Genomic DNA, 56,216 nt, shown 5'->3' with positions numbered 1-56,216 from the left:
GCGGGCGAGCTGGATCTGGTGGTGGGCCGCCTGCCGGTGCTGCGCCACCGGTCTGACCTGACGCAGATGCCGCTGGGCCATGGGCGGATTGCGCTGGTCGTGCGGGAGGGCCATCCGCTTTGCGGCCGAGCCGGTTTGGGGTTCGACGATCTGCGCCCCTATGGCTGGATCGTGCCCCCGGCCGACACGACGCTGCGCCGCCAGATGGACCAGTTTTTCGTCACCGAAGGCCAGTACATGCCGCCGCTCATGGTGGAATCGGTCAGCTTCGTCACCAATCGCGGCCTTTTGCTGGGCAGCGACATGATCTGCGCGATGCCGGCCGAGGTTGCCCATGCCGCCGAGGGCGGCGCGCTGGCCGAGCTGCCGCTGGCCGTGCCCTTCGGTGACGGGCCGGTCGGCGCCTCCTTTCGCAGCAACACGTCCCTGCCGCCCGCCGCCGCCGCATTGCTGGCCGCGCTGCGCGACGTCGCCGCTCAGCCCAGCAGCGCCAGCGACAGGATCGGGTAATAGCACAGCAGCAAGAGCACCAGCACGACGGCCAGAAGGAAAGGCCAGAGCGCGGCGAAAATCGCCACCGGCTTCACGTCGCTCATCGAAGCGGCGATATAGAGGCCCACCCCGACCGGTGGCGTCAGCAGGCCAAGGGCGAGATTGATGCTGATGACAACGCCGAACTGGAATGGGCTGATGTCGTAATGCCCCGTGGCGATGGGCAGCAGGATCGGCGTGACCAGGATCAGCGCCGCGATCCCGTCGATCAGCATCCCGACCAGCAAAAGCGCGCCCATGACGATCAGCAGAAAGACGAACGGATCGGAGGTGAGCGAGGTGATCAGCGCGGCCAGCTTCTGGGGGATCGCCTCGTAGATGACGACCCAGCCAAAGACGTTGGCGGCCGCTACCATGAAGATCACCATCGAGGCGTTGCGCGCGGTGCGCAGGAACAGATCGGCCAGTTGCGACGGCCGCAATTCGCCATAGACCAGCCAGCCCAGGAGGAAGGCGATCAATGATGCGACCGCCGCGCTTTCGGTCGGGGTGGCGATGCCCATGACGATGCCGCCGATGATCGCGACCGGGATCAGCGCGGCGGGCAGCGCCGCAAGGATCGCCTGCACGGCGGCGCGCGCGGTCATCCATTCGCCCTTGGGGAACTGCGTGGACAGGCCAATCAGCGTGACGACGACAAAGAAGCTGCCGGCCATCATCAGGCCCGGAATGATGCCCGCAAGGAACATGTCGCCGATCGGGATCTGCGCCAGAACCCCGTAGATCACGAACAGCATCGAGGGCGGGATCACCGGCGCCAGCAGCCCGCCCGCCGCCGTGGTGGCCGCGGCAAAGCCCCGGTCATAACCCTCGCGCTCCATGCTGGGCACCATCGCGCGGCTCATCACCGCGATCTGGCTGACGGCGGAGCCGATGATCGCCGCCATGAACATGTTGGCCAGCAGGTTGATCCAGACCAGCCCGCCGCGAAACCCGCCGACCGCGACCCGCGCGGCATCGACCAGCCGCTTGGTCATGCCGCCCTCGTTCATCAGCTCGCCGGTGAGCATGAAAAGCGGGATCGCCAGCAGGCCGTAATTTTCGGTGCCGGCGAACATCTGCTGCGCAAAACTGTCGAAAAGAACCGTGTTGCCGGACTGCCAGATATAGCTGAGCGCGGTGAGCGCCAGAACGATGGAGATCGGAACCGCCCCGAAGAGCAGCGCAAGAAACAACGCGGCCGTCATGCGCCCGCCCCTGCCCGCGCATTCCACGGCCGGGTCAGGTTGGCCACGGCATGCAGCGTCACGCCAAGCGCAAAGAGCGGCATGATCAGCCACAGCCAGAACTTGCGCACGCCCAGCGTCAGCGTCGGTTCGGCATAGATGAAATTGAACGTCTCGCCTTGAAAGGCGCCGGTATCGAAGCCTGCGCGCAGCAGATCGAGCGGCAGGAACCAGCGCCAGCACAGCCACAGCATGAGCGCGGCAAAGCCCAGAACGATACCGTCGACCGCCCGCTGAGCGGCATGCGCCGCGCCCTCGGGCAGCATGTCGGTGAAGAGCGTGACGCTGACCGAATGGCCGTGATGCACGGCGGCGGAGGCGGCAAGAAACGTCATCCATGTCATCGACATGATCGCCGCTTCATCGACCCAGAAGATCGACGCGCTCATCGCGCGCGTGACCACGTTCAGCAGCACGAGCCCCGTGATCGCAACCGCGAGCACGGCAGCTCCGGCCATTTCGGCGCGCGCCCAAGCCTTTGATATCCGATGCAGCACCCTGCCCCCGCAATGCAATCTGGCCGCCCGTCAGCCGGGCGGCCAGTCAAATCATCCCTGCCCGTCTCACTCGGCCGAGGCGTCGGCTGCCGCGCGCATGTCGCCCAGGACCGCCGATTTCTCGGCCCAGATCTTGTCCCACTCGGCGGGCACGTCGCCGAAGAAGTCGGGCCCGACCTCCTTGTAGGTGGCGCCGGCGTCCTTGACCATTCCCAGCCACTCGGTGTCCTTGACGATGAAGGTCTCGACCACCTCGTCAAGCCGCGCCTTCATCAGCTCCGAGATCATCGCGCGATCTTCCTCGGACATGTCCTTCCAGACCTTGGCGGACACAAGGCCCACCATCGGGAACATCATGTGGTTGGAGACGATGACCGTCTCGGCCTGCTCGTAATATTTCATCTTCCAGATCATTTCCGCGTCCATGTCGATCGCGTTGACCTGCCCGTTGGCCAGCGCGTCATAGACGGCCGGCAGCGGCATCGGCGTGGGCGCGGCGCCCAGAAGGTTGTAGAAATCCAGGATCGGCGCGAAGGGCGTGATGCGCAGCTTCTTGCCCTTGAGATCGGCGGCGCTGTCCACCGCGCCCTTGGCCTCGATCTGGCGCAGGCCGGCCATGCCATAGCCGATGCCGACCACGCCGGCCTTGGCGGGCAGATCCTCCAGCATCTTGGCGGCCAGATCGGATTGCAGGATGCGGCCCGCATGGCTGATGTCCTTGGCCAGGAACGGCGCATAGAAGGCGCCGAAATCGGGCACGCGGTTGCTGACTTCGGCCACGGTCAAGAACGCCATGTCCAGCGCGCCGGTCTGAAGCTGCTGCATCATCTCGGCCTCGCTGCCCAGCTGCTGGGCGGGAAAGACGGTGAGCGTGTGCGCGCCGTCCGAGGCCTCGGCCAGGTCGTTGCCGAAATCCTCGGCGGCCTTGGTCCAGATATGCGAGGGCGGCGTGATCAGGCCAAGGCGCAGATCCTTGGCAGCGGCCGCGCCGCCCAGCATCAGGGTTGCGGCGGCGATGGCGGCAGGCAGTTTGGTCAGATAGGTCATCCCCATGGGTCTCCTCCGGGTTGGTCATGTCGCGCCCATCTGGCGGGGCGCTTGTTGTATCGCGTTGCGGCTAAAGCCGGACCCAGCCTTCGGGCGGCTCCTTGCCGGGATGCACGGCGTTGCAGGCCGGGCATGTGCGCGCCTCGGTCGAGGCGTAGAATGCTTCATAAACAGGCGGCAGGTCATCGACAATGGATTTCAGCTGCATCTCGGCGCGATGCACCAGCGCGCTGCACTCAAAGCAATACCATTCGACCGCGTCCAGCTCGCCGGTCTGGCGCTTTGGCTCGATCACAAGGCCGATGCTGCCCTCCTGCGGGCGCTGCGGCGAGTGGCGCACATGCGCAGGCAGCAAGAACACGTCGCCCTCGCGGATCGGCACATCATAAAAGTCATCGCCGTCCTTCAGCTTGAGCAGCATGTCGCCCTTCAGCTGGTAAAAGAATTCCTCCACCGGATCATCATGGTAATCGGTGCGCTTGTTCGGACCGCCGACGACGGTCACCATCAGATCGGCGTCCTCGAACACCTTCTTGTTGCCGACGGGCGGCTTGAGAAGATGTTTGTGCTCGTCGATCCACTTGTGGAAATTAAAGGCGGCAAGCCTGCCCATGGCGCGTTCCTCCCCTTTGCTAGCTTCACTGTCCGTCTGCCCTGATATCGGCGCAATCAGGGATCGCAAATTCTGCTATCGTGGTTTGTGATAACCGCAAAGATCAGTTTTCATCAAAGTCGCGCCGCGCGCAAGCTCGGTTGCGATGCGGTCTAGGTAAACAAATCGCCATATCGCTCGCGCAGGATGTTCTTTTGCACCTTGCCCATCGTGTTGCGCGGCAACGCGTCCACCACGATCAGCTTGCGGGGATGTTTGAACCGCGCCAGCGCCTCGGCGGCGGCGGCCATGATCGCGTCCTCGTCGGGCATCTGCCCCGGCTTGGCCACGAGGATGCCAACGACGGTTTCGCCGAAATCGGGATGCGGCACGCCGATCACCGCGCTTTCCAGCACGCCGGGCTGGTCGTCCAGCACCAGCTCGATCTCCTTGGGATAGATGTTGTAGCCGCCCGAGATGATCAGATCCTTGCCGCGCCCGACGATCTGCACATATCCGCGCTCGTCGATCAGCCCCAGATCGCCGGTGATGAAAAACCCGTCGGCGCGCAATTCCTCGGCCGTCTTTTCGGGCATCTGCCAATAGCCCTGAAAGACGTTCGGGCCGCGCACCTCCAGCTGGCCGACCTCGCCCTGCGGCAGCTCGGCCCCGGTGGCCGGATCGCAAACCTTCAACTCCACCCCCGGCAGCGGGAAGCCGACCGTGCCCGCGCGCCGATCGCCGTCATAGGGGTTCGAGGTGTTCATGTTCGTCTCGGTCATGCCATAGCGCTCAAGGATCGCGTGGCCGGTGCGCGCGCGGAACCGATCGTGCGTTTCGGCCAGCAGCGGCGCGCTGCCCGAGGTGAAGAGGCGCATGTGCTGCGCCGCCGCCTTGTCAAAACGCGCATCGTCCAGAAGGCGGGTGTAGAATGTCGGCACGCCCATCATCGAGGTGGCGCGCGGCAGATGGGCGATCACCGCGTCGACATCGAATTTCGGCAGGAAAATCATCGCGCCGCCCGCCGCCAGCGTGATGTTCGTGGCCACGAACAGCCCATGCGTGTGAAAGATCGGCAGCGCATGCAGCAGCACGTCATCGCGCGTGAACCGCCATTCATCGACCAGCACCTCGGCATTGCTCAGCAGGTTCTTCTGGCTCAGCATCGCGCCCTTGGAGCGGCCCGTCGTGCCCGATGTATACAGCAGCGCGGCCAGATCATCCGCGCCGCGCTCGGCCGTCTGATAGCTATCGGGCTTCCCCTTTGCCCCGTCCGTCAGGCTGCCGGAGCCATCGGCGTCCAGCGTTGCGATCTGCGCGCCCAGATCCTCCGCCACCTGCGCCAGATCCGCGCGCGCGCTGCTGTCGCACACGATCAGCGCGGCGCCCGAATCCTTGAGAAAATAGGTCACTTCGCTGGCCGTGTATGCGGTGTTGAGCGGCAGGAATACCACGCCGGCCTGAACGCAGGCGGCATAAAGCGCCAGAGCCTCGGGCGATTTGGCCACCTGCGCGGCCAGCCTGTCACCGGGCCGCAAGCCCAGCTCGGCCAGATGCCCGGCAATCCGCGCGGCCTGCGCCAGAAAGGCGGCATAGGACAGAACCGCGCCATCCGGCAGGATCAGAAAGGGCGCATCGCTGCCCGCGTGGCGCCCGAAAAGCGTGTCAAACAGTGGGTTCGCCATCAAGGGCTCCTTTCAGCATGGGCTGCGCCGACGCGGCCAGCGATTTGACCGCGGGCGACGCGGCGATGGTGCCATCGGTGGCAAACGCCTCGTGACGCTCGGCGGTGCGGCGTAGGTCGTAGAGGTAATTCACCATCACGCCCCCCGATTGCGCGCGCCCCTTTTGCGACAGATCGGCGCCCGCGTGCAAGGCGTGGACGATCGCGCCATTGCCCAGATGGAACCGCGCCACGGGATCGCGCGGCGCGGCGGCGCGCCTCTTGACGTTCAGCAGGTAATGCGCGGCAAGGGCGGGCAGATCGGCGTCCGTCAGCGCGATCCCGGCGCCCTTCAGCCACTCCATCAGGCCGGGGATCGGCGAGAGGGTGACAAACCGCGCCAGCCGCGGCAGCTCGGCCGCAAGATCGGTGGCCACCTGCTTGATCAGCGAATTGCCAAAGGAGATGCCGGCCAGCCCCGCCTGGCAGTTCGAGATCGAATAGAACACCGCCGTATCGGCCTCCGGCGCGGCAAGCGCGGCGCGCCCTTCGGCCAGAAGCGGCTGAACCGCGCCGGGGATGCCGCGCGTCAGGGCGACTTCGACGAAAATCAGCGGCTCGTCGGGCATCGCCGGGTGAAAGAACGCGAAACAGCGGCGGTCCTCGGGCTGCACACGGCGGCGCAGATCCTCCCAGCTGTCGATGGTGTGGACCGCCTCGTAGGCGATGATCTTTTCCAGGATGTCGGCGGGCGTCTGCCACGTGATCGGCCGCAGCACCAGAAAGCCGCGATTGAACCAGGATTTGAACAGATGCCGGAAATCGAGGTCCAGCGCCTCCAGCTCCGGCACGCCCTGCCCCAGACGCAGCAGATCCGCGCGCATCGCCACCAGCGCACCGGTGGCGCCCTCGATCTGGTTCAGGCGGCGGATCAGCTCCTGTCGCGGCGGCTCGCTCGCGGCCAGAAACGCGCGGTAGGTGGCGCGCGACGGCGTCCCTTCGTAGGCATTGAGCGCCGCGCGCGCGGCGGCAGGATCCACATTCATGTGTTCCGCCAGATGGTGAAAGAACGCGATCCGCGCCGCATCATCCGCGGAGTTGAAACGCGCCAGCACCTGCTCGGCCAGCAGATGGCCGGAGGTCTGGCCCTGGGTGCTGATCAGCGCATCGGCCAATTCCTCCAGCGGCCTGCGGCTCCAGTCGCCCTGGCGCGCGGCGCCCAGCCCCCGCTCGAACACGGCGGCCAGAAGGTCCGACAGAACCGTCATACCGCGTCGCCCATCACCGCATCGGGCAGCCATGTGGCAAGGTCCGGAAAGATGCACAGAAGGATGATCGCCAGAACCATGCAGCCCACGAAGGGCAGCGAGCCGTACAGGATCGTCTTCAGCGAGATGTCGGGCGCGATGCCGTTGATGACATAAAGGTTCAGCCCCACCGGCGGGCTGATCAGGCCGATTTCCATGTTGATCGTCAGCACCACGGCAAACCAGATCGGATCGAATCCCGCGATGGTGATGATCGGCATCAGGATCGGCGCCGCCATCAGGATCACCGCGACGGGCGGCAAAAAGAACCCGGCGACCAGCAGGAACAGGTTGATCGCCCCCATCAGAACCCAGCGGTTGACGTCCAGCGTGCCGATCCATTCGGCGATGCTCTGGGTGATGAAAAGGCTGCTGAGCATGTAGGAAAACACGCCGGCAGCCGCGATGATGAAGAGGATCATCACCGATTCCCGCGTGCTGTCGCGCAGGATCACCCACAGGCCCGATGGGCTCCAGAGTTTGTAGATCACCATGGCGATCACGATGCACAGCAATGCGCCGACCGCCGCCGTCTCGGACGGTGTGGCGATACCGCCATACATCGCGTAAAGCACGCCGAGGATGATGATCAGGAACGGAAGGACGCGCGGCAGGATCTCGAATTTCTGCCGCCAGCTATAGCTGCCCGCCGTCAGCACCTGCGCATTGCCCGATTTCCACGTGGAAAAAAGCGACCACGCCATGAAGAGCACGACCAGCAGCAGGCCGGGAATCACACCGGCCAGAAACAGACGCCCGATCGACGTCTCGGTCGCGATGCCATACACGATCATCGTGACCGACGGCGGAATGAGGATGCCCAGCGTGCCGCCCGCCGCGATGCTGCCCGCCGCCACGCCGTCGGGATAGCCGCGCTTGCGCATCTCTGGGATGCCCATCTTGCCGATGGCCGCGCAAGTGGCCGGGCTGGACCCGGACATCGCCGCAAAGAGTGCGCAGGCGCCAAGGTTCGAGATCACCAGCCCGCCGGGAATGCGCGTCAGCCACCGCTCCAGCGCCTCATAGAGGTCCGCGCCCGCCCGCGTCGAGGCGATAGAGGCGCCCATGATGATGAACATCGGGATGCTGAGCAGCGCGAAACTGTTGAGACTGCCGAAAAACAGCTCGGGCATGAGTTCGAGCGAGCGCATCCCGTCGAACATCACCAGAAAGCCCCCCGACACGATCAGCAGACCCAGCGCCACCGACACGCCGGAAAACAGCACCGCAATCGTGCAGATCGCGACCAGCGCGCCCAGAATCAGAGGATCCATCAGCTTTCCTCCAGACCGAAAGGCGCGTCGATCCGCAGCAAGAGCGCCACCAGATCAGCGATCAGTTGCAGCAGCAGCAGGCCGAAGCCCACCGGCAGCGCCATGTAGGGGATCCACAGCCGCACGCCCCAGATCGTGTCCGAGCGCCAGCCGCGCTCCCACGCGAAATGCCAGTAGTCAAAGCCATACCACAGCATGACCGCAACCACCGCCGCGCTCAGCGTCAGGGTAAAGCAGGCCATGACGCGCCGCGCGGCAGGCGGCAGCGCGATGGGCACCAGATCGACATTCACATGCCCGCGCAGCCGCTGCACATAAGGCAGCCCGATCAGCGTGGCGGCGATCATCAGATAGACGACCATCTCGGTCTGCCAGATGGTGGATTGGTTCAGGACCGCGCGCACGAAAATCATCTGGCAGGTGATGCCCACCGCCACCACGATCATCGCCGCCGATACCCACCCCGCCAGCGTCGACAGGGCCGCGACCCCCTTGAGAAAGGGATTGTCGCCTGTTCTGGCGACGCGGTGCGTCACTTGTCCGGCCATCTTGGCTCCTCGACTTGGAAATTGCAGATCTGGCGGCTGCGCGCTCGGCCTCGCCCGCCGCGCCGGGCAGGGACAGCGCAGGCCGCCCCTGCCCTGCCCGTCACTCGACCGAAAGCGCCATATCCAGCAGCTTCTGGCCGTCCGGCACATTCTCGACGAAGTTCTTGTAGGATGTCGCCTTGGCGATCTCGCGCCACGCGTCGAAATCCTCCTGCGTCATCGTCGCGATCTCGACGCCGGCATCCTTGAACACCTGCACCGAATCCGAGTCCTCCTTCTTGGCCTCTTCCAGATAGAACGCCTCGGCCTTGGCGGCGCCGTCGCGCAGCGCCTGCTGCTGCTCCTCGGTCAGGCTTTCGAACTTGGATTTGCTCATCAAAAGCGGCTGATACATGAACCACAGCGCAACCTCGCCCGCGGGCGTATAGCAGGCGACCTGCTCGTAGATGCGATAGCTGACGAAGGACGAGGACGACGTATTCGCGGCGTTCAGGACGCCGGTCTGCATCGCGTTGTAGATATCCGCGCTCGACATCGACGCGATCGAGGCCCCGGCCCCGGCCAGCATCTGCTCGAACGCCTTGCCGGCGGCGCGCATCTGAAGACCGTCGACATCGGCGGGCTTGGTGATGCACTTGTCCTTGCCGACAAAGCCGCCGGCCAGATAGCCGTGAACCAGCGTCATGACGTCATCCTCGGCCATCTTGGCCTCGATCTCGTCCATGAATTCGCTGTCATTGAGCCGCGCGGCGTGGTCGTGGTTCTTCACCAGCCCCGGCATCAGGGTCAGGTTGAAGGCCGGCTGCTGCCCGCCCGCGTAGGACAGCGGAAAGACCGTCATGTCCAGTTGCCCGCGGCTGAGCGGCTTGTACTGCTCGCGCGGCTTAAAAAGCGATTTGGAACCGAAGATCTTGATCTCCAGATCCACGTCGGCCTCGGCGACGTGATCGGCGACGATCTGGGCCACCTTGTGGCGCACGTCGTTGTTGGACCATTGATGCGACAGCCGCAGCTCGGTCGCGGAGGCCGCCGCGCCCAGTGCCATCAGGGCCGTTGCCGCGACGGCGGCTTTCAAAGTGGATCTCATGTCATCTCCTCCCAAGGATGTGTCAGGGTCCGGTTGTCCCGGATCATGCGGGGCAGCGTGGCGCGCCGGGTTTTTCAAGTCAATCGATTTGTATACAATGATTGGATCTTTGCATGCGCAGGCCGCGCATATAGGATCGCCGCATGGGAAAACGCCGCGCAGAAACCATCGCCGACGAAATCGAAGAGCTGATCTTCGGCGGCACCTTCGCCGAGGGAACCCGGCTGGACGAGCACGCGCTGGCGGTCCGGTTCGGGGTATCGCGCACGCCCATCCGCGAGGCGCTGCAGAAACTGACCTTGCCGGGGCTTGTCACCCACATCCCCAATCGCGGCGTGTTCGTGCATCAGCCCGGCCCGGTGGAACTGATGGAGATGTTCGAGGTCATGGCCGAGCTGGAGGCCGCCGCCGGACGCCTTGCCGCGCGGCGCATCAGCACCGCAGCGCTGGACGATCTGCGCGCCGCCAATGCGCGCTGCCGCGAGGCGGTCGCGGCGCAGGATGCGGACGCATATTACCTGCAGAACGAGACATTTCACCAGATCATCTATGCGCAGTCAGGCAACAGTTTCCTGCGCGCCGAGGCGCTGCGCCTGCATCGCCGCCTGCGCCCCTTCCGGCGTCACCAGTTGCGCCTGCGCGGCCGCATGGCCCAATCCATGGCCGAACACGAGGCGATCGTCGCCGCGCTCGAACAAGGGCGCGCTGCGGCCGCCGCCGACGCGCTGCGCAGCCATGTCGCCGTTCAGGGCGAGAAATTCCACCACCTGATAAGCAGCCTGCGCCCGGCGGCCGAATGACAAGCCCACTCGACAGCCCGCGTAACGGCGGTTTAAAAAGAGGCCAAAGGAGCCGCCGAAATGACCTCGATCCTGATCCTGAACGGGCCCAACCTGAACCTTCTGGGCACCCGTCAGCCCGAGGTCTACGGGCACACAACCCTCGCCGATATCGAGGTGCTGTGCCGCGCCCACGCAAAATCACGCGGCACCGAGCTGGGCTTTGAGCAAAGCAACGCGGAGGGCGGGCTGATCGATGCGATCCACGGCGCGCGGGGCGTGCATGACGGGATCGTGCTGAACGCCGGCGCCTATACGCACACCTCCATCGCGCTGATGGATGCGATCTCGTCCGTGCAGCTTCCCGTGGCCGAGCTGCACCTGTCCAACATCCATGCGCGCGAGGATTTCCGGCATGTCAGCTATATCGCGCGTGTGGCGGTCGGCGTGATCTGCGGCTTTGGCGCGGCGGGCTATCCGCTGGCGATGGATGCGCTTCTGGCGCATCTGGCACAGGCGGACTGATCGCCGCCCGCCTGTGCAAGCAAATTTGCGCGGGCCTCAGCGGATCACATGCACCGCACATTTCGCGCGCCGAACCACATAGGCCGCCGTGCTGCCCAGGAAATAATCCTGAAAGCCGGGACGATGCGATTTGACGATGATCAGGTTCGTGCCGTTCGCATTGGCATAATCGATGATCGCGCGGCCCGGATGGCCGCTGATGATCTCGCACGTGGCGCCGGGTACGCCCTTCACCAGCGTGTCCATCTCGTGCTGCAGCTCGACACGGCGCTCTTCGGTCGCCTTGTCGGGCACATAGGACATCACGTAGGACGGCAACAATTCGATCACGCTCAGCATCGTGATGTTCGGGTTCTCCCCGGCGAGCCTTTTGGCGCATTCAATGGCTTGGGAATGATCGTTTTGCTGATCGAAAACGATCGGGATCAGAATATTGTCATACATGAAATGTCTCCCGACAAGGTTTGCCTCTGGATGCACTGCCTGCCTGCGCCGTGCATTGATTTGCATCAATCCCGAATGTGCCCGGCGGTGGATCAGGGGCACGCGGCTTGCACCGCAGAACGAAAAAGAGCGAGCCTTTCGGCCCGCCCTCCATCATCTGCAATCGGGTGAAAAGTTCAACCCTTCGCGGTCTTGGCGACCTCGGCGGCAAAGTCTTCCTTCTCGACCGCGATCCCCTCGCCCACTTCCAGACGGACATAGCCGGTGATCTCGGCGCCGGCCTCTTTGGCGGCGGCCTCGACCGTCAGGTCGGGATTCATCACGAACGCCTGACCCAGCAGGGTGGATTCGGCCATGAATTTCTTCATGCGGCCCTCGATCATCTTCTCGATGACCTGCTCGGGCTTGCCGCTTTCGCGGGCGATATCCATCTGGACCTGCTTTTCCTTCTCGACGACGGCACTGTCCAGCTCGGCCTCGTTCAGGGCGGCGGGGTTCGTGGCGGCGATGTGCATGGCGATCTGGCGGCCAAACGCCTCGTCACCCTTCAGCGCGACCAGCACGCCGATCTTGCCCATGCCTTCGGCAGCGGCGTTGTGCACATAGGACACGACGGTATCGCCCGAAACCGACGCCATGCGGCGCAGCGCCATGTTCTCGCCGATGGTGGCGATCTTGTCGGTGATGGTTTCCTCGACGGTCTTGCCGCCCAGATCGGCGGCCTTCAACGCCTCCAGATCGTCCGCCTTGACGGCAGCATCCGCAACCGACGCAACCATCGCCTGGAAATCGGCGTTCTTGCCGACGAAATCGGTTTCCGAGTTGATCTCGACCGCGACGCCGCGGCCACCCTCGACCTTGACGGCGACAAGGCCCTCGGCCGCGGTGCGGCCCGATTTCTTGGCCGCCTTGGCCAGACCCTTGGTGCGCAGCCAGTCGACGGCCGCCTCCATGTCACCGTCGGATTCCGTCAACGCCTTTTTCGCGTCCATCATGCCTGCGCCCGTCGAATCGCGCAGTTCCTTCACCATTGCAGCAGTGATCGCCATTGGGCTCTCCTAAATATGTCTTGCCGGTCCGGCAGCCGTGGCGCCGGACCCTTGCATCAGAATTGTCGGCCGAAGCCGCGGCTCAGCTGTTCTGGCCGGCCTTGGCGGCCATGTCCGAGATCTCCTCGCTGGACTTGATGTCCAGCGGTGCGTCCTTGGTCGCCTTGTCGTCATGGACCGCCTCGTGCGAGATGTTGCCGGTCTCGACGCCTGTCGATTCAGGCTGCGCGGCCTCCTCGAGGGGGGCCTCTTCCATCTCGCCGATGTCGATGCCGGCCGCGCCCATCTGCGCAGTCATGCCATCGAGCGCCGCGCGGCTGACCAGATCGCAGTAAAGCGCGATGGCACGGGCCGCGTCGTCATTGCCGGGGATGATGTAGTCGATCCCGTCGGGCGAGCAGTTGGTGTCGACCACGGCGACAACCGGAATGCCCAGCTTGTTCGCCTCGGCGACGGCCAGCTGTTCCTTCTTGACGTCGATGACGAACAGCAGGTCGGGCACACCGCCCATTTCGCGGATACCGCCCAGCGATGCCTGCAGCTTGCCCTGGTCACGCTCCATGCCCAGACGCTCTTTCTTGGTCAGGCCCTCGGCGCCCTGCTCCAGCGACTCGTCGATTTCCTTCAGGCGGTGGATGGATTTCGACACGGTCTGCCAGTTGGTCAGCGTGCCGCCCAGCCAGCGGTGATTCATGTAGTACTGCGCGCATTTCTCGGCGGCTTCGGCGATGGGCGCTGCGGCCTGACGCTTGGTGCCGACGAAGAGAACGCGGCCGTTCTTGGCCACGGTTTCGCGCACGACGTTCAGTGCTGCGTCCAGCATCGGGACGGTCTGCGTCAGGTCCATGATGTGGATGCCGTTGCGCGCGCCGTAGATGAACTCGCCCATGCGGGGGTTCCAGCGCTGCGTCTGGTGGCCGAAGTGAACGCCAGCTTCGAGCAGCTGACGCAAAGTGAACTCGGGAAGAGCCATTTGGTATTCCTTTTCCGGTTTTCGCCTCGGCACGGGGTGAGAGGGGTTGCCTCAACCGGTGGACTGCCGGGGGATGTCTGTCCCGGCCAGCCCGCCCATGCCTGCGGATTTCTAGTGAGCGCGCGTATAGCTCGGGCGGCGCCGGGGCGCAAGGCCCCCCTTGCGCCCCGGCGCCCTGCCCCGCCACCATCCGCCATGATCCTGCACCGGGGGGAGTTGCGCGATGCACGAAATGATCTGGTCCGACGAGGCCGCGCGCGCCCGCGATGCAGGGGCGCCTCTGGTGGCGCTGGAAAGCACCATCATCACCCATGGCATGCCCTGTCCAGAGAACCTCGCGACCGCCCGCGCGGTCGAGGGCGAGGTGCGCGGCGCGGGCGCGGTGCCCGCAACCATCGCTGTGCTGGACGGGCGGCTGCATATCGGGCTGGACGCGGCGCAGCTGGAGCGGCTGGCGCGACTGCCCGGCCCGATGAAGCTGAGCCGCGCGGATCTGGCCGTGGCACTGGCCACCGGCGCGAGCGGCGGCACGACCGTTGCCGCCACCATGATCGCCGCCGCGCGGGCGCGCATCGCGGTCTTTGCCACGGGCGGCATCGGCGGCGTGCATCTGGGCGCCGAGCGCAGCTGGGACGTGTCGGCCGATCTGCAGGAACTGGCGCAAAGCCGCGTGACGGTGGTCTGCGCCGGGCCCAAGGCGATTCTTGACCTGCCCAAGACGCTGGAGCTGCTGGAGACGCTGGGCGTGCCGGTCATCGCCTATGGGCAGGACGCGCTGCCGGCCTTCTGGTCGCCCGCCTCGCCCCATGCGGCGCCCCTGCGGCTGGACAGCGCAGATGCGATCGCCGCCGCCCACCTTGCGCGCGCGGCGCTGGGGCTGCCGGGCGGGCAGTTGATCTGCAACCCGGTGCCCGCGGGCGACGGCATCCCTTACGACGATCTGGCCCCCCTCATCGCGCAGGCCGCGGCCGAGACAGAGACGGCCGGCATCGCCGCCAAGCAGGTGACGCCCCATCTGCTGCGCCGCCTTGGCGCCGCGACGGGCGGGCGCACATTGACGGCGAATATCGCGCTTGTCCGCTCCAACGCCCGGCTGGCCGCCGCCATCGCGCGCGCCTTGCAAACCGTGCCCGGGCCTTGCAAATAATGTATGCGCGGCGCCCGCAGACCATTGCCGCGCGCCGCCCAAGCCCTTACACCCTTTGCAGCATGATCCAGGGCCCGACGCAAACATGAGCACTCCCTTCGACGAAGAACCGACGCAGCCGCACCGCACCGGCATCTTCGCACGGCTGCGCGCGCGGTTTCTGACCGGGCTTGTGGTCATCGCGCCCGTCGCGCTGACGATCTGGCTGATCTGGACGCTGATCGGCTGGGTCGATGCGCTGGTGCTGCCGCTGATCCCCTATGACCTGACGCCGGCGCATTATATCGGCATCAACCTGCGCGGCGTCGGCGTGGTGGTGTTTCTGGTCTTCACCATCCTCGTCGGCTCGGTCGCCAAGGGGCTGATCGGGCGCACCCTGATCCGCTTCGGCGAAAGCATCGTGGACCGCATGCCCGTCGTCCGCTCGATCTATTCCGGGGTCAAGCAGATCGCCGAGACGATCTTTGCCCAGACCGAGCGCAGCTTCGAGACGGCATGCCTGATCCAGTATCCGCGCAAGGGGATCTGGGCCATCGGCTTCATCTCGACCACCGCCAAGGGCGAGATTTCGCAAAAGGCGGAGACCGGCGGCGCGCTGCTGAGCGTGTTCCTTCCGACCACGCCCAACCCGACATCGGGATTCCTTCTGTTCCTGCCAAGGGAGGACGTGATCGAGCTCGACATGACGGTCGAGGACGCGGCCAAGCTGGTGATTTCCGCAGGGCTGGTCTATCCCCAACAGGTCAAGCCCGAAGAGCTGCCTCGCAAGGAAGCCTGAGCGCGGGGAAACGCCCTAGCCGAACATCTCGGCCAGGTTGGTGCTGCCGCGCGTGCCCAGATCGTCCCAATGCGTGGCCAGAAACCGATCCGCCGCCTGCCGCCCCGCTTCCTTGAGCCGGGACAGAAGATAGGGGTTCGGCACCATCTTGGTCATCACCGACAATTCGGCCATCAGCGGATCGTCGGCGATCATGTGAACGTTCAGCCGCTTCATCGCCCCTTCCGGCACAGTGCCGCTGTCCAGAAGACGCTGAACGAAGTTGATTGCGCGCAATTCGCGCAGCAAGGACGAGTTGAAGCTGATCTCGTTGATGCGGTTCTGGATTTCCTGCGGGCTGCGCGGCACGTCGGGCCGCTGCAACGGATTGATGTTGACGATGACGATATCGCTGGGCAAATCAGGCGCGAACAACGGGAAAAGCGCCGGGTTGCCGGTATAGCCGCCATCCCAATACGCCTCGCCGTCGATCATGATGGCCTGGAACAGCGTCGGCAGGCAGGAGGACGCCAAAAGCGCATCGGCGCCGATCTCGTCCCCGGTAAAGATACGGATCTTGCCGTCACGCACATTGGTCGCGCCCACATAAAGACGCGGCGCGTGATCGGCACAGATATGGTCATACTCGAACCGCTCGACCACGCGGCGCAGCGGATTGGAATAGAACGGGCCATAGGAATAGGGCGAGACCGATTGCGACATCGCGTCGGCGATCCCCGTCGGCATGGAGTACTCGATCGCCGCCGAGACCGCCCCCGGCACCGACGCGGCCATCCAGGCCGGCATGCGCAGGTCATGCACCGCCCCCATCTGGGCCCAGAGCCAATCGAGGTTTTCGCGCGCGGCATCGCGCCCGCCCCTGACCCAGCCGGCCTTGAGCGCGGCGGCATTCAGCGCCCCGGCCGATGTGCCCGACATCGCCGCCACTTCCAACCCCGTCTCCTCCAGAAGCCGGTCCAGCACGCCCCAGGTGAATGCCCCATGCGCGCCGCCGCCCTGAAGCGCCAGATTGATCCGTTTCATGCTCATTGCCTGCCTCTTTGTATTTCGTGGGCCAGATGCCCGGCGCCGGGTGCCATACCCGTCGCCTTTGGCCGAACTTTCCGATGTTGCATCGCAGCAGGTAATGCTGCATGTGCACAAGTCACCCCTTGGCGGGCCGCTTTCACATACCATTCGAACAAAAAAAAACGCCAGCGCGAAGCTGGCGTTAAGTTATTGAGGCAGGTTTCATACAGGCAAGAAACCTATCGAGCAGTGACTCCCTTATAAGCAATCCTGCGCCGTCATCCAAGCTAAAAGTTTGAAAAGGCGTGAATCCCTGTCTACCAATGCGGCCAGTCAAATAACGCCATAGAGGAATTGTTCCCATGACGAGATCAGTGAGTTTCCTCCGCCATGGGCGCATTTCTGCCGTAATGGTCGTTGTTTTGCTCGGGTTGGCGCCGATTCACGCCCTGCACGCCCAGCCCGCTCATGGCATCGCGATGTACGGCGATCCGGCCCTGCCGCCGGATTTTGACGCCCTGCCCTATGCCAACAAGGACGCGCCGAAGGGCGGCACAGTCACCACCGGAAATGTCGGCGGGTATGATTCGCTGAACCCGTTCGCGCCCAAGGGCACCCCGCCCTGGCAGCTGCGCTATCTGGCCTACGAATCGCTTCTGGGCCGGTCCTGGGACGAGCCGTTCACGCTCTACGGTCTGCTGGCCGAAACCGTCGAGACGGACGCGGACCGCACATGGGTGGAATTCACCCTCAACCCCAGGGCCGCCTTTTCGGACGGCAGCCCGGTGACGGTGGAGGACGTGATCTGGTCCTTCGAGACGCTGGGCACGCGCGGCCATCTGCGCTACCGCGATTTCTGGACCCGCGTGGACAAGATCGCGCAGACCGGCCCAGGCAAGATCCGGCTGGATTTCAAGACCGAAGACGGCCCGCCGGACCGGGATCTGGTCCTGCTGGCCGGGCTGCGTCCGATCCTCAAGAAATCGCAATGGGAGGGCAAGGTGTTCGAGGATGGCGCAATCGGCGACATTCCCATCGGCACCGCGCCCTATACCGTGGCCGAGCATCAGCTGGACCGCCGCGTCACACTGCGCCGCAACCCCGATTACTGGGGCCGCGATCTGCCATTCCGGCGCGGGACCAACAATTTCGACGAGATCCGCATCGATTTCTACGGTGATGACGCGGTGATGAAAGAGGCGTTCAAGGCCGGCGAGATCAGCTATATCCGCGAATTCAATGCCGAGCGCTGGGAAGAGATGGCCACCCTGCCCGCCGTCCGGCGCGGCGACATCGTCCGCAGCGAGATCCCGAATGGCCAGCCGTCGGGCATCTCAGGCTTCGTGATGAACACCCGCAATCCGCCCCTGGACGACTGGCGCGTGCGCGAGGCGCTGATCGCCGCGTTCAATTTCGAGTACATCAACGATACCCTCACCGGCGGGCGCCAGCCCCGCATCACCTCCTACTACTCTAATTCCGAGCTGGGCATGATCCCCGGCCCCGCCTCCGAGGCCGAGCGCGCGCTGCTGGAGCCCTTCGAGGACGATCTGCTGCCCGGCACATTGGAGGGCTACACCCTGCCCGCCAGCGACGGCTCCAAGCGCAACCGGGACAATATCCGCGCCGCCGCCGACCTGCTGGCCGAGGCAGGCTGGACCGTGCAGGACGGCGTGTTGAAAAACGCGGATGGCCGGCCACTGGTGCTGACCGTGGTGCTACAACAGGACGCGCTGGTGCAGCAGGCGACCGCGATGATGGACATCTACGCCCGCGCGCTCGAACGGCTGGGGATCACGCTGAACGTGCAGAGCGTCGACAAGGCGCAATATACCGTGCGCGAGGCGAATTACGATTTCGACCTGACCTTCATGCGCCGCTCCCTGTCGCTGTCACCGGGCAACGAGCAGTATTTCTATTGGGGCGCCGAGGGCGCCGACCAGCCCGGCAGCCGTAACCTGATGGGTATGAACAGCCCCGCCGCCGAGGCGATGATCCACGCCATGCTGGCCGCCAAGACGCATGAGGAGTTCGTTACCGCCGTGCGCGCGCTGGACCGGGTGTTGATTTCAGGGCGCTACGTGATCCCGATTCACCAGTATTCGGTGGGCCGTATTGCCCATGATGCGGCGCTGAACTATCCTGAGGATCATCTGCCGCTCTATGGCGACGGCGTGGGGTTTCTGCCCGAAGTCTGGTGGATGGAGAAATGACGCGCGCCGCAGACCGGGCAAACCGGCAAGGCGCCTGAGCAGTGACAAGGATGATTACAGGACGATCCGATGAAAAAACTCCTCATTCTCGCCGCGCTGGCGGCAATGACCGGCTGCGCCACTGTCGAGGGCGTCGGCCGCGACATCTCGGGCGCCTCGCGCGGCGTTCAAAGCTGGTTCTGATGCGCTAATCGCGGACTGCGCGCCATGCGGCCCCGCCTGCGGGGCTTTCGGCGTTTGCCTTGCATGACGCGGCCCGAGCCCCTAACAACAGCCGCGACACTGCCCCGATGGAAAGGTCCGCCATGGTCAAGCTCGACATCATCTCCGATCCGATCTGCCCGTGGTGCTATATCGGCAAGGTCCTGCTGGACCGCGCGCTGGAGCAGCGCGCCGATCATCCCTTTGTCATCGAATGGCACCCCTTTCAGCTGAACCCCGACATGCCCAAAGGCGGCATGGACCGGCGCGCCTATCTGGAGGCCAAGTTCGGCGGCAAGGATGCCGCCGTCGCCGCCTATGCGCCCGTGGTCGAGCGCGCCGAGGCCGCCGGGATCGCCATTGATTTCGAGGCGATGGCGCGCACGCCCAACACGCTCGACGCGCACCGCCTGATCCACTGGGCCGGCATCGAGGGCAAGCAGAACGCGGCGGCGATGGCGCTCTTTGCCGCCTACTTCACCCATGGGCGCGATATCGGCGATGCCGAGGTGCTGGCCGACATTGCCGACGGTCTTGGCATGGATGCCGCCGTGGTGGCCAAGCTCTTGGCCACCGACGCCGACAGCGCCGACATCACAGCGCGCGATGCGCAATTCCGCGAAATGGGCATCGCATCCGTTCCCACCTTCATCGTCGCCGCCCAGCATGCCGTGCCGGGTGCGCAGGATACCGAATTGTGGCTGCGCGTGATGGATGAGATCGTCGAAAAGCAGGCGGACTGATCGCCAGTATACCTTTGCATACTGCAACCTTCCCTTCCCTCGGAGATTGCGCTAAAGACCCTGCAATCACCGACCCCTGACACACGAAAGGCGCCCATATGTCCAAGATCAAGGTAGAAAACCCCATCGTCGAGCTCGACGGCGACGAGATGACCCGCATCATCTGGGATTTCATCAAGAAAAAGCTGATCCTGCCCTATCTCGACGTCGATCTGAAATACTATGACCTCGGCATCATGGCCCGTGATGAGACGGACGACCAGATCACCGTGGACGCCGCCCACGCGATCCAGAAATACGGCGTCGGCGTCAAATGCGCGACCATCACCCCCGATGAGGGCAGGGTTGAGGAATTCGGCCTGAAAAAGATGTGGCGCAGCCCCAACGGCACCATCCGCAACATCCTCGGCGGCGTGGTCTTCCGCGAGCCGATCATCTGCAAGAACGTGCCGCGCCTCGTTCCCGGCTGGACCCAGCCCATCGTGATCGGCCGCCACGCATACGGCGATCAGTATCGCGCCACCGACATGAAATTCCCCGGCCCCGGCACGCTGTCGATGAAATTCGTCGGCGATGACGGCACGGTGATGGAAGAGGAAGTGTTCAAGGCTCCCTCCTCGGGCGTTTACATGGGCATGTACAACCTCGACGATTCCATCCACGATTTCGCCCGCGCATCCTTCAACTATGGGCTCAAACGCGGCTATCCGGTGTACCTCTCGACCAAGAACACCATCCTGAAGAATTATGACGGCCAGTTCATGATCATCTTTCAGAAGGTGTTCGACGAGGAATTCAAGGACAAGTTCGACGCCGCCGGCATCACCTACGAACACCGCCTGATCGACGACATGGTCGCCTCCGCGATGAAATGGTCCGGCGGCTATGTCTGGGCTTGCAAGAACTACGATGGCGACGTGCAGTCCGACACCGTCGCGCAGGGCTTTGGCTCGCTTGGCCTGATGACCAGCCAACTGATGACGCCCGACGGCCAGATCGTCGAGGCCGAGGCGGCCCACGGCACCGTCACCCGCCACTACCGCCAGCACCAGAAGGGCGAGGAGACATCGACCAACTCGATCGCGTCGATTTTTGCCTGGACCGGCGGGCTGAAGCATCGCGGCAAGCTGGACAGCAACGAGGCGCTGACCAACTTCGCCGAAACGCTGGAAAAGGTGGTCGTCGATACGGTCGAATCGGGTCACATGACCAAGGATCTGGCGCTGCTGGTCGGCCCCGATCAGAAATGGCTGACCACTATGGGCTTTTTGGAGAAGGTCGACGAGAACCTGAACAAGGCGCTTCAGGGCTGATCGCCCGGATAGCTGAAGTGACGAAAGGGGCGGGCCGGACGGTCCGCCCCTTTTACGTGGGCTGCCCGAGGCGGGAACCTTCACGGCGCGCAGCGGTTGTCGTCCCGCATCCCGCAATGAAGGAGACACTCATGCGCATGATCACCGCCGCCTTGGTGGCCGCCCTTGTTCCCGCGACGGCCATGGCCAAGGATACACCCCCACCCGCCGACGCGATGAAGCTCTCGGAGGTCATCTCGGCGCTGGAAGAGCGGGTCGGAGACGAGCTGTCCCATATCGACGAAATCGACTGGGACGAAGATGGCTATTGGGAAATCGAATATGTCAGAACCGACGGTGCCCAGGTCGAGGTGAAGATTGACCCGACAACCGGCGACGCGCGTAATTAACGGGTTTCCAGCGACATAGGTTTTCGCGCCGGCGCGGCAGGTATATCGCGCAGTGACCGATCAATATCGCGGAAGGCCTGGGCCAATGTCTCCGGCCTTTTTCGTGATCATCCGGCTTCCGCCACGTCGACGGTCTCTGCGGCAATCTCGGCCTCGCTGTCATCTGCTTCATCCTCATCGACTCGTCGCCGATTGGTTTTCTCGCTCAGATCGACAGTTCCGGCAAAGAAACTGGAGGCCGCCAGCATCGGGACAACGTAAACCATCTTTTCGGTAAGAAACGCTGCGGCACAAGACGGCAGCAGCACGATAGCGGCCTTGATCGCCGCGTTCTTCAAACTCATGACGTCCATCCTTTGCCTGCCTGCAAAGGCAGATTGCCGACGCCCCTTGACGAAAAGGGATCGCTATCCCGTGATCCTGATCCCGTGACGCCCGGCCAGATCGGTCACGAATTGCCACGCGACGCGGCCCGAGCGGCCGCCGCGGGTGGCCTGCCATTCAATCGCCTCGGCGCGCAGATCCTCGTCCGAGATCTCGATCCCGAAGGCGTCGCAATAGCCGCGGATCATCGCCAGGTATCCGTCCTGATCGCAGGCATGAAAGCCCAGCCACAAGCCGAAACGATCGCTCAGCGACACCTTTTCCTCGACCGCCTCGGCGGGATTTATCGCCGAGCCGCGCTCGTTCTCGATCATGTCGCGAGGCATCAGGTGGCGGCGGTTGGACGTGGCGTAGAAGATCACGTTTTCGGGCCGGCCCTCGATCCCGCCATCCAGCACCGCCTTGAGCGATTTGTAGTGCTGGTCATCATGGCTGAAGCTAAGATCGTCGCAGTAGAGGATGAACCGCGCATCGCTGGCGCGCAGCAGCGACAGCAGCCGCGTCACGCTGGTCAGATCCTCGCGCTGAAGCTCCACGATCTTGAGCGGAAGCCCCTCGGCCACCACGGCGCCGTGCACGGCCTTCACAAGGCTGGATTTGCCCATGCCCCGCGCACCCCACAGCAGGGCGTTGTTGGCCGGCAGGCCGCGCGCGAAATGGCGGGTATTCTCCAGCAGCGTGTCGCGCGCGCGGTTGATCCCGACCAGCAGGTTCATGTCCACGCGCGCCACGTCCGGAACGGGTTGCAGATGATCGGGCGAGACATGCCAGACATAGGCATCGCATGCCGCCAGATCGGGCGCGGGGCGCGGCGGCGGGCTGATCCGCTCCAGCGCCTCGGCGATGCGCTGCATCTCGCTCATGCGCGCGGCTCCTCGTCCGGCGCCTCGTCGTCCGTCTCGTCCTCGGGGTCCATGTCCTCGGGATGCATGTCGTCGCCGGTCATCTCGTCCTCGTCATCGAACCACAGGCCCTCGGCGCGCAGCTTGGCCTCGCGCTTGCGCTCGACGCGGGCGACCAGCTGAATGGAGATCTCGTAAAGGCCGTAGACCACGACAAAAAGGATCGCCTGCGTGATGACATCGGGCGGCGTGACAAGCGCGGCCAGCACGAGGATGCCGACGACGGCATATTTGCGCACCGCCCGCAGCCCGTCCGCGCCGACCAGCCCCGCCTTGCCCATGAGGGTCAGCAGCACGGGCAATTGGAAACACAGGCCGAAGGCGACGATGAACTTGATCGTGAGGTTCAGATATTCCTGCGCCGAGCCCTGAAACACGACGCTGAGCGGCGCAGCGCCCTTGACACCCTCCACGACCTCGCCGGTATTGCCGAATTGCTGGAAACCCAGGAAGAAATCATAGGCCAGCGGCGTGACGACGTAGAACGCAAAGCTGGCGCCCAGAAAGAACATGAAGGGCGAGGCCACAAGAAACGGCAGGAACGCGCCCTTTTCCGAGCGATAAAGCCCCGGCGCCACGAAGCGCCACATCTGGTTGGCGATGAACGGGAACGCCAGGATGAAACCGCCCAGCAGCGAGACCTTGATCGCGACAAAGAACCCTTCCTGCGGCGAGATGAAGATCAGGTCGCAATCCTGGCCCCGATCCGCCAGCACCGAGCATAGCGGCGCAGTGAGGTAGTTGAAGATCGGCTGCGCCACGGTAAAGCAGATGATCATCCCGCCGAGGAAATACAGCACCGAATGGATGAGGCGCGTGCGCAGCTCCGCCAGATGTTCGATCAGCGGCGCGCTGCTGTCCTCGATATCGTCGCTCTGGCTCATGCCTTGCCCTCACCGGGTTTCTTGGCGGGCGTCTTGGCCGCTGTCTTGGTTGGGGCGGGTTTGGCCGCTGCCTTCGGCTTGGTTGCGGCCTTGGGTTTCGCGGCTGCTTTGGGCTTGGCTGCCGTTTTTGGCTTGGCAGCTGTTTTGGGCGCAGCGGCAGCCTTGGTGGCGGTCGCGGCCGGTTTTGTCTTGGGCGCGGGTTTCTTCGCCCGCGGGTTGGGCTTGCCGGACGCTTTGGGGGCGCTGGCCGTCTTGTCTGCCGGGGATGCCGCGGCCTTCTCGGTCGCCTCGGCCTTCTCGCGGTCCAGCCGCGCTTGGGTCGCCTTGGCGGAATGGGCGGTGATCTTGTCCTTGGCCTCCTGCCGCTCGGGGCTGAGCGGCTCGGCCTCCGGCTTGGGCTTGCCCGCGTCGCGGGTGGCCTGGGTAAAGCTCTTGGTGCTCTTTTTCACCTCGTCCATGGCCGAGCCGATGGGGTTGGTCGCCTTGCGCAGGCTGTCGCTCATCCCCTTGACGCCGGACTCGTCGGCGGCGTCGTTCATCGCCTTGGAAAACTCGCGCGCCATGCCTTTGGCCTTGCCCACGAACTGACCGACCGTGCGGAACATGCCGGGCAAATCCTTGGGGCCGACCACGATCAGCGCGACGATGCCGATCAGCAGAAGCTCCGTCCAGCCGAGATCGAACATGGTGTGTTCAGACCTTGTCTTTGGTCTTGGACGTCTTGGTGGGTTTCGGTGTCACATCGCGCGCGTCATCCTCGTAATCCACATCGGCGCTGGCCGCGCTGCTTTCGATTTCCTTGTTGCCTTCGTCGATGCCCTTCTTGAAGGACGTGATGCCCTTGCCGACCTCGCCCATGAGCGACGAGATCTTGCCGCGGCCGAACAGCACCAGCACCACGACAGCGATCAGAAGAAGGCCGGGAAGGCCGATATTGTTGAGCATGTCTAGTCTCCTTGAGGTCGGGGCGCCCTGCTGAGCTCCCCTGCATGTCGACCCCGTATCTAAACCTTGCGGCGGCTGGATTAAAGACGATTCCGAAGGCGCCGGCCGGATTTGCACGAAAACCCGGCCGGGCGGCGGGCACATGCCGCGGATTTCCCGATATTTGCCGTAGAATGACCGGTCAGACGCGCGCCGGAAAGACAAAGCAGCGGTCGCGCCGCAGCATCAGCCACAGCGCCTTGCCGGGGCTGGGCAGGAACACGTTGGGCACCGTCGCCTTGAGGATCGACCCGTCGTGATCCATGCGGAATTCCACAAGGCTTTCCGAACCCATGAAGCGCGCGCGCTGCACCACGCCGCGGGCGGGCGTGCCGTCCTGCACGGTGGGATTGGGGCCGCGCCCGGCGCGGTCGAAATCGATCTTGATATGCTGCGGGCGGATGACGATGTCGACGGCGCTGCCATCCGGCACGCCCGGCGCAAGGAACTGGCCGAACGGCGTGGAGGTGAGCGCGCCATTAACTGTGCCGCGTATGACATTGATATCGCTGAAGAACGCGACCGCGTCGCGATCCACCGGCGCATTGTAGACATTATAGGGCGCGCCCTGCTGCACGATGCGCCCACCGCGCATCAGCGCGATGTCATCGGCCATGCGCATCGCCTCGTCCGGCTCGTGCGTGACCAGAAGGACGGCCGCATCCTCCTCGCGCAGGATGTCCAGCGTCTCGTCGCGGATGCCGTCGCGCAGGCGGTTGTCGAGGCCCGAGAATGGCTCGTCCATCAGCATGATGCGCGGGCGCGGCGCCAGCGCGCGCGCGAGCGCGACGCGCTGCTGCTCGCCACCCGACAGCTCGTGCGGATAGGAGGCGCCGTAGCGGCCCAGCCCGACCCGCTCCAGCAGCTCGGCGACGCGCGCATCCGTCTCGGCCCGCGGGCCGGTCAGGCCGAAGGCGACATTGCCCGCGACATTCAGATGCGGGAAAAGCGCGAAATCCTGGAACATCAGCCCGATATTGCGCTGCTCGGGCGGCACGCGCGCGCTGCCGTCGCAGATCACGCGGCCATCGACCAGCACCTTGCCCGAATCCTGCGTCTCGACCCCCGCGATCATCCGCAGCGTGGTGGATTTGCCGCAGCCCGACGGGCCCAGAAGGCACGTCACCTGCCCCGGCATCACCGCCAGCGAGATATCGTCGACCACCAGCCGCCCGTCATAGCGGCGGCTGAGGTTCTCGATCTGCAATCTGGGCACTTTTGAGGGCATTGCGCACTATCCGATCAAACCGGTCGGGAAAGGGTGTGACCGGCAGATAAGGCTTATCGGGCCGAAGCTCAATCGCGAATGACGATTTCAACGCGCAAGGATGCGGCCCGGACGGCGGGGCGCTCGACGACACGCCTGTGCCCTCCTGCCCGCTTGCCTCCATCGCGCTCTCCCACGGCGCACAATCGAATTCGAGGCCGTGCAAGAGGAGCAGGGCGCGTTTGCCGTGGCCACGCGCGAGGTTCGCAATTCCAAGGGCAGCAGTAAAAAAGGCGGCGATCTGGTGGACAGCGTGGAGGAGCCGATCGAGGCCGATCTTGACGATCTGGGTATCGAGACGGATGTTCAGCTCGGCTCGGCCAGTGGCGGCGGGTATGGCGCGCATTTCTGTGTGCCCGCGCGATCGCTGGACCACGAGGCCCTACAAGCGCCGCAACTCCTTCGGGGTGCCGGCGACCTGTGGCGGTCCGGCGGAAACCCGGCACTACCGGCAAAAAACGAACGGAAAATGGACGCGGATGAAGACCTGGTATCTGCCGACGAATTACTGGCAATGGACGCGCTATGACGGCGCCTTCCGCTACAATCGCTGGATAAAACACCTCTCGTCGATCCAGGGCGGGCCATCTTTCGTGCGCAGCTTCACGGCGATCTATGATTGAACTGGCCGCGTGGCAGGCCCGGCACCAAAGGTCGGGCCTGCCACCTTGTCAGATAGTGGAATTCGTGCTGCCGCCATCCAGCAGCAGGTTCTGGCCCACGATGAAGCCTGCATGGACCGAGCAGAGGAACGCGCAGGCGGCGCCGAACTCCTCGGCCGAGCCATAGCGCCCGGCGGGGATCGTGGCATAGCGCTGCTCGCGCGCTTCCTGCATGGTGATGCCCTGCGCCTTGGTCACGCCGGTATCGAGCTGCACGGCGCGGTCCGTGGCGTGGATGCCCGGCAGCAGGTTGTTGATCGTCACGCCCTTGCCCGCAACCTGCCGCGCCGTGCCCGCGACATAGCCGGTCAGTCCCGTGCGCGCGGCGTTGGACAGCCCCAGCGCGGGGATCGGCGCCTTGACCGATTGCGAGGTGATGTTGACCACCCGGCCCCAGCCACGCTCCATCATGCCGGGCAGCACGGCCTTCATCAGGGCGATCGGCGTCAGCATGTTGGAATCCAATGCCTTGATGAAATCATCGCGGTCCCAATCGCTCCACATGCCCGGCGGCGGGCCGCCTGCGTTGGTGACGAGGATGTCGGGCGCGCCCGCGGCCTTCAGCACCGCCTGCTGCCCCTCTTCGGTGGTGATGTCTGCCGCGACGACGGTGACATCGACGCCGAATTCGGCGCGAATCGTATCCGCCGCCGCATCCAGCGCATCCTGCCCGCGCGCGTTCATCACCAGATCGACGCCCTCGGCGGCCAGCGCCCTTGCGCAGCCCAGCCCCAGCCCCTTCGACGACGCGCAGACCACTGCACGCTTGCCCGTCAGACCCATATCCATGTATTGCTCCTCTTTCCTGCCGCCGTGAAAATCTCTGATCCGCGACGCGACCGCGCCACAATCGGCTTGTAGAGATCGACGTTAAAGCGTTTTGCGAAAAACCTGAATCACTGATTTTGGCGAAACGCACGCGACATATCAGCGTTGCGCGCGTTTCGTCTTTATCTGATGTCTCAGGTCAAAGGCAAAACGCTTCAGGTCAGTGGCGCCGGCACCAAAAGTCGAATTTTATGCGCGGCGGCGCTGCGGATCGTATAATAACGTAGAGCGGCGCCCGTGATGCCGCCCCTGCCCGGTGCACCGGCACCGGCTGAACGACCAGACAGAATGATCAGTATGACCCATGACTTTGTCCAGACCCTGACCGTTCTTCCCGCCGCCGCCGTGACGGTGGTGAACGGTGCCAATCTGGGCGATGCGATCTCCTTTGCCGACGAGCTGGATCTGGACGACGTCTATGAGCTGCACCCGCGCGCCGTGCCGCGCCGCCTGTCGGTGCTGCCCGGCACGGGGGGCACGCTGGCCATCGCGCCCGGCTCGGACGCGGGCAGGCCCGGCAATGCGGTGCATCTGGACGCATCGCTGACCATGATGACGGCGTCGGGCGGCACGACCGAGGTGCTTTTGCTGGTCGAGGTCGATGGCGCAGGCTACGCCGAGGCGATCTATGCGCTGCCACTGGCGCCGCTGGCGGCGCGGGTGGGGTACACGCTGGTCGGGATCGACCGGGACGGCGCCCTGACCCGGTTTGCGCAGGTGGCCTGCGTGTCATTCTCGCGCGGCACGCATGTCACCATGGCGTCGGGCGCGCAGGTGCGGATCGAGGATTTGCAGCCCGGCAATCTGGTGCTGACGCGCGACGACGGGCCGCGTCCGCTGCGCTGGATCGGCAAGGCGACGACGCGGGCGGTCGGATTTTTCGCCCCCATCCGCATCCGCGCGGGCGCGCTAAACAACGACGGCGATCTGACGGTAAGCCCCGAAAGCCGCCTGTTCATCTACCAACGCTCGGACGCCCTGGGCGCCGGGCGCAAGGAAATCCTGGTGCGCGCGCGCCATCTGGTGAATGGCGACAGCGTGGTGCAGCAGGGCGGCGGGTTCATCGACTATTACCAGCTGCTTTTTGACGATCACCAGATCATCTATGTCGAAGGCATCGCCGCCGAAACCATGCTGGTCGATCCACGCACGCGCCCGATCCTTCCGCCCGACATCACGGACGGGCCGGACACGGGCCAGCCCGAGCACGAGCGGCGCGCCCACATGGATTTCGAAGTGCAGGAGCGGCTGGTCGAGCGGCCCGATGCGGCCGAGATCCTGCGCCGCTCCTCGATTCGCTGACCGGCGCTATTTCTTCTCCGCGTCCAGCTCTTCCTCGGCAACGGGATCGTCGTTGCCGTCCAGATGCGGCTCGCGCAATGCCTCCTGCATTGCCGAATGGGTCCAGCCCTCGGGCTTCTTCTTGGGCTTGCCGAAGGGGTCGGCGGCGGTTTTGGGGTTGTCCGGCCTGGCCGGGGTCTGTTTCTTGTCATCGGTCATGGAAAGCCTCCTTTTGACGTCCTGCCATGAGAACGCGCCGCCCGCCTGCCCCGTTCCCGCATGCCCCTGTGCCGCCTGCACGCCCCATTGCGCGCGGATGCGGCGCGCACTATACGCGCCTCATGCTGGATCATGCCCAAAACCGCCCCGACCTGCCGTTCGAGATCGCGCGTCGCCGCACGTTCGCGATCATCTCGCACCCCGATGCGGGCAAGACGACGCTGACCGAGAAATTCCTGCTGTTCGGCGGCGCCATCCAGATGGCCGGACAGGTCCGCGCCAAGGGCGAGGCTCGGCGCACGCGCTCGGATTTCATGCAGATGGAAAAGGATCGCGGCATCTCGGTCTCGGCCTCGGCGATGTCGTTCGATTTCAAGACATATCGCTTCAATCTGGTCGACACGCCCGGCCACAGCGATTTCTCCGAAGACACGTATCGCACGCTGACGGCCGTGGATGCGGCCGTGATGGTGATCGACGGCGCGAAGGGCGTCGAATCCCAGACGCAGAAGCTGTTCGAGGTCTGCCGCTTGCGCGATCTGCCGATCCTGACATTTTGCAACAAGATGGACCGCGAGAGCCGCGACACCTTCGACATCATCGACGAAATTCAGGAAAATCTGGCCATCGACATCACCCCGGCCAGTTGGCCCATCGGCATGGGCCGCGAATTCGTCGGCTGCTATGACATGCTGAACGACCGGCTCGAGCTGATGGACCGCGCAGACCGCAACAAGGTGGCCGCCAGTATCGAGATCAACGGTCTGGATGATCCCAAGCTGGACCAGCACCTGCCCGCGCCGCTGGTCGCGAAGCTGCGCGAGGAGGTCGAGATGGCGCGCGAGCTGCTGCCCGGCCTTGACCGACAGGCGGTGCTGGAGGGGCATATGAGCCCGATCTGGTTCGGCTCCGCGATCAACTCCTTCGGCGTCAAGGAACTGATGGAGGGCATCGCCGCCTACGGCCCCCAGCCACAGCCGCAAAGCGCCGAGCCGCGCCAGATCGCGCCCGAAGAGGACAAGGTCGCCGGGTTCGTGTTCAAGGTGCAGGCCAACATGGACCCCAAGCACCGCGACCGGGTGGCGTTCCTGCGCATGGCGTCGGGCCATTTCAAGCGCGGCATGAAGCTGACCCATGTGCGCAGCAAGAAGCCGATGACGGTGACGAACCCGGTCCTCTTCCTCGCCTCCGACCGCGAACTGGCGGACGAGGCATGGGCCGGCGACATCATCGGCATTCCCAACCACGGCCAGCTGCGTATCGGCGACACCCTGACCGAGGGCGAGGCGCTGCGCGTGACCGGCATCCCCAGCTTTGCCCCCGAATTGCTACAAACCGCGCGTGCGGGCGATCCGCTGAAATCCAAGCATCTGGAAAAGGCGCTGATGCAATTCGCCGAGGAAGGCGCGGCCAAGGTGTTCAAGCCGGTCTTTGGCTCGGGCTTCATCGTCGGCGTCGTCGGCGCGCTGCAGTTCGAGGTTCTGGCCAGCCGGATCGAGCTGGAATACGGCCTGCCCGTCCGCTTCGAGCCGTCGCAATTCACCTCCGCGCGCTGGGCGCAGGGGGACCGCGTCGCGCTGGACGCGTTCATCAAGGCCAATCAGGCCCATATCGCGCATGACAATGACGGCGACGTCGTCTACCTGACGCGGCTGCAATGGGACATCGACCGCATCGAGCGCGATTTTCCCGATATCAACCTGACGGCCACCAAGGAAATGATGGTCTGAGCGGGGCCGCCGAGCCGCAGCGCGCGCGGGGTCGGCGCGCCGCCTTGCCAGCAAAGCTTCCTGCCCAGCGACAGGCTGCGCAGATGCGCCAGCGGCGTGTCGTCATTGATAAACGCGCCGATACGTTGGAACAACACCGCCAGCGCCCGGTGATCGGGCGCCGCGCATCTGCGAACGCGTCCCTATCCGGCGGCCGTGTCACCGCGCGATCACCAGATCCGCACACAGCCCGCCCAGCCGCGCGGACGGACCCAGCCTCAGACTGCCGCCATGGGCGCGCGCGATATCCATCGCGATCGACAGCCCAAGGCCGACGCCCGGCCCCTTGTCCTGATTGCGCGACGGCTCCAGCCGCGTGAACGGGCGCAGCGCCTCGTCTATGCGGTCCTCGGGGATGCCCGGCCCGTCATCCTCGATACGGATCCGCAGCGCACGGTCGGTCAGCGCGACCGAGACTTCGGCCCGCGTGCCATAGCGCACGGCATTGCCGATGAGATTGTCGATGGCCCGCCGAATGGCAACCTTGCGCAGCGGCACCTCGCCCGCGCCGGTAATCTCGTGCAGGGTCACCGGAATCTGGCTGCGGCTGCAATCCTCGACAATGCGGCGCACCAATGCGGCAGGATCCACCGGCTCCGCCTCGGTTTCGAACGCGCCGCGGGCAAAATCGAGAAACGCGTCCAGCAGCCGCTCCATATCGCGCACATCGCGCAACATCGGCTCGCGCTCCTCCTCGTCATCCAGCATCTCAAGGCTCAGCTTAAGCCGCGTCAGCGGCGTGCGCAGATCATGGCTGACCCCGGACAACAGCAGCGTGCGCTGCTCGATCTGGCGGTCGATCCGGGCGCGCATGTCCAGGAACGCATTGCCGGCGGCGCGCACCTCATTGGCGCCCGCCGGACGGTACGGCACGCTGCGCCCGCGCCCGAACGCCTCGGCGGCGCGTGCCAGCCGCGTGATCGGGCGCAGCTGATTGCGCAGATAGACATAGGCGATCAGCGTCATCAGCACGCCGAAAAACAGCATGTTCACAAACAGCTGGTGCGGATTCGAGGCGGAGAATCGCCGCCGGTCCAGCGTCAGCCGCACCGGCCCCTCGGCGCGCTCTACATACAGCGTCACGAAGCGCGGATGCGACAGGTCCACCGCCATCAGGCCGTCCAGACGCTCGTCCAGCGCCGAAATCAGCACGATGCCGGTGATGTCGTACCAGCGGCGGATGTGGCCCTCCGGCACGGAGTCCAGCGCGGCGGGACGCATCGCGATGGAGAGCGCCTGCGCGATCGGATCGGGGTCGGGCGCGTCCAGAAGCAGCGCGACCTCGCGCGCCGCCGATGCCGTCATCTGCCGCGTCACACCTTCGAAAAGGCGCTGCGCCGAGACGACCGACACCACCACCAGAAGCGACATGACCGGCAAAAGCAGGATCAGGAAAGCGCGGCCGTAAAGACCGCGCGGCATATAGCGTTTGAGCCAGCGAAACATCATGCGCCAGAATAGGCAGGTGCAAGACACCGGCGCAAGCAGCGGCCGGTGGACAGCGCGCGGCCAACCGCGCTATCGTGGCGCCGATATGCGCGCTGATCGCGCCACCCTCCGATACCCGAGCGCGCCGCCATGATCCTGCCCCGCCTGCCCGCATGAATAGCCGCGAAAGCTTAGCGCCGGCCGCCCGTGCGGCGCAGCGACTGGCGCCCGGCCTGCGATGCATCCTTGCGCCCAACCCGTCGCCCATGACCTATAAGGGCACGAACACCTATCTGATCGGCCAGACCGATCTGGCCGTCATCGATCCCGGTCCAGAAAGCCCCGCGCATCTGGCCACCATCCTTGCCGCCGTGGAGCCGGGGCAACGCATCAGCCATATCCTGATCACACATGCGCATCTGGATCACTCGGCCCTGGCGCGCCCTCTGGCCGCCGCGACAGGCGCCCCCGTCTTGGCCTACGGCAGCGCCACCTGCGGGCGCAGCGCGATGATGGAGCGGCTTGCGGCAGGCGGCGGCATCCAAGGCGGCGAAGGCGTGGACACCCGGTTCAGGCCCGATCGCTGCCTAGCCGATGGCGACGTGGTGACCGGCGCGGATTGGCAGATCGAGGCGCTCTGGACCCCCGGCCATTTTGGAAACCACCTGTGCTTTGCCTGGCAGGATACGATCCTGAGCGGCGATCTGGTGATGGGCTGGTCCACGTCGCTGGTCTCGCCGCCCGATGGCGATATGTCCGACTTCATGGCATCGTGCCGACGCCTTGCCGCACGCGCACCGCGCACCCTTCACCCCGGCCACGGCGCGCCTGTGGGCGATCCCGCGGCCCGGATCGCCCATCTCCTGGCGCATCGCACCGCACGCGAAGCCGCAATCCTCGCGGCCCTGGCCGAGGGCCCCGCCAGCGCCGCCACGCTGGCCGCCTACCTCTACCGTGACACTCCCGCCGTCCTGATGCCTGCGGCCGCCCGCAATGTCTTGGCTCATCTGATTGATCTGACATCGAAAAACCGCGCCCGCCCCCTTGGCGAACCTGGTGCGGAAACAGCCTTCGAGCGCTTGGGCGATTGATTGGGGATTTTTGTGACAAACCCACTGGACGTTACAGAATCCGGTTGCTATACGGCACCTCGTGTTCCGGCGTAGCTCAGCGGTAGAGCAGTTGACTGTTAATCAATTGGTCGTAGGTTCGATCCCTACCGCCGGAGCCAGTTTCCCCCAGAAGTTGGCATTATATCAATGTTTTAAGTGACATTGCGTCCCGTCCGGTACACATTCAGGTACGCACGGGGTACACATGGGGCTAATCTTGAAGCACGTCACACAGACCAAATCAGGGCGCTGGCAGTATCGCCGCCGGGTGCCGAAAGAGGTCGCTCAGGTCATCGGCAAGGGCGAGTTCAAAGGCATCCTCGGGGACAGTCGGAACGAGGCACTAGCCGCTTATCCCAAGTTCCACGCGGTCGTGGAGCGCGAGATTGCCAAAGCCAACGAACAAGCCGGGGGCGCAGTCGCCGCTGACCGTGGCGAGTTGACCGAACATGAAGCCTACCCGGTGGCCCGTGCGCGGGCGGAGTACCTTGCAAGCCGTGCATCGGGGCGTATGGGTCGAGAGGCGATCATTGAAGCCATCGCCAGCCAGTATGAAATGGAACCCGATACGCTTGACCCTATCGGGGCAACGGACGTTGATAGGCTGACCATCAACATTCTGAGGAACGGTGTCGAGGCGACCAAGCGCCCGGTGCCAACGCTACAGGACGCCAAGAAGCTGTATCTGGCGGAGCGGCGGGGCAAGGAGACGCCCGAGGCGTTCAAACGCTTTGAGGGACAAGTAAATCAGTTCGTCAACTTGACGCAGAAGGCATTGGGCCGCGATGCCGCGCTGACTGAGCTAACACGTGAGGATGCCCGGACGGTGCGAGACCACATGCTGGATCAGGTCAAGGCGGATGGGAAGCGTATCAGCCCCGCATCCGTGTCGAGATATTTGAACGGTCTCAAGGCGATCATCAACTTTGCGGCAACCGAGATGGACCTACCGGACACGTTCCGAAGCCCGTTCAACAATCTGTCGGTGCCCCAAGACAAAGCCCGGAGCGGTGCGGGGGATGGTGACAAGCGAGACCCCTTGCCCCCGGAGGTATTGAAGGCAATGCGCGCGCGCCTCATGGCTCACACCTCCAAGCCTGACCTTGCGTTGATCTGGCGTATGCTGGCGGGGACGGGCTGCCGTCTTGGCGAGGTGACGGGGCTGAGGGTCAGGGACGTTGATACGGCTGCGGAGTATCCGCATATCAAGGTGGAATGGCACGAGAACAGACGGCTGAAAACTCAGGCATCTATTCGGCATGTGCCGCTGACCGGAGACGCTCTGGAAGCAGCCAAGGAGGCCATCAAGCTGGCTGGGGACTCCGACATGCTGTTTGCCTCTTACGGGCGTGGGCGCGGCTCTGATGCCGCCTCAGCGATACTGAACAAGCACCTGAGGGCAGTCACCGCCGACAAGCTCCATGTCGTCCACTCACTCCGCCACAACATGAAAGATTGGCTGATGCTGGCAGAGGTGTCGTCGCTGGACCAAAACCTAATCCTTGGCCACGCCTTGGGCGCGGTGGGGGATCGTGTCTACGGGGGCGGACCTGCCCGATTGAAGATTACCACACGGGCATTGACCAAAGCCCTTGAGGTCGCCGCCGGGGCGCAGACCATCCCCTGAGCAGATTGTCTCGGGGTGTTAGCTTGGGGCCGCTGGGGCGGCGGTGGTAGGCTGAGTGATTGGAGAGTGAACCTTCCTGACCACTTCGACCATACCTCTACCTGCATCATGCATATAAGCTTTCATCCCCCTGCTCCGATGGGGTGTATTTATTGCCCCCGGAACAGGCCCTGAGACAATGCCACCGCTGCGCCAAGCAGCCCGAAGATTACACCATGAAAGATGTTCTCTTGGGGCCGCAGGGCGGCGGTAGCAGTTTCAGGACGCGCTCTGACCATGTTCCTGAATCTGTGGTCTCCAGCCCGCAGGGCACCGGAAAGGTAACTATAGGGTTTCCCCTTTATAGTGGCAGAGGGCGGATTAGCGCGCCGCCGTCTTTCGTGTCGCCCACGAGCAGGGTCTCCGATTCAAGCTGCCGTCCTCATAGATCGGCGGTTGGTCGGGACCGAAATACTCAGCCGGAAAGGCAAGATCATCCTCGGCAGGTATCACGGTCTCCGGGTTCGCCGCCTCGTATGAGCGAAGGCCATACACCTCTTGGCAATAGTGGTCGAGGACATGGGCGATGTGCAGCCGCCCCGTCCCTTCATCTCGTCCCCAGCTTCGCAGGTATTCCCGTGCCGTGACAAGACGCCGGGTTTCTGCCAACCGCCGCGCTTCCACGATTAGCCTTTCCAGAAACTCCGCACGATATGCTGGCGGTGTCTCATAGAACGCATGGGACAGGCCCCGAATGCGCTTTCCACGGCCCTCTTGGCGGCGCTGGGCTGCGGCGCTGCAATCGACCCTCTGGGGCCTTCTCTTGGCATTGCGGGTCGCTGCCTTCTGACAGGACCGGATGCAATACCGCTGGTTTGTCCGTTTGGGGGTGAAGGTGTCGCCGCACCGGGGACAGACAGCCTCGGCCCCCGCTGTTGCGTTCGTCATACCCAACGCATGGGCGATCATGTGCGCGCCTTGATGATCTCAAGGTTTTTTCTACGCAGATCGTAGGTGTCACCGTTGACGAACCCGACACGTTCCCCTGCGGCTGCGTCGAGGATCAGGCGGGCAGGATACAGTGTGGTTCCCGGCACCTTGCTGCGCATCCGTGCGTTGCTGGTGACGTAGGAATAATGGCGGGACGTTCCCATTGCGGACCAAAGGCCATCTGCGCCACCATCTCGGGCTTTCCAGTAATCGGCAACTTCTACAATGGCGAACGCCGGGCGGGTATCGCTCAGGGGGACAAGATAGCAAGCCGTTCCGTCCTCATCCACACATGGGCGGGGCCAGCGGGCCTTGCGCTTGGCTTTGAGCTTGGCCGCGTGTTTCGGGTGCAGGTGCGCCGTGGCGCGGTTGTCCGCCGCCTTGAGTCGGGCAAACTCCACCACGCTCAGCCCGGCGTTGAGCGCGGGCGCGGCTGTCGGGTTCTGGATATTCAAATTCACGTTCATTGGTTTTCTTCTACTTTCTTTGTTTGCTGTTGATGCTGTGGGATCGAGCACCGCCGGAGCGGCTCGGGAGGAGCGTCAAGGCCACCCCACCGCCACGCGGAGGAGAAAGGACCAATGGAAAGACCACGCGCAGCGCAGACCTAGACGCCCCGCCGGAACGGCTGGGGAGGTGAGTTGATAGGGAGTCGCAGGGAGGGACTCTGGGAGTCGCTACAGGGCACGAAAGGCTGTGGCGGGACTTACCCCCCGCGAGGGAGCAAAGAGGGCACCACACGGCCCCCTCTGCGCCCCCGGAGAGTCTTGGCTGCTATCGCATGTCGTCGGGCCACGCCCCGGAACGTCCATCTTGCGGGGACTCTTGGTGGCCTTCATGGGTCGGCTGGCTTTCCCGGTCCCGGCGCTGTTCCGCCTCAAAGGTGTTCTGCCACACCACGGCCCCGTCAGGGCAGAGGACCACTTCCCGCCCGTTCTGGTCGGTGGCGGCTGTATGACCCGAAGGGAGGGCACGTTGACGCTCAGCCGTGCGGCGGCTTTCGATGACTACCGGCTGCATCCTGAACAGACTGTAAGGACCGCTCATGTGCTGCCCTCAGCGAGCACGTTGACCCATTTGCGGTGTTCGTCGCTGAGGTCTTTCCCGTGTCGATCGGTCAGCCAGCGGATATTTCCCACACACTTGCGGCATAGCTGCGCCCTGCTGGATGACGGGGGCACGAAACCCCCGCCGCATCGCTGACACGTCACCACGCTCATACGCGGATCAAACCCATGCGCACCGCCGCGCCGTAGGACATAACCGGATGATTGGGAACGCTGACGCGCCATTCACCGGAGAGCTTGTCGAAGCTGATACACTTGCGTTCGACCGCAGACATATCGTCCACCATCTGCTGGAAGCCCTCGGGGTCACTGTTGGGCAATCCTGCAAGCCGTTCCTGTGCCATCTGCCCGAAGCGGGCCAGTTCGTCCGCATCGCCATTGACTGTGGCGTGACGTGCGGCCCGGAGTTCGTCGTCGCTCAAGGTATCGTTTAGGGTGTCGATGGAAACGCCCGGTGCGCGTTCCGACAAGACCGCCTCGGCCTGTGCGACATATCCGGCGTAGACCTGCATCACCTGCGGTTCTGACACGCCCTCGGGAAGCTGGTCGAGGACAGACAGCGGTTCGCCATCCTCCACCGCGAGGGCCAACAGACCATCGGTGACATGCGCGCCGTGCATCTGGTCAACGCCCTGTAGCAATTCAGACGCCACCTTGGCGCGGTGCTCCGGGACGGTCAGTTCCTTCTGTTCTTGCTCTTTCTGCTGGTCGCCGTTCGCGGTGCTGTTCGCTGCGCTGGTGTCCTTCGCCCCACCGGGCGCATCAAAAGGGAGCGGGTCGCCCTCCTTATATGTGTGCGGGATCAGTCCGCCAGCCTTGGCCGCTGCAATCGTCGTCTCGCCCGCACCGGGGATCATAATATGGCCGGGACGCAACTGCGGGGCCGCGTAGGCCGTGCCGCCACTCGGGCCGAACGCCTTGGACGTATCAAAATCGGTGACAAGCTGGCCATTCTTCATGGTGACTTGTGCGGTCGAGGCGGCTGTCGTCGTCACGTTGTCGAAGGTGCCGGGTGCGGCGCTGCCCTGCTGGGCCTCAAGCTGCTGCTGCCACTGTGCCAGTTCTTCGTCGGTCGGTGCTGAGGAAACGTGAATAGAATTGAGGTTGCCCATTGTCTGGACCTTTCTCTGGATTATTGATGTGAGGGGATGATTGGACAGGTTATTTGAAACCTATATCCAATGGGGTGTAGTATAAGGCTGACCACCAGACGCGCCGAGAGGCCCTCTAGAGGCCATCTCTTGGTTCTCGCTGGGTGGGTAGCCAAATCCCTCTACATCAACTCAGAGGGGCCTTATGCGGCCTTTTCGAGTCCATGAACAAGGTTGGGGCGAAGCCTACCACCCGCCCTTTCTTGCGCTTCTCGCACTTTGGAGACCGCCACACCCAAGGCGAACGCCGCTTCCGGGTCATCTAGCGGTTTCCCCATGCTGATACGCTCTGCTGCTATATAGAGGTGTTCGGCGGCATCTCCCTTCGCGGTCTCAAGATCGACGGAACCCCTTGGTTTGCTTCTACGGACGTGGCACAGGCCCTCGGGATGAACGCAAAGAACATTGCACATAACATTCGTAGGATTGTGGGCGACGACGAGAGCGTAACCTACAGCAGCAAGAGACCACATAACCCCCCTCAAGTTCAGCGACTGTTGGGGGGGCGGGTAACAGCCACAGAAACTCATCCCAGAACGTAATGTCTGCGGTTGACGCTGACGAATACCTGACCATTGCCAAGAAAGACTTGGAAGGAAACCATGAAGTTCATGACCTCTTCCCCGGAAGCGCCGCAAGGATGGCGCTTGTTTCAGAGAGCGGGCTCTACAAGTTCGTCCTCCGGTCGCAGCGGACCCGTCCTGCGGCCAAGGAGTTCCAAGACTGGGTTACCAAAGTGGTCCTACCCGCGATCCGCAAGGATGGCCTCTACGTCCAAGGCGAGGAGCACGGGGCGCTGGCTGAGAAATGAAAAGACAGATAGCCTCGCCCACATGCGAATTACTCGCAACTGGCAATGAAATAGATCAGGAACCCGCCCCCGGCGCAGCGTCCAGCCCTGCATCCAGCCGCTCAATCACCCTCTTCACCTGCGTCGGCGTCCACTGCCCGCCCCTCGGGGTCGCAATCCCGGCCCCGTCAAGCGCCTCAGCAATCCCCTTCAACGTGGTCCCAGAGGCCCGGAGAGGTTGCACTATCGGGGCCACCTTCTGAGCAAATGCCAGCGCGTTCTGCTGGATTGCCGCGTTCCGCTTGCCCGTCTTGTCCCTCAGCCCGCCCAGCTTCTGCCCCCGTGCCTTGGCCTCAGCCAGCGCCGCCTTGGTGCGCAGGGAGATGAAGTCGCGCTCTTGCTCAGCCAGCGCCGCGTAGATGTGCAGTTGAAACTTGTCCGCGTTGGGCATGGACGCCACGCGCAACTTGAGCTTGGCATCGTCCATCAGGAGCGCGATGAAGGACACCTTGCGGGACAGACGGTCCAGCTTGGCGACCAGCAATTCAGCCCCGGTCTTTCGGCAGAGGTCCAGCGCCTTCCCTAGCTCGGGGCGGTCCCCGTCCTTGCCTGACTGAATGTCGACGAACCTGCCCAGCACCTCAAACGGCACCTCGGCATAATTGTTCAGGAACAGATCAATGTCCCGGCTCTGGGCCTCAAGCCCCAGCCCTGAGCGCCCTTGGTCGGCGGTGCTGACGCGGCGGTAGATGACAAACTGCTTCATGGTGACAAGGCCCCTGCATTGCGTTGCTAGGGCACGATATGGCGAATGAATATCTAATGTCAACGTAGGTTGTGCATGTCAATTATGAGGCTGTAGAACCCCGCGACGGATACTATATCCGCTGTAGAGCCATATGAACAAGGGCCTTCGCGTCGTCGCGTGACCAAAACTGTGACCAAGCGGTGTTTCTGAGCGGGTTTAGAGGTTTTCTCAGGGGCCATGCTTGGTGCGCGGTGAACGTGGTGACCGCGAAGGCCACGGGGGGGACGCGCGCTGCAAGAAACATCGAGTTGAGGGCCTCAGATTTTTCTACTCAAATATTTCGGACCATGTACACACCTAGGCTCCCAATCGAGAATGAACCAGTGGACTTGGCTAGGCTCAAGAATATCAATATGTTGTGAGCAAAGGAGTTTGCCTACATGGATATAGACTGGAATAACGCCATCGGCTGGAGCGAAGCGGCCATTATCTGCGCCACCCTTCTCGGACCGGTGCTCGCCGTCCAAGCTCAAAAATGGCTGGAGCGAAAGCGTAACATCAAAGAGAGGCGTCTCATTATTTTCCGAACGCTAATGGCTACCCGCGCAGCTATGCTGTCGGCTGCACATGTGGAGGCGCTCAACGCGATACCAGTGGAGTTCTACGGAACAAAGGGCAAGTCTAAAGAGATCAATGATGCGTGGAAGCTCTATATTGACCACCATGACGACCGCTTGCCAGCGGGCGAAGCATGGGGACAAAAGCGACTTGATCTATTCTTAGATATGCTACACCTAATTTCTCAATCGCTCGGGTATGGTTTCAGCCGCGCGCAGTTGGAGCGGGATATCTACTCACCGCGCGCTCACGGCGAGCTGGAAACCGAACAGACCATAATTCGCAAAGGTATAGTGAAGCTGCTGAATGGTGAGGCAACCTTACCTATGTCGGTGGTCGACTTCCCCGCTACTGCCGATGAAGCAACCCTCGCAAACCAAGTCGTAATAGCTGACCTGTTGGTCGAGGTTCTGAGGGGCGAAAGGTCATTGAAATTGGATCAAGGGCCTCAAGATGAATAACGCTGCCCTTGCATTCTTAAAAAGGATGAGGCTACTCATGGTACACAAATCAATCACGTCCGGTACACACGCCGGACAGCCGGATTGAGCGCGTATCGCGTAAGGCACTGATATACAAGGCGATTGCCGGGGTCCGATCCAGTCGGGTTTGGTCCCTTCGGCCCTACCGCCGGAGCCAAAAATCCCAGTAAAATCAGATAGCTACCCAGAGCCTGCTTCGGCGGGGGTTTCTGATTTCGAGTTCTGGGGAACGCTGAGGGAACAGCCTTGCAGTTTCGGCCCCCGTCAAAATGTCGCAGGCAGAATTTCCAGATCATGCATGAACAGAAAAGCCGAGACGGCGTAACCGTCCCGGCTCTCGATACCAGCCTCAAACCTTACAATAAGGCCGCATCGTGTGGGTGATAACACTCCGCCCACTGGTGGATTGCTTTGCAACTACGCTCGGTGCTGGCGCAATCAGCCTAACTTGTGCTTCAGGAATGCCAGCGGCACCGCCTTTCGCTCGACAACGCGATTCCAGTTCGTCGGCTCGGCGAGTTCAGCAATGGTCGCGCTCTCCCCGACAACGGCAGATTCCTGCCACGTAAAACCCGCCGGATGGATCGCCAGATTCACACGACTGTGCAGAACCTGTTGCCCGCCGCGGTTACCAGCGCTCGGCTTGCTCTCAATCTCTGTTCCCTCCGCAATGCGCGGTGCAGTCATTCCCCACCCCACGGCACCGGCCCCGAAAAGAACGCTTGTGTAATCGCCAGCCGTTACCGGCAACAGATCATCCACAATCAGCGCCATCCCGCGATAGGTGGCGATTGTGCCGCCCTGGCTTGGCACATACTCGACCGCATCAGATTTCAGGATCAGCTTGTAGGTATCCGAGTGAACCGCAATGGCAGACAACGCGCCCATCTGGTCGCCAAGTGTCCCGGCGGCGTCAATCACGGCTCCGACGCTGAAATTTCCGTCTGGTCCTGCCGTAATATCTTCCGGCATGTCGCCCGCATCGTTCGCCTCGTTGTCGGCAAGGATCCCATTCAGACTGGCAATCAAGCGCCGTTGCGTCTGCCGCGTCCAATAGGCGGTAGTGCGGTTCTGAATTCGCTTCAGCGCATCATCGCCCGAAAGTTCGCTGGCAAGGTTCATGGCGGACCATGACTTGTGAAGGAACGCTTTGCGCACGACTTGCTTGCCGGTGCCGATCTTTGCCGGGGTGCTGTCGGTGTTCGGATCGTCAGACACAATGTCCGCTTCCTCGTCAGACAGATCATTCCAGAACGGAACGGTAAAAGACTCTGCCCCGGCTTTCAGTTGCGCCTCGATCTCGCCATTTCGTGCGGCAACGCCGCTTTGAACAAGCGCGCTGGTCTCCATCGAATTTTGAACGGTGTAATCGGTGAATTCTTGCGGAATCACCACATCGGTTAGACGTGTAACGGCCATAGCTGGCACCTCATATTCAATTTTAAGGGATATGACGGTGCAGCCCACAAGGCCGCGTCCGGTGCCGCTTAGCGGCGGATTACATTGCGCGAACCGGCCACAAGCCATGTCGCGCAATGTGGTATCATACTACCGCAATCCAAGTCGCGGCGCAACTTTTTCCGATCCAGACTTAACGGGCGTAGGCGACACGCCGCCATCATTACCACGCGCCCCGCCGCCGCGCGGTGGTCGCATCGCTGCCGCAAGGTCAGGCACGGCCATCATGGCTTGACGCAAATCATCCGGCGCAAATACCGCGTCCCGCTCGCCCAGCGAAACCGGGTTGCCCTCGATATCCGAAAACACCGGCTTGCCGTCCTCGCCCAGATCAAACTTGAAATGTTCCTCGATGACCGGGCGCATGATCCGCCACGGCACCGAAAACATGCTGGCAACGCTGTTTTCAAGCGGCTCATCCAGCTTGACGCGCTGCACCTCGGCATTGGCCGTGTCCCGCGCCTCTTGCGCCGCGTCCCGCTCTGCTTCCAGCGTTGCAACGCGGCCCTTCAGTGTCTTGATGTCCGCCAATAGTTCCGCGTTTTTGCGCAGCAGCCCTTCAACGTTGTGTTCGTCATTTTCGTCAGCCATTAAATCAAGCCTCTAAGTTGTTTCGTTCTAGAAGTTACATCCGGGCGCTTGTCGCTCCCCAGCAACGCCACAAGCCCCGCCGCCGCATTGGCGCGGTCATCATGTCCGCCGGGCGGGTGGTCGATAAGATCACGGCCCCCGCGCGACGTGCGGCGCTCCAAGGCGCAAAGCTGACGCTCGATCATCTCACATGGTGGCAACTCCGCCCTGCCCGCGTTCAACGCCTGGCCCATGCTTAGATAGAGCTCTGAACGGGTGCCGGGCGAATTCAGATAAGCAACGGTGTGCCGCCGGAATTCAGTGCGCACCCATTCCGCGCCGTAACGGTCGCCGTATACCGCTGTGATGCCGTAGGTTTTCGCCAGCGCGCAAAAGTCAGCCGTGATCGCCGCCGGGTTGCCCTTGCGCCCCCGCACCGCATCCACAACCACCATGCCGCCCTTGTCCCGGTGGCCTATGGCAATCGTGAATTCATCCGCACCGCCTCCGCTTGGATCAACAAAGGCCCAATACTTGATGCCCCGTTGACGCGGTATCTCCATCGGCTCTTGCCGCTGCGCCAGCGACACAACCTCGATCGAAAGAAACGCCTCAATATCCGTGCGAAACTGCGCCAGATATTCAGCCGATGCCCGCGCCGCGTCATCGTTCATCGCGTCATCAATCACGCGCTGCGGCAAGGTCGGGTTCATTATCCGACTAGGCGCTTGCGCTACCAATACGCGGTCGCGGTCCTGCCCATAGTGCCGCCTGTAGGTGTCCCATAGGACGCCCCGGCGCGCATAGGGCGAAGATATGCCAATCAACCGGCCATCCAGCGTTGCCAGCGCCGGGCGCAGCGCCGCGACAACCTCAACATCAGGGTTTGCGCCATCACTGTGCCAGAACGCGATTTCATCCAGAATAACCGCCGCCAACGTGTAGCCCCTCACGGCCCGGTGACTGGCGGTGTGAACCTCGATAGCTGAACGGTTGTTGAATTCGATTATCTCGGAGTTCTCACGGCGCACCATCCGGCTAAGCATCGGGTTGTCCTTTACCAGCCCGGCGATGTAGCGCATGACGGTTCGCGCCTGTCGGCGGTCGCTCGCGATCACCATAACGGTTGCCACCTCGCCCGGTGCCAGCTTGTCGCGATGGTCACGAAAGCACGCCTCATAGACGGCCAGCAGTGCCGCCGCATGGCTCTTGCCGCCCCGCCGCCCTACGGCAACCCATAGTTCCCGCAAGCCCTTGTGCGGCCCGCTCTGGCGGTCTGTCACGCTCTCCACCACGCCTTGCGCCTCATCATCAAGGGGAAGCCCATAGAACGCCCCCAGCAGCGCGCGCCATGCTGCAAAGCTATCTGCGCCAAAGGTGTTGCCAAACAGGTTTTCGTCGGTCATCGCTTCGATGATTGAAACGCTCATACCGCCTTGCCCTTGATGTATTCGGCAAGATCCGGCGTCACATCGCGCGACACGCGATCAAGGCCCAGATCGGCCAGCAGACGGCGCAGCGCGTTGGATATGGTCGCGTATTGCACTGCATCGAAGTCCTTTCCGCTGGCAAGTTCGCTCTCGCGTTCCTCTGCCCAGACGGCCAGCGTTGCAGCGCGTGCCAGCAGATGCTTTTGCGCCTCTGTCAGATCGCCGCCTAGATCGCTTTCAACGCCAGTGACGATTTCGCGGAACCTGCGCGCCATCAGGCTGCGCCCGTCTACCCCAGCCAAGACAACCGCGCCTGTTCCCCGGCGGGTGCTAAATTCGGGCGGTGGTGGTGCTTTCGCCATGCTATCTGGTGCCTTTGTTCCCCTGTCGCGCCCCTAATAGCACATACTACACCATAGCGAAAGCTAAGTATTTGTTTTACAACGGTAGTTATGATTAGGAAAAGTGAGTATAAATCAAACTATCGGCGCGAATTGAACAGAAAAAAGCCCGAAAATCTGTTATTTTTGCGAGCCATTCGCAACTATCGTTTGCGCCCATCGTGCTGCGATGCCACCGGGCGACTATGACGGATATGACGCATTGGCCTATATAGACCGTATAAGGAATTTAGGTTCGTTTTTGCACTATACGGTCAATAAGGGACGAAGCGTCATAAGCGTCATAGTCTAGCGTAGCTTGATCCCGACAAAGCCTCGTCCGTGGGTTTTGCGATGGTCCTGAAAGCCTCTGCCCTTCATTTCCTTTTGCAACGTTCGGGCGGTCCATGAATGCAGCCCCTGACGGTCGCACCAATACACGAACCGCTGGTGCAGGTCGGTTGTGGTAAGGAAGCCGTGCGCATCCTCGGCTGTTTCATCCGTTAGGAATTGCGCCAGGGTGTCTTCGTCATCCATGTATTCAGTCGATGCCGCGACAATGCTGGCCGGAACGTCCAACCCGCGTTTCTGCCATTCCAGCGCGCCTTCAATCGCCCATCGCAAGATAGCCGGTGCCTCGGCCTTCAATTTATCAGGCAAGTCCTTATCACGCCTCTCTGCCGGTATGGTGACAAGGAAAGGCACCAGCACGACACGCGCACGGATTGCCTCATCAACGCCCCGGAATGACGGTTGATTGTTTCCGGCAATCATCAGCGTCAGGTGCGGCGAAAAGTCAAAGTAATCACCGCGCATGAATCGGCCCGACATTACATCACCGCCAGTGAGGTCTTTGATAACCGCCTCATCCCATGTTTTACCTTTCGGCAACTCTGATCCTGCCACCAGTCTCGCGCCCTGCAATCCCGCGATGCCGGTGCCGTGCTTATCGCCCATCGTATTCAGGAAGGTTTCTGCCGCCGCTCGGCGCGCGTAGTCGCCCCAGATATCGAACAGCGTATTGAGGAAAACCGATTTACCGTTGCGACCTGTGCCATAGAGAAACAGCAACTTGTGTTCTGTAGTCATCCCGGTCAGTGCATAGCCTGCCGCGCGCTGCATGAAGCCGATGATCTCTTGATCGCCGTCAAAGATTTCGGCCATGAATTGCAGCCATCGTTGCGGCACGCCCCCCGGATTGGCAGCCGCGATTGTGGTCTGTTTTGTCACCATGTGTTCGCGCTGCGCCTCGCGCAGTTCGCCAGTGCGTAAGTCAACGGTGCCGCCCGGCGTTCCTAACAAGAGGCGGTCGCCGTCAAAATCATCTGGTGCCGCCACGCTCGCCGGGTTCGATCTCGCAAGGCTTTCGATAGCGGCCACGGTGTTTTTATGGCGCAGTGTCTTGCCTTGGTCCCTTGCCCATGCTTTCAGCTTTGCGGCCTCTTGCTCCCCTTTCTTTGGATCGGCCTCAATCAATTCTTTGCCTTTGCGTTCTGCCCAGATCATCAGATCCTCGGCGCGTTTGCGCAGGTAAGCCCGTGTGCGGGTCATATGGTCTAGACGGTCGTCGGCGCGCCAATGGGTGCCGGTCCAAACGTTCGCAACAATCATATCAATCTCTCGAAGTTCATGGATGCGTTTCCGCAGGATGTGATCGGGGGAAAAAACAAATCAGAAGCTGCTCCACGCCAAATCGAGATCGATTGGGGCGGACCGCAACATGTGGTCACCGATATCGACGGTTCCAAGTCGATCTTCCGAGGACGCCGGTGGGTGCGGCGTTTCCTGGCGGCTTCAGACGCCCAAGAGGGAGATATTGTCGTCCTCACTGAGACCGCCCCCTACAAGCTAAGTGTCCGGCTCGAACGCAGAGCGTCCGAGGTGTGACCTTCTTCGCAACGTCTTTGGTTTTTACTATCACTTTTCTTCCACACATCCGGCAAAGGGCTTGGTCAAGGCTACCGGACTGTTTTTGCGGCCCGGCATTTTGATGCTTGAAACAGTGCTCGAAGTACGTCACGACTCCGGGCACATTCTGGAGTCCGACCAAGATCAGCGTACAGTCGCGTGAAATTTTTCTTTGGAATCAATGTGGTTTAGCCAAGCGGATAGCCCCCTACCGCCGGAGCTAATTTCCCCAGGATTTGAGCTGCATCTATAACACGCCATACCGGAAACGGCGGCCTGTTCTGGCATGGGCGCCCGCCGCGGCCCACTTGGCGACGATCCGGACCGGTTCTGACTTCGCTTCTCGAGCGCCTGTTAGCGAATGAAAAGGCGTGCGCGTTATCCCTCAGCGAAACCGCCTCTGGCGCAAGCTGCGCTGTCGCCAGTCCGGTGAAGGTTAATGGCACATTGCGCGGCCAACACATGGCAGCCGAGCCCTGCGACGTCGGCGGCCAAGAGGGCGCACTCGTGCCGCGCGTCGGGTCGCGCGGCACGGGCGCAGCGGTTTCATCCGTCCTTGCGGATCACCTCGTTTTTCGGGTCATACGGGCTGTCTTCGGTCACCGTCGCGTCCCAGAGCCGGTCCATGATCTTGACCTTGAGGACCGTGCCGGGGACGACCAGTTCGGACTTGATGTAGCCCATGCCGATGCTTTTGCCGAAGGCCACCGAGTAGCCGCCCGAGGTCAGGCGGCCGACGCGCTCGCCGTCTGCCGTATAGAGCACCTCGCGGCCCCAGGGATCGGCGTCGTCCGGCCCGTCGATCAGGAAGGTGCAGCACTTGGCGCGAATGCCCGTTTCGATCAGCGCCTCCTTGCCGTGGAACTCCTTCTCCAGATCGACAAAGCGCGGCAGATCGGCCTCCAGCGGGGTCGCATCGCGGCCCAGTTCGTTGCCGAAGGCGCGATAGCTCTTTTCCTGCCGCAGCCAGTTCTGCGCGCGGGCGCCGACCAGCTTCATGCCGTGCTTTTCCCCTGCCTTCTCCAGCAGGTCAAAGAGGTAGTTCTGCATCTCCATCGGGTGATGCAGCTCCCAACCCAGCTCGCCGGTATAGGCGACGCGGATGGCGTTGACGGGGCACATGCCCAGTTCGATCTGGCGGGCCGTCAGCCATGGGAACCGCTTGTTCGACAGGGCCGTTTCGGGATCGGCATCGATGATCACGTCCTTCAGAACGTCGCGCGATTTCGGACCGGCAATGGCAAAGACGCCCCATTGCGTGGTGACGTCCTGGATCTCGATATAGCCGAATTCCTCTATCTTGTCCTCCGCCGCCTTGCGCAGGAAATCGGCGTCATATTCGGTCCAGGCCCCGGCGGAGACGAGGTAATAGGCATTCTCACCCGTCCGCACGATGGTGTATTCGGTGCGCGTCGTGCCGAACTCGGTCAGCGCATAGGTCAGGTTGATGCGGCCCACCCTTGGCAGCTTGTTGCAGGTGAACCAGTCGAGGAACCGGGTCGCGCCGGGGCCCTTGACGATATGTTTTGAGAACGCCGTCCCGTCGATTAGCCCGACGCCCTCGCGGACCGCGCGTGCCTCATCCACCGCGTGCTGCCACCATCCGCCGCGGCGGAAGGACCGCGCGTCGTGGTCGAAATTCTCGGGCGCGTCTAGTGGGCCGTAATAGTTCGGCCGCTCCCAGCCGTTGACAAAACCGAACTGCGCGCCGCGCGCTTTTTGCCGGTCATAGGCGGGGGCGGTGCGCAGCGGGCGGCAGGCCGGGCGCTCCTCGTCGGGGTGGTGCAGGATATAGACGTGCTCGTAGCATTCCTCGTTCTTGCGGGCGGCGAATTCGGTGGTCATCCAGTTGCTGGAGTAGCGCTTGGGGTCCAGCGATGCCATGTCGATCTCGGCCTCGCCGTTCACCATCATCTGGGCAAGGTAATAGCCGGTGCCGCCCGCTGCCGTGATGCCAAAGCTGAAGCCTTCGGCCAGCCACATGTTGCGCAGGCCCGGCGCCGGGCCGACCAGCGGGTTGCCGTCGGGGGTGTAGCAGATCGGGCCGTTGAAATCGTCCTTCAGCCCGCATTCCTCGCAGGACGGGATGCGGTGGTTCATCGCCATGTATTGATCCTCGATCCGTTCCAGATCGAGCTGGAACAGGTCCGCGCGGAAGCTGTCTGGCACGCCATGCTCAAAGCGCGCGGGCGCATTCGGCTCGTAGACGCCCAGGATCCAGCCGCCGCGTTCCTCGCGGACATAGCTTTGCGCGTCGGCGTCGCGGATGACGGGATGTTCGACATTGCCCTCGGCGCGGAATTTGACCAGCGCGGGATCCTGATCCATCACGATGAACTGATGCTCGACCGGGATCGCGGGCATCTTGATGCCCAGCATCTTCGCAGTGCGTTGCGCGTGGTTGCCGCTGGCGGTCACGACATGCTCGGCGGTGATGACGACCTGCTCGTCGGACGGCACCAGATTGCCGCCCTTCTCGACCATCTTGGTGGCGGTCACTTCCCACGCTTCGCCGGTCCAGTGGAACGCATCGGCCTGCCATTTGCGCTCGATCATCACGCCGCGCTGGCGGGCGCCTTTGGCCATCGCCATGGTGACGTCGGCGGGGTTAATGTAGCCGTCGGTCTGGTGATAGAGCGCGCCCTTGAGGTCATCCGTGCGGATCAATGGCCATTTCGCCTTGATCTGCTCGGGGGTCATCCACTCGTAGGGGACGCCGCAGGTCTCGGCGGTGGAGGCGTAGAGGCGGTATTCGTCCATCCGCTCCTCGGTCTGGGCCATGCGCAGGTTGCCGACCACGGCAAAGCCGGCGTTCAGGCCCGTCTCCTCCTCCAGCGTCTTGTAGAACTTGATCGAATAGTCGTGAATGTGGGTCGTCGCGTAGCTCATGTTGAAATAAGGCAGCAGGCCCGCCGCGTGCCATGTGCTGCCGCTGGTCAGCTCGTCGCGCTCCAGCAGCATGACGTCATCCCAGCCCGCCTTGGCCAGATGATAGGCGATCGAGGTGCCGACGGCACCGCCGCCGACGACGAGGGCTTTGACTTTGGTTTTCATGCGCTGCGACTCCATGGCATTTCTTGACCCGGTTCTATCATGTCCAGCATGCCGCGCGCGGCCCATCCGACATTACATATGGCGAAACCGACCTGCCGCACCCCGCCGCTATTGCGCCGTGGCGGCGTCCAACCGGTCGACCGGGAAATAGGGCGCCAGAAGCCGGCGCAGCTCGGCCCGGCGGGGCGCGGCAGGATCGTAGAGCGCGTAGCAGACGTAATCCTCCAGCAGCGCGGCCTGTTGTTCGAACCCGAACCTGAGAAAACTCGCATCCGGCCCCGGCACATAGAAATAGGGATCCATGTTGATCAGGCTTTCGAACGCGGCGCGGGCGGGGCGATAGCCGGTGACGCGGCGGTGCTGCCACTGCCAGACATGGACCAGCTCATGGGCCAGCACCAGCGCCTGGGGAAAACGCGTGGACCGGGGCCAGTCCGGCGCCAGATCGGCGCGATAGAATTCGCGGCTCATGTGAACGCGGCTCCAGAGGGCCCAGCCGGGCGGCGGGCCGCTGCGCGGTTCGGGCGATGTGCGGTCGCACAGGCCGCTGATCTGATTCTCGGCGATCACGGGATAGAGATCCGAGGTATCGGGCTCAGGCGGCGCGGGCGGCAGCGGGGTAAATCCGCGCGCGATGCGCACTTTTTCGACATCGAGGCCAGGGCCAAGGACATCGGCAGCGAAGGCCCGCTCGTTCGGCGTCAGCGGGCGCGCGCAGCTCGAAAGCGCCAGCGCGCAGATGATGGCAAGCGCCGCAAACCCGGCACGCCCTTTTACCCCGTCAATCCCCGTCACGCGCGATGCCCTTCCCTTGGCAAATCCCGGCGCATCCTTGCGCGTTCCGGCGCAAAGGCCAAGGGGCACGCGCGCCCTGCCCCCGCGTCAGTCGCGGCAAAGGCGCCCGGCGGATCCGTCCAGACATGTCGCGCCGCCCGACAGCTTCAGGCGCTTTGGCGGCTCTGCGGGGGCGGCCTTCGCCTCCTTGCGGGCCTTGCCGCCAAAGATGCCCTTGACCATCGCGCCGAGGCCGCCGCCCTGCCCGCCCGCCTCCGGCGCGGGGTCATCTTGCGACGTTTTCAGATCTATCGACGGTGTTCGCCCCGCCGCCCACGCGTCCGCCATTTCATCGACGGCCAGTTTCATTGCCGCCTCTGGAGAGGCCGCACGATCTAGCCATGCCAGGGCGGTCTCGCTGCGCTTGGCAAGCAACGCATCGCGCAGCTCGATCATGAAGCTGGCAAGGCGCGGCTGCAGCGCGGGCGGGATGTCGCGGGCCTGCGCCCCGACATGGCCGAGCGGCGCGCCGAGCAGCGCGTTCAGCCCGTCATAGTCGATCCGCTCCAGCAGAGCGCGCGTCGCGCCCTCGCTTGCGTTGCTGAGGACCGTCAGATGCACGGTATCGTCGAATCCCATCGTCGCCTGCAACATGCGAAACCGGCTTCTGGCCTGCGATGTGGACAGAGCGTCACCGCCGCCCGCACCCGCCGCGCCGAATGCGACGCCCTGCACGACGCCCCAACCCTGCGCATCGCCAACGCTCGGCGCCGCGTCGCCGCCCGGATCGCCCTCATGATAGCTGGCCCGCAGCGCGACCAGCCCATCGGCGGACTGGTAGACCCATGATTGCGCGATGAGCTCTGCCTGCGCTGCGCGCTCTGCCACCTCATCCTGATCGGGCAGGATCGACGGCACCGCAGGGGCCGCGCCCTGCGCCTCGGTCAGGGGCGGTTTGGCCAGCTCGATGGCGCTGTTGTCGCCCTCGTCCCAGGCGCGGCGCGACCATCCGGGCGGCGGATCTGGCAGATAGGCGCGCGCGCCCGCCATGCGCAGCTGCGCGCGCAGCTTTTCATCGGCGGCCTCGGCGCGGGCCTCGCGCATGGCGCCGAAGCGCGCGCCAAAGCTGGAAATATAGGCACTGGGCGCGTAGCCTGCCGGGGATTGGCCTGCCGCGCTGGCCTGATTTGCGAAATCGATGGCCCCGACGGCAAGGACGGCCACGGCGCCGAATCCGATGGCAAAATAGTTCATGTCCCGTCTACTCCGTCAAAGGCACCTCGCCCCCGAGCTAGCCACCAATCCGGGCGATTTTGCGATGGCGGAATGGCAAGTTGCGGGCGGCGCCCTCACTCGCCGATGGCGAGCCCTTCGCGGCGCGGATCGGCGCCGCCCTGCAACCCCTCGCCGAGCGAAATGGCATGCAGCCCGGAATTGAGGCCCTGCAATTGCACCTCATACCCCATGGCGCGCAACGGGCCAGCCAGCGCCGCAGCGCCGGTTCCCTCCTCCAGCGCGTAGGTGCCGAAACGGTTCGTCGCGTGCGGTGCGTCAGTCATCGCCTGCACATCCATGCCCCAATCCAGATGGCCGATGATCGCATTTGCCACGTAGGGAATGATCTGGCTGCCTCCCGGCGAGCCCAGCACCAGCACCGGCGCGCCGTCGCGCAGCACGATCGTCGGCGCCATGGACGAGCGCGGGCGCTTGCCCGGCTCGACCCGGTTGGCAATGGGGCGGCCGTCCTCGTGACTGGAAAAGCTGAAATCCGTCAACTCGTTATTGAGCATGAAGCCGCCCGCCATGAGGCGCGAGCCGAAGGCGTTCTCGATCGTCGTCGTCATCGACAGCGCATTGCCATAGCGATCCACGATGGAAATATGCGAGGTCGAGGGCAGCTCCAGCGCGTCGTCGTCGCCCCGCAGCTGCGCATGATCGAATTCCGGGCGGCCGGGCTGCACTTCGCGCAGCGCATCCGGTCCCTCCAGCAGCGCGGCGCGCCCTTGCAGATAGCCGGGCGCCAGCAGCCCCTTGACCGGAACCGGCACATAATCGCTGTCGGCGACAAAGCGGCCCCGATCCGCAAAGGCAAGCCGCGTGGCATCGCCGATCAAGCGCCGCGCCTCGGCGCTGTCCGGCCCCATTGCCGCCAGATCATGCCCCGCAAGCGTGCCCAGTATCTGCCCCACGGCAATGGCGCCGGACGATGGTGGCCCCATCCCGCAGACCTCATGGCCGCGATAGGGCGCGCAGACCGGCGCGCGCTCCCTGACCTCGTAGATCGCCAGATCAAGCGCGCCGAGCGTGCCGGGGGTCTCCGGCGCGGACTGCACCGCGCGGATGATCTGGCGCGCGATGGGGCCGGTATAGAACGGGGCCGGCCCCTCCTCGGCAAAGGTCTGGAGCGTCTTGGCATAGGCCGGGTTTTTCAGCATGTCCCCGGCCTTCAGCATGCGGCCCTCCGGCAGGAAATAATCGCGCGTTGCGGCAAACCGGTCCAGCGTGTCGGCATTGGCGGCGATGGACGCGGCCATGCGCGGGCTGACCTCGAAGCCCTGCGCGGCATGATCATGGGCCTCCGCAAACAGGTCCGCCCAGTTCAGCCGCCCCCAGCGCGCATGCGCCTCGGCCAGCAGCATGGGGGTGCCCGGCACCCCGACCGAGCGGCCGCCGACGACCGCATCCATGAAGGCCAGCGGCTGGCCCGCCGCGTCCTGAAACAGCAGGGGCGATGCGTGCAGCGGCGCCGTCTCGCGCCCGTCAAGCGTGGTCAGATCGCCGCTGGCCGCGTCATACCAGACAAGGAACGCGCCGCCGCCGAGGCCCGAGCTTTGCGGCTCCACCAGTCCCAGCACCAGCTGCACGGCGACCATCGCATCGGCCGCACTGCCGCCCTCGCGCAGAACGCGCGCCCCTGCCCGGCTGGCCAGCGGATGCGCGGCGACCACCATCCACTCATCGGCCTGAACCGGCGCGGATGCCGCCTGAGCCTCGAACGCGCCGATCTCCGGCGCGATCGCATCGGTGGCCTGCTGCGCGGCAGCGTCCCCTGCCAGCAGCGCGACCGCAAGGGACAGCGCGCGCAGGCTCACAGCATTGCCGGGACGACCTGATCGGGCGGGCGGTGTCCGTCCTGAAAGGTCTTGATGTTCACCAGCACCTTTTCGCCCATCTCGATCCGCCCCTCGACCGTGGCCGAGCCCATATGCGGCAAGAGCACCACGTTCTTCATCGCGCGCAGGCGCGGATTGGCCGCGTCCTCGTAGACGTCCAGCCCCGCGCCCGCGATCTCGCCCGCGCGCAGCACCCGCGTCAGCGCGTTCTGGTCGATCACCTCGCCGCGCGAGGTGTTCACGATCACCGCGCCCTCCTTCATCAGGGCAAGGCGGCGCGCGTTCATCAGATGAAAGGTCGACGGCGTGTGCGGGCAGTTGACCGAGATCACGTCCATCCGCGCAACCATCTGGTCCAGGCTCTCCCAATAGCGCGCGGCCAGCGCTTCCTCGGTTTCGGGGCGCAGGCGCTTGCGGTTGTGGTAATGCACCTCCATCCCGAAGGCCGCGGCGCGGCGCGCCACCGCCTGCCCGATCCGGCCGAGCCCGAGGATACCCAGCCGCCGCCCCGAAATGCGCCCGCCCATCAGCGCGGTCGGCGACCAGCCGGGCCATTCGCCCGATTGCATCACCGCCAGCCCCTCGGGGATGCGGCGCGTGACGGCGAGGATCAGCGCCATCGTCATGTCCGCCGTGTCATCGGCCGACACGCCCGGCGTGTTCGACACCAGGATCCCCCGCTGTCGCGCCGTCGCCACGTCGATGTGATCGACCCCCGCGCCATAATTCGCGATCAGCTTGAGCCGCGGCCCAGCCTGCCCGATCAGACCTGCATCGATCCGGTCCGACAGCGTCGGGATCAGCACGTCACAACTGCGCGCGGCGGCCGACAGCTCCTCGCGGGTCATGGGGGTGTCGTCCTCGCGCAGCGTGGTGTCGAACAGCTCGCACAGGCGCGCCTCGACCGGCTCGGGCAAGCGCCGCGTAACGGCAACACTCAGACGTTGAGATGGCATGAAGCGCCTCCTGGATCTTTCAAGTTCAATATCTTCGTGACATGGTGGCGCAGGAACGGGCGAGGCACAAGAACCCCGCAGGTCAGATCGGGCAGAAAAAGCAATATGGTCAAGCCATACCGAATGTTTTGCGCAGTCGCGATCGTCGCGGCGTTGCCGTTTGCCGCAATGGCGCAGGATCGCGGCCCGGTCACGAACCTGCCATTGCCGCGCTTCGTGTCGATGAAGGCCGCCGAAGGATACGCCCGCCGCGGGCCCAGCCGCACGCACCGCATCGACTGGATCTTTCGCAAGCGCGACACGCCGCTGGAGATCACCGCCGAGCATGGCCACTGGCGGCGCGTGCGCGACCGCGATGGCGCGGGCGGATGGATGCATTACTCGCTGCTGTCGGGCGTGCGCACCGCGCTGGTCGAGCAGGACATGCTGCAGATGCATATCAACCCCGACCCCAAATCACTGGTCGCCGCCCAGCTGGAGCTGGGCGTGATCGCGCGCATCGCCGAATGCATCCCCGGCTGGTGCGAACTGGAGGTCGGCGGCTATGACGGCTGGGTGCCCAAATCGGCGATCTGGGGCGTCGGCGCGGACGAAATTCTGGAGTGATCCACGGGCTTCCGCGCCGCCTTTCGCTCCGGCGCGGCCAGCACGATTGCAAAGCCGCCAAATTCCGCAGAATTTTTGCCATTCGGTCTTGCACCCCATGCCGCGTCAGGCTAATCACCACGCCACGTTGGGGTGTAGCCAAGCGGTAAGGCATCGGTTTTTGGTACCGTGTATCGTAGGTTCGAATCCTACCACCCCAGCCAATGACACCGAAAAACTCCATACTCCCCAATGGGACATCCATTGATCAGGCGGCCAGCTTCCCGTCTGAACATACCGGCGCTTCAAAAACTGCTTCGCATCGGCCGGGGCGCCCGCCGCGCGTCACGAGCAGAAAATGGCGTTTGCACCTGGTCCGCAGAAATGGTGTCTTCCACTTTCGCCGTCGCTGGCCGGAAGAAATCCGGCATCATGGCGCGCCGGCATTTCTGTCGGTGTCGCTCCGCACCCAGGTTCTCTGCGACGCGGTGAAGCGGATATCGTTGTCCGGTCTTCGGCATTGTTCCCGGGCATGAATGTACCGTTTGGCAAGGGCGTGAATTTTCCGGCGATATATTGATCCCAGAATTTCGCGCCGCATTTTTTAGCCAAAATCACTCTTGCGGCCGATCAGGCTGCCGCAGAGTTGGCCCGATATTTCATGCACGCCAGAGGGCCAGATTGTTGACACTCGCGCATCGTGCACCCACTGCATTTGCAAGACGTTGTCGCCGGGGCGGTCGAATTTTTTGGGACGTCGCAAGAAGGGCTTTTGCTGCTTCGCGGTCACCAACTGGGCAACCATGCCAAGCGCGGTTCGGTCATGTGACTACAACCGAACTGACCCGGCGGAGGCGATATCGTGCAGGGCAGTCTTGCGCAGCTTGATCGGAAAGCGCACAAAATTGCCCGGCTGGATGTGGAAGGTGACTATCTCCGATTGGCGCAATGGAAGTGGATAGGTCGGGCGCAGCAGTCTGCGAACATAGGCCTGCGATTGGTCGTCTTCATCTGTTGTCCGTCCACGCCCGCAGCGGCACCGTGTCCACTGTGGCCTCCACCCGCGGCAGGCACGCGTGAGCGCGCTCGAGATGAATGATCATGCAGTCGATTTTCATGGTGTTGACCTCTCGTGCAGTGGAAATTCCAAGATCGAAACTAACGTGGTCACAAATAGCGTCCCGGTGCAGAAACTACTTTGGCGCCGGGAAAGATAAGATTTTCCTGGGGATGACGCAGCCCCGTGGACAACAGGATTTCAGCGCCTTGTCTATTGACTGAATGACAACCCCAATCCTTACATCGCGTGATCACGCCAGCCTCACGACGTTGTCGATCACGTAGTCCGTTTGTGCCTCCGTCTGTGCGGGGCACATCGGCAGACTCAGCACTTCTTCGGCCAGCCGCTCGGCCAGAGGAAAGTTGCCCCGTTCATAGCCGGCTTCCGCATAGGCATCCTGT

55 protein-coding genes, 2 tRNA genes and 1 pseudogene (2 of these 58 running past the window's edge) are annotated in these 56,216 nt (G+C 63.6%); 22 read left to right on the top strand and 36 right to left on the bottom strand.

The window, feature by feature from the left end; translation table 11 throughout:
- Positions 1-510, top strand: the 3' portion of a protein-coding gene (locus tag DC366_RS01050; protein ID WP_108690332.1) for a LysR family transcriptional regulator. It extends 453 nt beyond the left edge of the window; the window shows 510 of its 963 coding nt (coding positions 454-963); its start codon lies off the left edge, out of view; its stop codon occupies positions 508-510.
- On the opposite strand, the gene DC366_RS01045 is transcribed toward DC366_RS01050, so the two are convergent.
- From DC366_RS01045 to dctP, 9 genes are all read right to left on the bottom strand, one after another.
- Positions 477-1,739: a TRAP transporter large permease gene (locus tag DC366_RS01045; RefSeq protein WP_108690331.1), complete on the bottom strand. Its 1,263-nt coding sequence runs from the start codon at positions 1,737-1,739 to the stop codon at positions 477-479. The genes DC366_RS01050 and DC366_RS01045 overlap by 34 nt on opposite strands.
- Positions 1,736-2,221, bottom strand: coding sequence for a TRAP transporter small permease (locus tag DC366_RS01040; protein ID WP_341476678.1), 486 nt, complete (start codon positions 2,219-2,221; stop codon positions 1,736-1,738). Before DC366_RS01040 ends, DC366_RS01045 begins: the two co-directional genes overlap by 4 nt.
- Positions 2,222-2,341: 120 nt before the next feature.
- The gene (locus tag DC366_RS01035; protein ID WP_108690791.1) at positions 2,342-3,322 is read right to left on the bottom strand and encodes a TRAP transporter substrate-binding protein; all 981 of its coding nucleotides are present in this window, start codon (positions 3,320-3,322) and stop codon (positions 2,342-2,344) included.
- A gap of 70 nt (positions 3,323-3,392) precedes the next feature.
- On the bottom strand, positions 3,393-3,935 hold the full coding sequence (locus DC366_RS01030; protein ID WP_108690329.1) for a 3-hydroxyanthranilate 3,4-dioxygenase: 543 nt from the start codon (positions 3,933-3,935) through the stop codon (positions 3,393-3,395).
- A gap of 152 nt (positions 3,936-4,087) precedes the next feature.
- Positions 4,088-5,599 carry a malonate--CoA ligase gene (locus DC366_RS01025; RefSeq protein WP_108690328.1) on the bottom strand — a complete coding sequence of 504 codons (1,512 nt, stop codon included), beginning with the start codon at positions 5,597-5,599 and terminating at the stop codon, positions 4,088-4,090.
- On the bottom strand, positions 5,580-6,845 hold the full coding sequence (locus DC366_RS01020) for a malonyl-CoA decarboxylase (RefSeq protein WP_108690327.1): 1,266 nt from the start codon (positions 6,843-6,845) through the stop codon (positions 5,580-5,582). Before DC366_RS01020 ends, DC366_RS01025 begins: the two co-directional genes overlap by 20 nt.
- A complete protein-coding gene (locus tag DC366_RS01015; RefSeq protein WP_108690326.1) occupies positions 6,842-8,158 on the bottom strand; it encodes a TRAP transporter large permease in 1,317 nt (438 codons plus the stop codon). Before DC366_RS01015 ends, DC366_RS01020 begins: the two co-directional genes overlap by 4 nt.
- On the bottom strand, positions 8,158-8,706 hold the full coding sequence (locus tag DC366_RS01010) for a TRAP transporter small permease (protein WP_108690325.1): 549 nt from the start codon (positions 8,704-8,706) through the stop codon (positions 8,158-8,160). Before DC366_RS01010 ends, DC366_RS01015 begins: the two co-directional genes overlap by 1 nt.
- Before the next feature lie 100 nt (positions 8,707-8,806).
- A complete protein-coding gene (gene dctP, locus DC366_RS01005; protein WP_108690324.1) occupies positions 8,807-9,793 on the bottom strand; it encodes a TRAP transporter substrate-binding protein DctP in 987 nt (328 codons plus the stop codon).
- A gap of 143 nt (positions 9,794-9,936) precedes the next feature.
- Between dctP and DC366_RS01000 the strand changes: the two genes are divergently transcribed.
- Together DC366_RS01000 and aroQ are read left to right on the top strand one after the other, a co-directional pair.
- A complete protein-coding gene (locus DC366_RS01000; RefSeq protein ID WP_108690323.1) occupies positions 9,937-10,593 on the top strand; it encodes a GntR family transcriptional regulator in 657 nt (218 codons plus the stop codon).
- Between the two features lie 60 nt (positions 10,594-10,653).
- Entirely contained in the window at positions 10,654-11,097 is a 444-nt protein-coding gene (aroQ, locus tag DC366_RS00995; protein WP_108690322.1) for a type II 3-dehydroquinate dehydratase, read from the top strand.
- A gap of 36 nt (positions 11,098-11,133) precedes the next feature.
- On the opposite strand, the gene DC366_RS00990 is transcribed toward aroQ, so the two are convergent.
- The 3 genes from DC366_RS00990 to rpsB all read right to left on the bottom strand — a co-directional run bounded on the left by DC366_RS00990 (position 11,134) and on the right by rpsB (position 13,563).
- Positions 11,134-11,541, bottom strand: coding sequence for a universal stress protein (locus tag DC366_RS00990; RefSeq protein WP_108690321.1), 408 nt, complete (start codon positions 11,539-11,541; stop codon positions 11,134-11,136).
- A gap of 176 nt (positions 11,542-11,717) precedes the next feature.
- Positions 11,718-12,590: a translation elongation factor Ts gene (tsf, locus tag DC366_RS00985; protein ID WP_108690320.1), complete on the bottom strand. Its 873-nt coding sequence runs from the start codon at positions 12,588-12,590 to the stop codon at positions 11,718-11,720.
- An 82-nt stretch (positions 12,591-12,672) separates the two neighbouring features.
- The gene (rpsB, locus tag DC366_RS00980) at positions 12,673-13,563 is read right to left on the bottom strand and encodes a 30S ribosomal protein S2 (RefSeq protein ID WP_108690319.1); all 891 of its coding nucleotides are present in this window, start codon (positions 13,561-13,563) and stop codon (positions 12,673-12,675) included.
- A gap of 223 nt (positions 13,564-13,786) precedes the next feature.
- Between rpsB and DC366_RS00975 the strand changes: the two genes are divergently transcribed.
- Together DC366_RS00975 and DC366_RS00970 are read left to right on the top strand one after the other, a co-directional pair.
- Positions 13,787-14,710: a pseudouridine-5'-phosphate glycosidase gene (locus tag DC366_RS00975; RefSeq protein ID WP_108690318.1), complete on the top strand. Its 924-nt coding sequence runs from the start codon at positions 13,787-13,789 to the stop codon at positions 14,708-14,710.
- An 85-nt stretch (positions 14,711-14,795) separates the two neighbouring features.
- Entirely contained in the window at positions 14,796-15,488 is a 693-nt protein-coding gene (locus tag DC366_RS00970; RefSeq protein WP_108690317.1) for a DUF502 domain-containing protein, read from the top strand.
- 15 nt (positions 15,489-15,503) lie between these two features.
- Here DC366_RS00970 and DC366_RS00965 read toward each other — a convergent pair whose 3' ends face one another.
- Complete coding sequence (locus DC366_RS00965) at positions 15,504-16,517, bottom strand: patatin-like phospholipase family protein (protein WP_108690316.1); 1,014 nt, start codon at positions 16,515-16,517, stop codon at positions 15,504-15,506.
- 341 nt (positions 16,518-16,858) lie between these two features.
- Here DC366_RS00965 and DC366_RS00960 point away from each other — a divergent pair, with 341 nt between their 5' ends.
- The 5 genes from DC366_RS00960 (at position 16,859) to DC366_RS00940 (ending at position 21,355) form a co-directional block, all read left to right on the top strand.
- Positions 16,859-18,709: an extracellular solute-binding protein gene (locus DC366_RS00960; protein ID WP_439331641.1), complete on the top strand. Its 1,851-nt coding sequence runs from the start codon at positions 16,859-16,861 to the stop codon at positions 18,707-18,709.
- Positions 18,710-18,778: 69 nt separating this feature from the next.
- Positions 18,779-18,892 carry an entericidin EcnA/B family protein gene (locus DC366_RS00955; protein WP_108690315.1) on the top strand — a complete coding sequence of 38 codons (114 nt, stop codon included), beginning with the start codon at positions 18,779-18,781 and terminating at the stop codon, positions 18,890-18,892.
- A 122-nt stretch (positions 18,893-19,014) separates the two neighbouring features.
- The gene (locus DC366_RS00950) at positions 19,015-19,653 is read left to right on the top strand and encodes a DsbA family oxidoreductase (RefSeq protein WP_108690789.1); all 639 of its coding nucleotides are present in this window, start codon (positions 19,015-19,017) and stop codon (positions 19,651-19,653) included.
- 98 nt (positions 19,654-19,751) lie between these two features.
- On the top strand, positions 19,752-20,966 hold the full coding sequence (locus DC366_RS00945; protein ID WP_108690314.1) for an NADP-dependent isocitrate dehydrogenase: 1,215 nt from the start codon (positions 19,752-19,754) through the stop codon (positions 20,964-20,966).
- A gap of 131 nt (positions 20,967-21,097) precedes the next feature.
- Positions 21,098-21,355, top strand: coding sequence for a PepSY domain-containing protein (locus tag DC366_RS00940; RefSeq protein ID WP_207768642.1), 258 nt, complete (start codon positions 21,098-21,100; stop codon positions 21,353-21,355).
- Positions 21,356-21,462: 107 nt separating this feature from the next.
- Here DC366_RS00940 and DC366_RS00935 read toward each other — a convergent pair whose 3' ends face one another.
- The 6 genes from DC366_RS00935 to DC366_RS00910 all read right to left on the bottom strand — a co-directional run bounded on the left by DC366_RS00935 (position 21,463) and on the right by DC366_RS00910 (position 25,737).
- Positions 21,463-21,699: a hypothetical protein gene (locus tag DC366_RS00935; RefSeq protein WP_133176154.1), complete on the bottom strand. Its 237-nt coding sequence runs from the start codon at positions 21,697-21,699 to the stop codon at positions 21,463-21,465.
- Positions 21,700-21,762: 63 nt separating this feature from the next.
- A complete protein-coding gene (locus DC366_RS00930) occupies positions 21,763-22,602 on the bottom strand; it encodes an ATP-binding protein (RefSeq protein WP_108690312.1) in 840 nt (279 codons plus the stop codon).
- Positions 22,599-23,525: a twin-arginine translocase subunit TatC gene (gene tatC / locus DC366_RS00925; RefSeq protein WP_108690311.1), complete on the bottom strand. Its 927-nt coding sequence runs from the start codon at positions 23,523-23,525 to the stop codon at positions 22,599-22,601. Before tatC ends, DC366_RS00930 begins: the two co-directional genes overlap by 4 nt.
- Positions 23,522-24,211 (bottom strand): Sec-independent protein translocase protein TatB, encoded by a 690-nt coding sequence (gene tatB / locus DC366_RS00920; RefSeq protein ID WP_108690310.1) that lies wholly within the window; start codon positions 24,209-24,211, stop codon positions 23,522-23,524. Before tatB ends, tatC begins: the two co-directional genes overlap by 4 nt.
- Before the next feature lie 7 nt (positions 24,212-24,218).
- The gene (locus DC366_RS00915; RefSeq protein ID WP_108690309.1) at positions 24,219-24,470 is read right to left on the bottom strand and encodes a twin-arginine translocase TatA/TatE family subunit; all 252 of its coding nucleotides are present in this window, start codon (positions 24,468-24,470) and stop codon (positions 24,219-24,221) included.
- A 181-nt stretch (positions 24,471-24,651) separates the two neighbouring features.
- Complete coding sequence (locus tag DC366_RS00910) at positions 24,652-25,737, bottom strand: ABC transporter ATP-binding protein (RefSeq protein ID WP_108690308.1); 1,086 nt, start codon at positions 25,735-25,737, stop codon at positions 24,652-24,654.
- Positions 25,738-25,963: 226 nt separating this feature from the next.
- Between DC366_RS00910 and DC366_RS00905 the strand changes: the two genes are divergently transcribed.
- Positions 25,964-26,305 carry a hypothetical protein gene (locus tag DC366_RS00905; RefSeq protein ID WP_133176153.1) on the top strand — a complete coding sequence of 114 codons (342 nt, stop codon included), beginning with the start codon at positions 25,964-25,966 and terminating at the stop codon, positions 26,303-26,305.
- Positions 26,306-26,447: 142 nt separating this feature from the next.
- On the opposite strand, the gene DC366_RS00900 is transcribed toward DC366_RS00905, so the two are convergent.
- Positions 26,448-27,227: an SDR family oxidoreductase gene (locus DC366_RS00900; RefSeq protein WP_108690306.1), complete on the bottom strand. Its 780-nt coding sequence runs from the start codon at positions 27,225-27,227 to the stop codon at positions 26,448-26,450.
- Positions 27,228-27,563: 336 nt separating this feature from the next.
- Between DC366_RS00900 and DC366_RS00895 the strand changes: the two genes are divergently transcribed.
- Positions 27,564-28,568: a Hint domain-containing protein gene (locus tag DC366_RS00895; protein WP_243404996.1), complete on the top strand. Its 1,005-nt coding sequence runs from the start codon at positions 27,564-27,566 to the stop codon at positions 28,566-28,568.
- A gap of 6 nt (positions 28,569-28,574) precedes the next feature.
- Here DC366_RS00895 and DC366_RS00890 read toward each other — a convergent pair whose 3' ends face one another.
- Positions 28,575-28,766 (bottom strand): hypothetical protein, encoded by a 192-nt coding sequence (locus DC366_RS00890; protein WP_108690304.1) that lies wholly within the window; start codon positions 28,764-28,766, stop codon positions 28,575-28,577.
- Between the two features lie 122 nt (positions 28,767-28,888).
- Between DC366_RS00890 and DC366_RS00885 the strand changes: the two genes are divergently transcribed.
- Positions 28,889-30,496, top strand: a complete 1,608-nt coding sequence (locus DC366_RS00885; RefSeq protein ID WP_108690303.1) for a peptide chain release factor 3 — start codon at positions 28,889-28,891, stop codon at positions 30,494-30,496.
- A 198-nt stretch (positions 30,497-30,694) separates the two neighbouring features.
- Here DC366_RS00885 and DC366_RS00880 read toward each other — a convergent pair whose 3' ends face one another.
- On the bottom strand, positions 30,695-31,984 hold the full coding sequence (locus DC366_RS00880; protein WP_108690302.1) for an ATP-binding protein: 1,290 nt from the start codon (positions 31,982-31,984) through the stop codon (positions 30,695-30,697).
- Positions 31,985-32,136: 152 nt separating this feature from the next.
- Between DC366_RS00880 and DC366_RS00875 the strand changes: the two genes are divergently transcribed.
- The 3 genes from DC366_RS00875 (at position 32,137) to DC366_RS00865 (ending at position 34,702) form a co-directional block, all read left to right on the top strand.
- Positions 32,137-33,054 carry an MBL fold metallo-hydrolase gene (locus DC366_RS00875; protein WP_108690301.1) on the top strand — a complete coding sequence of 306 codons (918 nt, stop codon included), beginning with the start codon at positions 32,137-32,139 and terminating at the stop codon, positions 33,052-33,054.
- 65 nt (positions 33,055-33,119) lie between these two features.
- Positions 33,120-33,194: transfer RNA gene (locus DC366_RS00870), tRNA-Asn, on the top strand.
- A gap of 98 nt (positions 33,195-33,292) precedes the next feature.
- Positions 33,293-34,702, top strand: a complete 1,410-nt coding sequence (locus tag DC366_RS00865) for a site-specific integrase (RefSeq protein ID WP_165802822.1) — start codon at positions 33,293-33,295, stop codon at positions 34,700-34,702.
- A gap of 944 nt (positions 34,703-35,646) precedes the next feature.
- Here DC366_RS00865 and DC366_RS00855 read toward each other — a convergent pair.
- Entirely contained in the window at positions 35,647-36,189 is a 543-nt protein-coding gene (locus tag DC366_RS00855; protein WP_207768641.1) for a hypothetical protein, read from the bottom strand.
- A gap of 698 nt (positions 36,190-36,887) precedes the next feature.
- Positions 36,888-37,850, bottom strand: a complete 963-nt coding sequence (locus tag DC366_RS00845; protein ID WP_108690296.1) for a hypothetical protein — start codon at positions 37,848-37,850, stop codon at positions 36,888-36,890.
- A 571-nt stretch (positions 37,851-38,421) separates the two neighbouring features.
- Between DC366_RS00845 and DC366_RS00840 the strand changes: the two are divergent.
- Positions 38,422-38,700: pseudogene (locus DC366_RS00840) on the top strand (BRO-N domain-containing protein); the annotation flags it as partial.
- Between the two features lie 55 nt (positions 38,701-38,755).
- Here the strand turns inward: DC366_RS00840 and DC366_RS00835 are convergent.
- Complete coding sequence (locus DC366_RS00835; protein WP_108690294.1) at positions 38,756-39,445, bottom strand: recombinase family protein; 690 nt, start codon at positions 39,443-39,445, stop codon at positions 38,756-38,758.
- A 422-nt stretch (positions 39,446-39,867) separates the two neighbouring features.
- Here DC366_RS00835 and DC366_RS00830 point away from each other — a divergent pair, with 422 nt between their 5' ends.
- Complete coding sequence (locus DC366_RS00830; protein WP_108690293.1) at positions 39,868-40,506, top strand: DUF6680 family protein; 639 nt, start codon at positions 39,868-39,870, stop codon at positions 40,504-40,506.
- 459 nt (positions 40,507-40,965) lie between these two features.
- On the opposite strand, the gene DC366_RS00825 is transcribed toward DC366_RS00830, so the two are convergent.
- The 5 genes from DC366_RS00825 to DC366_RS00805 form a co-directional block, all read right to left on the bottom strand.
- Positions 40,966-41,946 carry a major capsid protein gene (locus tag DC366_RS00825; RefSeq protein WP_133176151.1) on the bottom strand — a complete coding sequence of 327 codons (981 nt, stop codon included), beginning with the start codon at positions 41,944-41,946 and terminating at the stop codon, positions 40,966-40,968.
- 129 nt (positions 41,947-42,075) lie between these two features.
- Positions 42,076-42,576 (bottom strand): hypothetical protein, encoded by a 501-nt coding sequence (locus DC366_RS00820; RefSeq protein ID WP_108690291.1) that lies wholly within the window; start codon positions 42,574-42,576, stop codon positions 42,076-42,078.
- Positions 42,576-43,985: a terminase large subunit domain-containing protein gene (locus DC366_RS00815; protein WP_108690290.1), complete on the bottom strand. Its 1,410-nt coding sequence runs from the start codon at positions 43,983-43,985 to the stop codon at positions 42,576-42,578. The genes DC366_RS00820 and DC366_RS00815 overlap by 1 nt, the downstream gene beginning before the upstream one ends.
- Positions 43,982-44,287 (bottom strand): hypothetical protein, encoded by a 306-nt coding sequence (locus DC366_RS00810; protein WP_133176150.1) that lies wholly within the window; start codon positions 44,285-44,287, stop codon positions 43,982-43,984. The genes DC366_RS00815 and DC366_RS00810 overlap by 4 nt, the downstream gene beginning before the upstream one ends.
- Before the next feature lie 387 nt (positions 44,288-44,674).
- A complete protein-coding gene (locus DC366_RS00805) occupies positions 44,675-45,916 on the bottom strand; it encodes a phage/plasmid primase, P4 family (protein ID WP_165802821.1) in 1,242 nt (413 codons plus the stop codon).
- A gap of 27 nt (positions 45,917-45,943) precedes the next feature.
- Here DC366_RS00805 and DC366_RS00800 point away from each other — a divergent pair, with 27 nt between their 5' ends.
- Positions 45,944-46,252, top strand: coding sequence for a hypothetical protein (locus DC366_RS00800; protein WP_165802820.1), 309 nt, complete (start codon positions 45,944-45,946; stop codon positions 46,250-46,252).
- A 567-nt stretch (positions 46,253-46,819) separates the two neighbouring features.
- Here the strand turns inward: DC366_RS00800 and DC366_RS00795 are convergent.
- The 5 genes from DC366_RS00795 to DC366_RS00775 form a co-directional block, all read right to left on the bottom strand.
- Positions 46,820-49,327, bottom strand: coding sequence for a GcvT family protein (locus DC366_RS00795; RefSeq protein ID WP_108690787.1), 2,508 nt, complete (start codon positions 49,325-49,327; stop codon positions 46,820-46,822).
- Between the two features lie 108 nt (positions 49,328-49,435).
- A complete protein-coding gene (locus DC366_RS00790) occupies positions 49,436-50,122 on the bottom strand; it encodes a hypothetical protein (RefSeq protein WP_133176149.1) in 687 nt (228 codons plus the stop codon).
- An 87-nt stretch (positions 50,123-50,209) separates the two neighbouring features.
- Positions 50,210-51,355: a hypothetical protein gene (locus DC366_RS00785; RefSeq protein WP_108690285.1), complete on the bottom strand. Its 1,146-nt coding sequence runs from the start codon at positions 51,353-51,355 to the stop codon at positions 50,210-50,212.
- 95 nt (positions 51,356-51,450) lie between these two features.
- On the bottom strand, positions 51,451-53,193 hold the full coding sequence (gene ggt, locus DC366_RS00780) for a gamma-glutamyltransferase (protein WP_439331640.1): 1,743 nt from the start codon (positions 53,191-53,193) through the stop codon (positions 51,451-51,453).
- The gene (locus DC366_RS00775) at positions 53,190-54,170 is read right to left on the bottom strand and encodes a 2-hydroxyacid dehydrogenase (protein ID WP_108690284.1); all 981 of its coding nucleotides are present in this window, start codon (positions 54,168-54,170) and stop codon (positions 53,190-53,192) included. The genes ggt and DC366_RS00775 overlap by 4 nt, the downstream gene beginning before the upstream one ends.
- Positions 54,171-54,293: 123 nt before the next feature.
- Here DC366_RS00775 and DC366_RS00770 point away from each other — a divergent pair, with 123 nt between their 5' ends.
- From DC366_RS00770 to DC366_RS20540, 3 genes are all read left to right on the top strand, one after another.
- The gene (locus DC366_RS00770) at positions 54,294-54,776 is read left to right on the top strand and encodes an SH3 domain-containing protein (RefSeq protein ID WP_243404994.1); all 483 of its coding nucleotides are present in this window, start codon (positions 54,294-54,296) and stop codon (positions 54,774-54,776) included.
- Between the two features lie 128 nt (positions 54,777-54,904).
- Positions 54,905-54,979, top strand: a tRNA-Gln gene (locus DC366_RS00765).
- Entirely contained in the window at positions 54,980-55,291 is a 312-nt protein-coding gene (locus DC366_RS20540) for a DUF6538 domain-containing protein (RefSeq protein WP_369333105.1), read from the top strand. It abuts the tRNA gene before it with no gap.
- A gap of 774 nt (positions 55,292-56,065) precedes the next feature.
- Here DC366_RS20540 and DC366_RS00755 read toward each other — a convergent pair.
- On the bottom strand, positions 56,066-56,216 hold the 3' end of the coding sequence (locus DC366_RS00755; protein WP_108690281.1) for a DegT/DnrJ/EryC1/StrS family aminotransferase. The gene runs 944 nt beyond the window's last position; the window shows 151 of its 1,095 coding nt (coding positions 945-1,095); its start codon lies off the right edge, out of view; it ends in the stop codon at positions 56,066-56,068.

The organism is Pelagivirga sediminicola (genome assembly GCF_003072125.1).
GTDB lineage: Bacteria > Pseudomonadota > Alphaproteobacteria > Rhodobacterales > Rhodobacteraceae > Roseovarius > Roseovarius sediminicola.
Note: the sequence above shows the minus strand (reverse complement) of the source record. Positions and strands in the feature narration are given on the sequence as shown.

Excerpts from the sequence above, each read along its gene's own strand:
- DC366_RS00885 (WP_108690303.1), top strand. The coding sequence starts at position 28,889 with ATGCTGGATCATGCCCAAAACCGCCCCGACCTGCCGTTCGAGATCGCG.
- DC366_RS01010 (WP_108690325.1), bottom strand. The coding sequence starts at position 8,706 with ATGGCCGGACAAGTGACGCACCGCGTCGCCAGAACAGGCGACAATCCC.
- DC366_RS00845 (WP_108690296.1), bottom strand. The coding sequence starts at position 37,850 with ATGGGCAACCTCAATTCTATTCACGTTTCCTCAGCACCGACCGACGAA.
- DC366_RS00815 (WP_108690290.1), bottom strand. The coding sequence starts at position 43,985 with ATGAGCGTTTCAATCATCGAAGCGATGACCGACGAAAACCTGTTTGGC.
- DC366_RS00965 (WP_108690316.1), bottom strand. The coding sequence starts at position 16,517 with ATGAGCATGAAACGGATCAATCTGGCGCTTCAGGGCGGCGGCGCGCAT.
- DC366_RS01000 (WP_108690323.1), top strand. The coding sequence starts at position 9,937 with ATGGGAAAACGCCGCGCAGAAACCATCGCCGACGAAATCGAAGAGCTG.
- aroQ (WP_108690322.1), top strand. The coding sequence starts at position 10,654 with ATGACCTCGATCCTGATCCTGAACGGGCCCAACCTGAACCTTCTGGGC.
- DC366_RS00940 (WP_207768642.1), top strand. The coding sequence starts at position 21,098 with ATGCGCATGATCACCGCCGCCTTGGTGGCCGCCCTTGTTCCCGCGACG.
- DC366_RS00800 (WP_165802820.1), top strand. The coding sequence starts at position 45,944 with ATGGGTGCCGGTCCAAACGTTCGCAACAATCATATCAATCTCTCGAAG.
- tatB (WP_108690310.1), bottom strand. The coding sequence starts at position 24,211 with ATGTTCGATCTCGGCTGGACGGAGCTTCTGCTGATCGGCATCGTCGCG.
- DC366_RS00820 (WP_108690291.1), bottom strand. The coding sequence starts at position 42,576 with ATGGCTGACGAAAATGACGAACACAACGTTGAAGGGCTGCTGCGCAAA.
- DC366_RS00770 (WP_243404994.1), top strand. The coding sequence starts at position 54,294 with ATGTTTTGCGCAGTCGCGATCGTCGCGGCGTTGCCGTTTGCCGCAATG.
- DC366_RS00975 (WP_108690318.1), top strand. The coding sequence starts at position 13,787 with ATGCACGAAATGATCTGGTCCGACGAGGCCGCGCGCGCCCGCGATGCA.
- DC366_RS00875 (WP_108690301.1), top strand. The coding sequence starts at position 32,137 with ATGAATAGCCGCGAAAGCTTAGCGCCGGCCGCCCGTGCGGCGCAGCGA.
- DC366_RS00825 (WP_133176151.1), bottom strand. The coding sequence starts at position 41,946 with ATGGCCGTTACACGTCTAACCGATGTGGTGATTCCGCAAGAATTCACC.
- DC366_RS01025 (WP_108690328.1), bottom strand. The coding sequence starts at position 5,599 with ATGGCGAACCCACTGTTTGACACGCTTTTCGGGCGCCACGCGGGCAGC.
- DC366_RS00945 (WP_108690314.1), top strand. The coding sequence starts at position 19,752 with ATGTCCAAGATCAAGGTAGAAAACCCCATCGTCGAGCTCGACGGCGAC.
- DC366_RS00970 (WP_108690317.1), top strand. The coding sequence starts at position 14,796 with ATGAGCACTCCCTTCGACGAAGAACCGACGCAGCCGCACCGCACCGGC.
- DC366_RS00990 (WP_108690321.1), bottom strand. The coding sequence starts at position 11,541 with ATGTATGACAATATTCTGATCCCGATCGTTTTCGATCAGCAAAACGAT.
- rpsB (WP_108690319.1), bottom strand. The coding sequence starts at position 13,563 with ATGGCTCTTCCCGAGTTCACTTTGCGTCAGCTGCTCGAAGCTGGCGTT.
- DC366_RS01035 (WP_108690791.1), bottom strand. The coding sequence starts at position 3,322 with ATGACCTATCTGACCAAACTGCCTGCCGCCATCGCCGCCGCAACCCTG.
- DC366_RS00795 (WP_108690787.1), bottom strand. The coding sequence starts at position 49,327 with ATGAAAACCAAAGTCAAAGCCCTCGTCGTCGGCGGCGGTGCCGTCGGC.
- DC366_RS00835 (WP_108690294.1), bottom strand. The coding sequence starts at position 39,445 with ATGAAGCAGTTTGTCATCTACCGCCGCGTCAGCACCGCCGACCAAGGG.
- tatC (WP_108690311.1), bottom strand. The coding sequence starts at position 23,525 with ATGAGCCAGAGCGACGATATCGAGGACAGCAGCGCGCCGCTGATCGAA.
- DC366_RS01030 (WP_108690329.1), bottom strand. The coding sequence starts at position 3,935 with ATGGGCAGGCTTGCCGCCTTTAATTTCCACAAGTGGATCGACGAGCAC.
- DC366_RS00935 (WP_133176154.1), bottom strand. The coding sequence starts at position 21,699 with ATGAGTTTGAAGAACGCGGCGATCAAGGCCGCTATCGTGCTGCTGCCG.
- DC366_RS00950 (WP_108690789.1), top strand. The coding sequence starts at position 19,015 with ATGGTCAAGCTCGACATCATCTCCGATCCGATCTGCCCGTGGTGCTAT.
- DC366_RS00895 (WP_243404996.1), top strand. The coding sequence starts at position 27,564 with ATGACCCATGACTTTGTCCAGACCCTGACCGTTCTTCCCGCCGCCGCC.
- DC366_RS00890 (WP_108690304.1), bottom strand. The coding sequence starts at position 28,766 with ATGACCGATGACAAGAAACAGACCCCGGCCAGGCCGGACAACCCCAAA.
- DC366_RS00960 (WP_439331641.1), top strand. The coding sequence starts at position 16,859 with ATGACGAGATCAGTGAGTTTCCTCCGCCATGGGCGCATTTCTGCCGTA.
- dctP (WP_108690324.1), bottom strand. The coding sequence starts at position 9,793 with ATGAGATCCACTTTGAAAGCCGCCGTCGCGGCAACGGCCCTGATGGCA.
- DC366_RS01020 (WP_108690327.1), bottom strand. The coding sequence starts at position 6,845 with ATGACGGTTCTGTCGGACCTTCTGGCCGCCGTGTTCGAGCGGGGGCTG.
- DC366_RS00785 (WP_108690285.1), bottom strand. The coding sequence starts at position 51,355 with ATGAACTATTTTGCCATCGGATTCGGCGCCGTGGCCGTCCTTGCCGTC.
- DC366_RS00880 (WP_108690302.1), bottom strand. The coding sequence starts at position 31,984 with ATGATGTTTCGCTGGCTCAAACGCTATATGCCGCGCGGTCTTTACGGC.
- DC366_RS00805 (WP_165802821.1), bottom strand. The coding sequence starts at position 45,916 with ATGACCCGCACACGGGCTTACCTGCGCAAACGCGCCGAGGATCTGATG.
- DC366_RS00900 (WP_108690306.1), bottom strand. The coding sequence starts at position 27,227 with ATGGATATGGGTCTGACGGGCAAGCGTGCAGTGGTCTGCGCGTCGTCG.
- DC366_RS00930 (WP_108690312.1), bottom strand. The coding sequence starts at position 22,602 with ATGAGCGAGATGCAGCGCATCGCCGAGGCGCTGGAGCGGATCAGCCCG.
- DC366_RS00775 (WP_108690284.1), bottom strand. The coding sequence starts at position 54,170 with ATGCCATCTCAACGTCTGAGTGTTGCCGTTACGCGGCGCTTGCCCGAG.
- DC366_RS01015 (WP_108690326.1), bottom strand. The coding sequence starts at position 8,158 with ATGGATCCTCTGATTCTGGGCGCGCTGGTCGCGATCTGCACGATTGCG.
- DC366_RS00955 (WP_108690315.1), top strand. The coding sequence starts at position 18,779 with ATGAAAAAACTCCTCATTCTCGCCGCGCTGGCGGCAATGACCGGCTGC.
- DC366_RS01045 (WP_108690331.1), bottom strand. The coding sequence starts at position 1,739 with ATGACGGCCGCGTTGTTTCTTGCGCTGCTCTTCGGGGCGGTTCCGATC.
- DC366_RS00830 (WP_108690293.1), top strand. The coding sequence starts at position 39,868 with ATGGATATAGACTGGAATAACGCCATCGGCTGGAGCGAAGCGGCCATT.
- DC366_RS00915 (WP_108690309.1), bottom strand. The coding sequence starts at position 24,470 with ATGCTCAACAATATCGGCCTTCCCGGCCTTCTTCTGATCGCTGTCGTG.
- tsf (WP_108690320.1), bottom strand. The coding sequence starts at position 12,590 with ATGGCGATCACTGCTGCAATGGTGAAGGAACTGCGCGATTCGACGGGC.
- DC366_RS00910 (WP_108690308.1), bottom strand. The coding sequence starts at position 25,737 with ATGCCCTCAAAAGTGCCCAGATTGCAGATCGAGAACCTCAGCCGCCGC.
- DC366_RS20540 (WP_369333105.1), top strand. The coding sequence starts at position 54,980 with ATGACACCGAAAAACTCCATACTCCCCAATGGGACATCCATTGATCAG.